This window comes from Nonomuraea typhae, assembly GCF_009760925.1.
In the GTDB taxonomy this organism is placed as follows: Bacteria; Actinomycetota; Actinomycetes; order Streptosporangiales; family Streptosporangiaceae; genus Nonomuraea; species Nonomuraea typhae.
In genome coordinates, this window is record NZ_VRLV01000013.1 from 1 (window position 1) to 57671 (window position 57671).

Below are 57671 nucleotides of genomic sequence, written 5' to 3' on the forward strand. Positions count from 1 at the left end.
CGGGGTGGACGGAGGCGCGAGGGAAGTGGCTGGCGGACCGGCGTGGGTGGGCGGACCGGCGTGGGTGGGCGGACCGGCGTGGGTGGGCGGCTCGGGGTGGACGGAGGCGCGAGGGAAGTGGCTGGCGGACCGGCGTGGGTGGGCGGACCGGCGTGGGTGGGCGGACCGGCGTGGGTGGGCGGACCGGCGTGGGTGGGCGGACCGGCGTGGGTGGGCGGACCGGGGTGGGTGGGCGGCTCGGGGTGGACGGAGGCGCGAGGGAAGTGGCTGGCGGGCCGGCGTGGGTGGGCGGGCCGGGGTGGGTGGGCCCTTGGAGGTCGGGGGCCGGGGTGGGTGGGCCCTTGGAGGTCGGGGGCCGGGGTGGGCGGAGGTTTCCGGGTGAGCGGGCTCGGGGTCGGGGCCGGATGGCGGGTGTAGGGATGGCGTTGGGACGGCGTCAGGACGGAGTGGGGAGGCGTCAAGACGGCCTGGGAGATGGTCTTGGGGTGGATAGGTTCCTGGGGAAAGGGAGGTAGGTGTGGCAGATCTTGACGGCCTGCTCAACCATGGGTTCCGCTCGCCGTACCCGCGAGGGCCCGAGGCTTCGGGAGGTGTGGGGAATGAGGCCGGGATGGACCGGGGGCGTGTCCGGCGGCTGGCCGAGGATCTGAGCGAGCAGGGGGTGCCGCCCATCGGGCGGGCCATGCGGAAGCTCGTGGGGATGCAGACGCTGGAGGTCATGCCTACCGCCTACACCTTGTCGCTTTTTCTCGCCTACACCGAGGCCGAGGGGTATCTGGTGCAGCGGGTGCGGAGGCGGGTGGCGCGGCTGGGGGAGGCGGTGGTGAAGCTGCACGAGGGTAGGGAGACCTGGCAGGCGGCGGAGGACGCGAGCACGGTGTCGCCGGGGCCGCGGGATGCCTGATCCGTGGGCGCGGGTGCCTGATGCGGCTGTCAGCGGGTTGGAGTATGGGAAGTATCTGGCTCACGCCAACCTGGCGGCGGGGACGGCGGCTTGCACGGTTGTGTGGGCGGGGTGGCCGATCGTGTCGAAGTTGTACGTGCATCAGTACGACACGGGGGCGTTGGCCAAGGGGTATCGGGATCTCGTTGACGCGGCCGGGGATCTGGGGGAAGGGCGGTCGGTGGTTGAGGAGCTCGTCGGTGGGTTGAGCGCGGAGCAGTGGCCTGGGCAGAGCCGGCGGGACTTCGAGGAGTGGATGCGGGGGTACGCCGCGGATCTCAAGGATGAGGAGTTTCTCTCTCGGTCGCTCGGGATTCTGATTCTGGTTTCCGCGGCGGTGTTGTTTGCGTTCGTGGTCTACACCTCGGTGGTGGTGATGAGGCTGGCGTGGATGGCGCTCCAGGTGCTGCGGATGTCGGTGGGCGGCGGGGTGGGGTTTCTCACGGCTCAGGTGACGGTGGGGGCGGCGGCTCGGACGTTGTATGCGCAGGTCGAGATGATGGAGAAGAAGCTGGCCGCCACGCTGCACGGGCTGGCGGGGACCATCACGAGCATGCTCGCGGTCCGGGTCGGCAAGGACAGCTTGACCGGCGACCGGCAGGGGCTTGCGGATCTTCGGCAGGCCACGATGTCGCAGGGGCCGGCGTTGATCTGGGGAGTGGCCAACCATGTGGAGAGGAATCTGACGGCGGCGGCCATGCGAGGAAGGTCGCCACTGGCCAAGGGGTCGCCACTGGCCAAGGGGTCGCCACTGGCCAAGGGGTCGCCGCTGGCCAAGGGGTCGCCTCGGCCGGTCTCGTCCGTGGGCGATCTCGCGGTGAGCAAGCTGCCGATCGCCGCGGCGGCCAAGGGCGCCTTCGATGTGATCAGTGGGCGGATGCCGACCGGGTTCTTCGTGCCTGAGCGGTATGACAACGGCGCCTATGAAGGGTATGAGGGGATTGAGCGGCGCGTTTGAGTCCTCGTTCGGGTTCGATCCGGAGGAGGTGGCCGCGGTCACCGGGGGGTTCCTGGATGCCCTGAGCGGGATTCAGGACGAGGTGGCCCAGGTCGTGGGGCGTGGTTCGGGTGCCGATGGGCACGTTACGGTCGCCTTTTCCGAGTCCGCCGGGGTGCATGAGCTGGTGATCGGGGTTCAGGCCATGCGGCTGGGGAGTGAACGGCTGGCCGAGGCGGTCACCGTTGCCGTCGAAGAGGCTCGGCAGGATCTTCGGCAGAAGGTTGCGGCCCTGATCACGGAGTCCATGGGGGACGTGTCGAGGCTCGAGGAGACCATCGACCGGGTGAGCACGAAGGCCGAGGAAGCGCTGGCCAGGAGCATGCGCAACGCCACCGACCTCACCGATCGGCTCTGAACGCGATCGGTTCTGAACGCGATCGGCGCTGAAGGCGATCTGCGCTGAAGGCGATCTGCGCTGAAGGCGATCCGCGCTGAAGGCGATCCGCGCTGAAGCCGCACATCATCGGCCGACACGAGACAGGCTTGGGCCGCCCGCACGGCGGTCCAAGCCTGTCCATGAAGGGTCAGCCGATCTGGTTGTTCACGATCCCGTCATCGTTGCCGCCCCAGACGTCCTCGTCCTCCAGCAGCCATGTGGACGACTCCCGATCCTGCTCCTCGTTCCCCCCGGCTCCGGCGCCGGTCATGGGCATCATGGGCATCCCTGACCCGCTGAGCCCAGCGGCGCCCGCGCCCGGACCACCGGGTGGGCCGGACAGACCGCCGGCGCCGATGCCCGTCCCCGCCCCTGTGCCGGGGCCACCCGGTACGCCGGTGGGGTGGGGCGATCCGGTCGTGGTGGGTGAGGTGACCGGGTTGTAGGTGGTGGGCTGGAAGTCGGCGAGCTTGGTGCCGTTCGGGCCCCCGTCGGGGTTGTAGGCGGGGATGGTGTTCGGCGGGTTGCCGGAGTTCGGGTTGTAGGCGGGGGTGTCGGTCCCGTTCGGGTATTTGGGGATCGGCGGGTTGCCGGTGCCGTTTCCTGACCCGTTTCCGTTCCCGGAACCGTTCCCGTTGCCGTTGCCGCCGGGGTTGTTGGGGTCGTAGCCGGGCGGGTAGTTCCCGTCGGGGCCCTTGTACGGCGGGATGCCGGGCGGGTTGGGGCCGGGCAGGTCGCCGCCGGGGTTGCTGGGGTCGTAGCCGGGCAGGTCGCCGCCGGGCGGTTTGAAGTTCGTCGGCACGACGCCGGGCCCCTTGGGCGGCGTGTAGGGCGGCGGCGGGGGGACGGAGCCGTTCGGGTCCTTGAAGAGGTCCATCGTGACGTCCTTGGGGAGCTGGCCGTGGGCGCTCTCCATGGCTTCGTTGAGGGCCTTCAACGCCTTGGTGGCGCCTTCGTTCTCCGTCTCCGTGGTCCAGCCGGTGATGCCGGGCAGGTCGTCGTTCCAGCTTCCGCCGAGGAAGCCGGTGCCGAAGGCGCCGTCGTCGCCGGTGGCCCAGTCGCCGTACTTGTGGGCCTGCGGGAGGATGGTGCGGCCGATGTGCTCGAGCGGCCCGCCCATGGCCTTGGACTTCTTGACCACTTCGCCGATGGTGAAGTGGAGTGACTGCAGCGCCTTCTGCGCCTCGACGGAGCCCTTGTCGCCCCAGCAGCCCGCCATGCGCGTGGCCGCCCCCTCGATGGTGGCCAGGCTGTCGTCGAGCAGGTCGGCGATCGCCTTGTAGGCGATTCCGGCGTTCATGATGGGTTCGCCCTGGGTGTACAGAGCGTCGATGATCTTCTTGACCTTCTCGACCTTCTGATCGCCTTTGTCGGAGAAATCCGCTTTGACGAAGATGTTGAAGGTCTCCGTGTCGTTGGCCATGCGTGCCCCCGTTTACACGCTCGCTGTCTGGGTGTTGCCCGATTCGGTGGAGCCGTTGTTCTGTTCTGCCGCCCTGATCAGTCCGAGCGCGATCTCGTACTTCCTGACGACCTCTGAGTAGGTGTAGCCGATGAAGTTGGCCCCGTTGTAGAGGGTCGTGAAGAAGGCGTCAGCAGGCGGCCAGTCCACGTCGTAAAGCGGGTTCCGCGGCATGCTGATCTTGGCCACGGCTTCGGCCTGCGAGCCGGGGCCGGGGCGCTGGAGACGTTTCAGGTCGCGTTCGAGATCGTCGAGGACGTTGCGCAGTTGAGTGACGTTGAACGTGACCTCGTCCTTCTTGGGATCGAGGCCCGGCCAAGTCTTTGTCACAGCTGCCTCCACAAGACCACAAGACGACAAGACTCTCGATTCAGCACACTAGCCCGAAACCCCCCTTACCGCACGAAAAACACCAGCCACTTCTATGCTCGACTACCATGCAGACCCGCAAGGATCTCTACCAGGCACACCGGCTGATGATGCAGCGTATGGGCACGGCGCTGCTCCAGGCCGAGCCCGACGTGCCGGAGGCGCCCATGCGCCGGCAGAACGTGGGGATGTTCGCCGGCATCCTGGTCGCCGTTCTGATCATGGCCGGATTCGGCATTTGGGGCCTTCTCAGCCCCGGGAACGCCACCAAGCTGACCGAGGCCGGGCAACTGCTGGTCGAGGAGGAGAGCGGCGCCAAGTACGTCTACAGCCAGCAGCAGAAGCGCCTGCTGCCCGTGGCCAACTACGTCTCGGCCCGGCTGCTGCTCGACGCCAACGACGTCAAGGTGCGCAACGTCACCGCCAAGTCGCTGGCCGGCTTCTCCCGCGGCCCGCTCGTGGGCATCGCGGGGGCGCCCGACTCCCTTCCCGCCAAGGACAAGCTGGTCAAGGGGCCGTGGTCGGCCTGCGTCACCGAGGGCACGGACGCGGCCGGGGGACGCCGGCCGTACGTGAGCCTTGTGGGCGGGACGGCGGTCGGCGGGCGGCCGATCGGCGGGGACGCGATGATCGTCATGGACGCCAAGAGGCAGGCGTGGGTGATCTGGGCCGATCGCCGGATGCAGGTGTCCGCGGACGGGGTGCGTGCGCTGGGTGTGGGGGGCGTGCGCACGGTTCCGGCGTCCTGGCTGAACGCGATCCCGGTGGGCGGGGACTTCAGCGGCCCTCGCGTGCCCGGCCTGGGCAAGACGGTCAAGCGGCCGGACGGGCCGAAGGGCAAGGTCGGGCAGGTGTTCACCGCGCCCGCGGTCGCGGGCAGCCCGGCGCGGTACTTCGTGCTGGTCGAGGACGGCTACGCGCCGATCTCGGTCACGCAGGCGACGCTGCTGATGAACGACCGCGCCTCCAAGGCCGCATACGGCAAGAACCGGGTGACTCCCCTCCAGATCGACGCGGCGACAGCCAACGCCTACCCGTCGAAGCAGACGCATCTGAACAACGCGATGCCCGCCACAATGCCCAAGGTGATCTCCCCGCCCGCGACGGCGCCGTTGTGCGCGGTGTACGCGGATACGGCCAAGGGCTCGGCGCGGGCCAAGCTGACGGTGGGCGCCACGATCACGATCAACACTCCGCGTACGGCCGGCGTCCAGGAGCGCTTCGACCAGGTGCTGCTTCCGCCGGGCACGGCCGCGGTGGTGGCGCAGTTGCCCGGCGAGACCCAGAACGCCCCGGTGACGCCCTACTACCTGCTCACCGACCAGGGCAGGAAGTTCGCCCTGGCGGCCCCCGACCAGCTCGCCAAGTTCGGCTACGACGAGACGGTGGTCACCCCGGTGCCCAGCCGCATCCTTCATCAGGTTCCGGACGGCCCGAAGCTCGACCCGGTGGCGGCCAAGACCCCGGTGGAGATCGTTCAGTGAACGAGGTCGCGGTAGGTGTCGCGGACGACCAGCAGCCGGTCGCGGCGGAAACGCGGCGGCTCGGCGTCGCGCACCTGCCGCCCGCGCTCTGACCAGAACGCCTCCGGCGGCACGTCGTCGCGGCCTTCCGGGATGAACTTGAGCACTTCCTCGACGGCCGCGCGGGCCATCGACAGCGCCCGGCGGGCCTCGCCGGGCTCGGCGGGCACGTTGCCGGCGGTCAGGTCGGCCAGCCACAGCCACTCGCCGGCGTCGAGGAGCTCGGAGGGCTCGGGCCCGCCGAACGTGGGCCACTCGGCGCCGGGGAAGACCTCGCGGGCAGGCAGCGCGAACAGGTATTCGCGCTCGGCGCCGCACTCGCCGCAGGCGCCGTCGTAGCAGGTGGCGAGCTCGCCGTCGACGCTGACCACGCCGCTGTCCCAGTCGGTTTCGACCGATCCGCACGTGCACGGGTTCAGGTCGAGGTAGACGAGCGCTTCATCCCGGGTGCGGGCAACCGGAAATGTCATCACATAGAACAACCTACTAGGGTGACCGCCATGCGGGCCGCCAGTCCTTTCGAGGAGCACCTCCTGCACGCGTACGACCGGGGCGACCTGACGGCCTGCCTCGCGCTGCTGCGGTTCGCCGACTTCGCCTGCCCGGCCGGCACCCAGCACAAGGAGCCGCACGAGGAGGACTTCGTCTGGCCGACCGTCCAAGCCGAGGGCCGTACCTGGATCGTCGTCTACACCTCCGCCGAGGCCCTGACCTCGACCGGCCTGCCGCCCAGCTTCGTCGTGGTCTCGCTGACCGAGCTGGCCGCCCGGTGGCCGGACCTGCGCTGGGGGCTGGCGGTCAACCCCGGTCTGGCCGCCGCGTTCTTCCTCGAGTCGGGCACGGTGGCCAGGCTCGCCGTACCCACACTGGAGCAGGACCTGGCCGCCGAACCGGACGGCGGCCCGCCGATCGTGCAGAAGCTCCTGCCACCGCCGGACATCCAGCCCCTTCTGGACAGCGAGCGCCCGCGCGTCTCCGGGTACGTCCACCACGCGCTGGACGTGGCGCACATCGCCACGCCGTCCGTGCTCACCGACGCGCTCCTGCGGGACGACGCGCTCACCGACCGGGGCGCGGTCAACATCCTGCGCTGGCCGGCGATCGGCCCCGGCCTCTATCGCACACCGTACGGCGGCGCCGACGAGACCGGCCGCGACGCGGTGGCCGGCTGGGTGGTCGAGGAGGAGCCCTTCGTCGGCATGGGCCTGGTCCCGAACGTCACACAGAACATCAGGGAGTACAAAGTGGACGGCGTGGGCCTGCCGCACGGCGCCGAGATCCTGGAGCTGGGCGCCGACGGCGAGGAGCGCCTGCGCGCCTGGTACGACGCCGACCAGGGCCGCTGGATCCTCACGGGCCGCCCATGAGCTGGCAGTCCTATCGCGCCCGCTGGCGGGGCGCCGACTACGAGGCCGTCCCCGAGCTCGACGGGGGTCAGGTGCTGGTACGGCTGCGCAGCCAGGGCCCCGCCGAGGGTTTTTCCGAGGTACGGCCCGGCCTGTTCGTCCGGGTGGTCCCGGCGGCGGAGTGTGCGGTGGTCTGGCACGTGACCACGTTCTGCGAGTGGCGCGGCGCCCCTTTCCTGGTGATAGATGCCCGCGACGGCGAGCTGCTCCTGGAGTACACCGGCGGCGACGCCGGCCAGGCCGGGCGGCTGGGTCTGGAGCGGGTGGAGCGGGGCGTGCACCGGATCTGGGTGTCCCGCGATGAGGTGGGTGCGCTTGTGGAGACTGCCGTGACCGTGTCAGGCGGATGATCACCAAGTTAACGGATACGTCTTTCGGGACGTTCGGTGTTGTTGTTATATTTCACCCCAATTAAGACCCCGGGGGGTGGCCTTTGACGGAGAAGCAGGAGGCTGACCCTGGGGCCCTGGCCGATGAACTCCGCGAAGCCTTCATCGGCGCCCAAGGAGAGTCGCTCGCTCTCCGGGATCGCGCGCTTGCCGTACAGACCACCGCGAAGTCGCGCGACGGGCTGGTCGCCGCCACCGTCGGCGCCAGAGGCGAGCTGATCAGGCTCGACCTCGACCCCCGCATCTACCGGCGCCCCGACGCCCACGCGCTCGCGGAGTCGATCATCGGCACCGTCCGCGAGGCCAGAGCCAGGGCCATGGAAGAGCTCACCGAGGTCTTCGAGTCGATCGCCCCGCCCGAGCAGATGACCGCCCATCTCAGCGGCGACCTGGACAGCGTGCTCGAACAACTGGCCGGGAAACAGCCAGGAAAGGACGGCAGCCGATGACCGCCGACAACCGGGACGTGGCCATCCGCGAGCCGATCTCCACAGGGCTGGCCGAGTTCGACACGGCCACCTCGGACCTGGCCGCCCGCTACCCCGACCTCGCCCGGCGCATCCGCGCGCTGAACTCCGAGCGCCCATGGGGCACCGGACCCGAGGGGGCGGCCTTCGCCAACCGCTACTTCGAGAACGGCGGGCCCACGGACTTCCTGGACAAGCTTGACGATCTGGTCACGGAGATCGCCAAGTCCGGTCCGCTGCTCCGCAAGGGCGTGGCCAACACCTTGGCCACCGACGCGGCCATCGCGCAGAGCCTGCAGAACCCGAGGGGCCAGGCGTAGTGGCCGGCGGGAGGAACAACTCCACCGAAATCCGGACGCGTCCGGATGAGGGGTTCGACGGTGGCATCGCCACCACCGACGTCGAACCCGCCTGGGAGACCACCGCGTTGCCCGGCTGGGTGGTCTACTACCTGATCCCCCTGCTCACGGCCGGGCAGAGCTGGCCCAAGGCGAGCGAGGCCAAGCTGTGGCAGCTCCGCGTGAGCTACGTGGATCTCATGAACGAGCTCGTGGGCACCCTCGACCCCACCAGCAAGGCCATCACGAAGGTCAACGAAAGCCTCGACTCCCCGGCCAAACCCGCCATCTTCAAACGGCTGGCCGAGTTGTACGGCCAGAACGGCGTGGTCGGCAATGCCGAGAAAGCCTTCCAGTACGCGCAGCAGACCGACTACTTCGCCCGCGAGACGCAGTACTCGAAGCTCTCGATCAACGTCGCCTTCTGGGTGACGGTCGCCGCCGCCTTCGTCGCGCTGGTCATGGCCGGCTTCAACCCGTTGGCGCGGTTCCTGCTGACGGCCATCGGCAGGGCGGGCGCCGCGCGGATCGCCCTCATCCTGCAACGGCTCGCCGCGGCCGTCCGCGTGCCCGGCACCGCCGGGCTGCTCGGGCGGGTCACCTCACTGAGCGGCGTGAGCGCCGGCAACCGGTTCCTCACGCCGATGCTGGTCGCCGAGCTGACCGAGGAGATCCTCGAAGAGGTCTTCATCGACGTGTACGCCCAGTACCAGCAGATCAAGATGGGCACCAGGAACTCGCTCGACTGGGACAAGATCAAGGCCGCCGCCGTCGGCGCCGGCGTGGGCGCGATCGCCGGCACCAGGATGGCCCCCCACCTCTCGCGCTTCGTCAACGGCTGGTCCCCCATCGGGCGGCTCACCAGGAGCGCCGGCGACGACCCCGGCATCGGCAACGCCTTCCGCCGCTTCCCCGGCCGGGCCATGAGCATGGGCCTGAACAACATGATCGCCTCGCCGGTCGGCGGCATCGCGGCCAACGCCATCGTGTACGGCAACGTCGACCTCACCACGATCGGGGACCAGCTGGCCGGCGGCTTCGCCAGCGGCATCGGCCGGTACGGCATGACCAGCCCCTTCAACAGCAGCGTCCTTGGCGCCGCTGTCACCCCGTTCTCCACGCTGAGCAACGTGGTCAACACCGCCTTCGACTCCGCGTTCGGCACCACCGGCGGCCCGTCCAACCCGGGCGACGGCCCACGTCCCAGCGCACCGGACAGCGGCCCCGGAGGGGGAACGGGCCCGACGGGCACGGGGCCCATCCCCGCGCCGCGTGCACCCTCCGACCCCGGTGTGCCAGGTGGCCAGGTCAGGCGGGACTCCGCGCCGGTGGCCCCCGACTCCGACCCCTCAGCCGCCCGGCGGACGCCGCCTGCCGTACCGCAGCCCGAGGGGAACCCGCGCACGAACCCCGCACCCGGCCAGGACGACCAGCGGGACGACCAGACCGCCCAGGACCCCCAGCAGGACGACCAGGCCGCCCAGGACCCCCAGCAGGACGACCAGGCCGCCCAGGACCCTCAGCAGAACCCCGAGCCCGCCGCGCGCCCGGCGAACGCCCAGGACAACACGCCCCAGGGCACCGCCCCGTCCAATGACCGGGCCAGTGCCCCAGACCAGACGACCACCCCGGATCAGCCACCAAACCAGGACCAGTCGGGCACGCAGCAACAAGACACCGCACACCACCAGGACACCAGGGCTGACGCCGAAAACCAGGCCATCACCGACGACCAGCACCCGTCCGGCCCGCAGACCACTACTCCCACCGACCAGAACGTCAGCCCGAGCACCGACACCACCACGACCACCGCCCAGGCCGACGTCGCCCCCCAGCCCGCACCCACCCCCGCGCCCGCCACCGCCCCCTCCCCCGACGTCCAGCAGAGCGCCCAGCCGGCGCCCGGCCCGGTCTCCCGCCTGATCCAGCGCCTCACCCGCAACACCTCCAGCCGCGGCGAGGTCTCCGGCCGCCCGATCCCGCGAACCCGCTTCGTCGCCGACGGCCGCGCCACCACGCTGCCCGACCTGACCGTGACCGAGGCGAAAGCCGCCCTGAACGGCGAGGTCGCCCCCGGTGACGTGGTCCCGGGCGCCACGAGCTGGGCGTGGAACGGCAACACGCTGATCGTCGAGACCGAGGCGTTCGGCCCGCAGCACTTCCGGTTCGAGGTCGGCAGGGTGCGCGGCCGCCGCCTCGGCCGGACGAAGGTGAACGCGGGCACGGCGCAGGACCCCCATCGCGTACGGCTGGCGCCGCGCGTGGCGCCGCAGGAGGTGGGCCGGCTGGTTCTGCACGAGCTGGCCGACACCCTGCATCACCGGGCGCACCCGAGCCAGGGCCCGGTCCGCCGCCTGCTGAACCGGCGCAGCGAGCGGGACGAGTGCCTGACCGGCCGCCTGAGCGAGTACCGGCTGCTGACCCGCCAGCTCAGGGAGGCGGCCCCGGCCGAGCGTCCGCGTATCCGCGCGGAGCTGAACGCGCTGCGCCGGATCCTGCGCGCCCACGGCGTCCTGGACCCGCGACCGCCCGCCCGTCCGCGGCCGGCGCCACAGGAGCTGCTGAACCGCCTGCGCACCCGGGACGCGGCGGTGAACACGACGGCCGACGCGCTGGCGCAGGCGCTGGACACGCAGGTGAACGCCCTGGCCGCGGCCGAGGCGGAGATCCGCGGCCGCATCGGCACCCGCCCGCCCACGCCCGGTGAGCTGGCCGCCCTGCACTCCGCCACCCGCGCCCGCGCGGCTTACGAGCAGGCGCGCACGCAGCTGGCCACGGCGGCGGATCCGGGGGTGACCCCGTTCGCCACCGCGCTGCACAACGCCGGCCTGCTCTATGGACGGTATGTGCGCGCGGCCGGTCCGGCGTCGGCGACCGCGTTGACGGGCACCTCGCCGGTGCAGCTCACGGCGCACATCGCCACGCTGACGAGCACGGCGTCAAGGCTGCGCCAGGCGGCGGAACGCAACACCACCGCACCGGACGCGGCCGCGGCGCAGCGGAGCGCCGCCGACGCCGCGGAGAGCGCGGCGTCGGCCTATCAGCTTCTCGTGGCCGGCCAGGGCACGATGTCGTCAGAAGAGGCGGCCCAGGCGTTGCGGCTGGGCCGTACCTTCGAGCAGCACTACCGGCAGGCGGCGGCGGAGGCGCTGGCGCCCGGCGCGACGGCGGCCCTCGTCGACCAGTTGCACACGCGGCTGCAGGAGCAGGCGCGGCAGCGGTCCGACGCGGCGAACGAGCTGGACGCCGCCATGAAGGCGCAGGTCAGCGCGCTGTACGCCAGCGCACGGGCGCGGCGGGAGGCGGCCAGGGATTACTACGCCGCCTCGGTCGCGGCCGCGCAGCGGGCCGCGGCGGCGCTGGCCGGCGGTGACGTGGACGCGGCGCGTTCGCACCGGATGACGGCCCGTTCGCTGGCCGCCCATGCGCAGGCGCACCTCGCGGCCCGCGATCTGGCGTTGAGCGCCGGCCGCCGGCACGAGCTGGTCTCCAGCCTGCTTCAGACCATGGTCACGCAGGGCACGTTCGACGCCGGCGCGCTGGCCAGGCGGCTGCAGTACGCCGAGGCCAAGCTGGCCGAGTTCCGCCGGGCGGCCGGCGACCTGCCGCCGGACGTGCCGCCCGCGGTGGCGCTTCCTCCCACGCCCGCCGGGCCGGTGGAGCGGCTGCGCGCGCAGACGCACGAACAGGTCGAGCACCTCACCCGTGAGAGGGACCACTGCGCGGCTCTGGCCAAGATGTACGACGAGCAAGTCCAAGAGGCGCAGAAGGAGCGGAACGCAGCCACCGAGAAGATCGCCAAGGCCGACGAGGACAAGGACGCGAGCAGCGACAGCCGCAAGCGCCAGGCCGAACGGACGGTCCTGCAGGCCGACGACGCCATCGCCGTGGCCACGCGCAGAGCCGAGACCTACCGGAAGGCGGTCACCGCGGCGGAGGAGGCGATCCGCGCGGCCGACGCGGTCTTCGCCGCGCTCGACGGCTTCGCCACGGCCGGCAATCCGCCCGCCGCGCTGCTGCGGGCGCGGACCGAGCTGGATGAGCTGTCCACGCGGTTCGCGGCGGCGTTCCAGGCCACGGAGCCGGCACAGCAGGCGCTGACCCAGATGTTCCTGGCGGGCCCGGTCGCCGACGTCGGCCCGCTGACCCGCGCGGTCAACATGATGCTGGCGGAGATGCACTCCACCAAGCGCTACACCCCCGAGGAGATGACCCGGCTCGTCCGGCAGACGTTCCGCCGGGTGGTCTCGAGCGACGGCGTGGTCCTGCGCATCAACGCGGGCAACGGGCTGGAGCTGCGGCTCACGCTCACATTGAACGGCTTCCGCGAGGTCGCCGACCCGAAGGCCAAGCACTCCCAGACCATCTCGGGACACCTCCCGCAGGGCGGCGGCTCGGTGGCGAACACCAGCAAGATCTCCCGCGACGTCGGCGGTTCGATGAACCCGGGCTGGTTCATCGCGCCGTTCGTGGTGCTGGAGGGGGCGACCGGGCGCAGCAGCAACGTCTCGGTCACCAACTCCGCGGGCGAGTTCGCGCTGAGCGGCGGCGTGATCGACGACCGCGGCAACGCGGCCATGTTCGAGGCCGACGCGCAGTGGACGGTGCAGGTGCGCGCCGTGGACGGCTCCGTCCGGCAGACGCTCCTGCTCGACGTCGCGCAGGACGAACGGCAGCGCCAGCGCGTCTGGGTCTCGCACGCCTACCTCGAGAGCCGGCCGCGGAACCTGGTGCAACTGCCGGAGAGCGAGCGCGGCACGACTCCGTTCCCCGAATGCCCCACGACCGGCCTGACGAACATGCCGGACATGGCGGACGCGGTGACCCGCGTCCTGCGCGCGAACGGCCTGGCCGACGCGCTCTCCCGCGAACAGATCCTCACGATGATGACCGAGGACCTGCCGAGCTCCTACCGGCAGGCCATCGTCGATCCGGCCGGCCTCAGCCGGCCGGTGATGGTGAACGGGCGGCTGCGCGCGATCGTGACCGTGCAGGCCAGGCCGGTGGGCGAGATGGCGCCCGTGGGCACCGTGAGCTCCAGGCACCGGCTGGAACGGCTGCGCGTCGCCTTCACCCAGTCCACCCTGAGCCACTCCAGCGGGTCCGGTGCCCGGCTCGGCGGCTCGGGAGGGCTGTCGCTCGACCCGGCCGACTCGGGGCTGCCCGAGATCGCCGAAGGGCTGCGCGCGACCGGCGGCTACACCTACTCATGGGGGCGCAGCCGCTCCTCCAGCGCGGGCAGCACGGCGATCCACCCGAGCGCGATGCCGTTCTCCGGCGACACGCAGGCATACACCGGCACGTTCGAGAACGTGATCACGATCCACCTCCCCGGCAAGGGCCCGATCGTGCTCGATCCCATGACCAGCACGGGCCTGTTCCGCGCCCCCCTCTGGGCCGCCTACCAGCACGGCTGGGCCGTGGACGCGGACGCCATCGCCGGGCTGCTGCCCAGCGGCGCGGCCGTCCCGCGCAGCGCGCCCGCCACCACCCCACCGGAGGGCAAGCAGGACAAGCCGTCGCCCGTGCTGGGCAGCGGGAAGAAACTGCTGCGCGGCGCGGGCGCGGCCTCCGTCCAGAACCTCACCGGCATGGCGGAGATGCGCGCCGAGGCCGAGGCGGAGCTGCGCAGGATGGGGCTGCTCCCCGAGATCAGGAACGGCGTGAAGCGCTACTCCAGGGACCACCGGACCATGGTGAGCCAGTACGCCAACGAGCAGCTGATCTCCGAGCACCTGTCGCCCGCGCGGGTGGAGACCGGCTACGACCAGGCCGCCCAGGAAGGCATCTTCGTCACGCTGACGAGGGAGCGCACCGGCCGCGCGACCGAGTTCTACACCATGCGCATCAAGCTCGACCAGCGGTGGAACGAATACGAGTTCGTCGAGATGAGCCACGACGAGGCGCTGGTGACCCTGGAGATCGCCTCCGACTCCACCTCCAGCTCCACGAGCCGCTCCACCACCCGCAAGGTGCCGGTCGCCCTCGGCCGCAGGGAGAAGGACGAGGAGGGGTACGCGCTCGCCTCGGGCGGCGCCGGCTACAACCGCAGCAGGTCGACGGAGAACACGCGCTCCAAGACGCTCATGCGCAACGACGTGACGCTGGCCGAGGCCCCCGAGTCCGCCACCGGCCGGGTGCCGCACACGGGCAGGATCGACCTGCTGTCCGACGACGGCAAGGTCAAGAACCTCGTCAAGGACGTCGAGGGCAGCGCCGAGGTCTCGCTCCCCGTCGGGATGCTGGCCGGCACGAGGCCGAGCCCGAGCCCGCAGTTCACCACCACGCCGGCGATGCTGCGGCGCGGCATGGTGACGCACCTCGACACCGGCGACCCCGCACAGGCGATCGTGAAACTGCTCGGCGGAAGGGTGACCTACGACTCCGTCCAGTTCCACGAGCTGGCCGCCTTCTTCGGGGTGCGCAACCTGGTCGCCCACCCCGACGTCTTCACGCCGCACGGCATCCGGACCGGCTTCGACACCCAGCCGTCGATGGAGGAGCCCACCCACGTGCCGGTCAGGATGCGCCTCAAGCCCGGCCCGTCGGAGTTCGTGGGCGAGATCGAGGAGGTCAACGGCGACATCAACCTCACGCTGAACGCCCACGGATACAAGCGCTCGGTCTCCAGGCGGCAGGGCGGCGAGGCCGCGCTCGGCCTCCAGCTCCCCGGGACCCCGGGCGGCGAGGGGAAGATGAGCGGCAGCGGGGGCGTCACGACCAGCCGGGAGACCAAGGAGGTCTACGGCCCCGAGCGGCTGCGCATCGACGTCGGCAAGCAGTACCGGTTCAAGATGACCACGACGGGCACGATCAGCGCCCGCCTCGACGGCGCGTGGAAGACGGCCGAGCTGCCCGAGGGCGCCGTCCTGTACGACCTGCCCGAACGCGACGCCCTGGACATGTACGCCGACGGTCAGCTCGGGCTGCCGCTGGACCAGCTCGCCGACGCCGCGGAACGCCTGATCAACGGCAACCTCAAGCTCACCGAACGCATCGCCGTACGCTTCATGGCGCGGTACCTGAGCGAGGCCGAGGCGGCGGGGAACCCGAGGCACACGCTCGAGCAGGCCAATGAGGCGCTCATCAAGATCTTCCCCGCGCGCACCCTGCCCGCCCTGATCCCGCCGGGCGCCAAGCCGCAGGCGGCGAACGAGACCGTGGCACAGCTGCGCCGGCGCATCCTGAAGGACTCCGATCCGCAGGCGCTGCTGCGGCTCATGCTCACCGAGGCGCACCGGCTGCACGACGGCCAGGTGTCCGGCGACGTGGCCCCGCACTACGTCCACAACATCGGGATGAGCACGATCAGGGACGTCACCCTGCACTCCGAGCAGAACCCGGGCCAGGAGACGGACGTGCTCACCGAGGTCCTGGACATGTTCGACACCATGTCACCGGGCATGCTCGACATGGACTCGGAGTTGTGGCGGGCCCTGGCCGGCGAGTACAGCCTCACCACGTGGACCGGCAAGATCGACAACATGCAGGACCACGAGTCCGCGCCCGTCGGCTTCACCATGCGCATCGGCAACCAGGAGGAGTCCTACGAGCTCACCATCCGCTCCGAGCTCGACGAGCACCTCGAGTACCGCGGTGAGATCCACGACCACGGCCAGATCCTCCAGACCTACACGATGCTGGAGGAAATCTTCTCCCAGGTGAAGAGCCTGACCGGCAGCCCGTCGGTGAAGGGCGGCCAGCCCACCGGCGACGCCACCGGCTCGACCGACCGGGGCGGCTCCACCTCCGGGACCAGCGCCACTCAGGAGACCCGCATCCAGCGCGCCGCCCTGTTCAAGGACGCCGAGGGCGACGCGCGCCAGGGCATCAGGCTCACGATGGAGCTGCGCCGCGTCACCCGCACCTTCCCCGGGCCCAAGGTGGTGACCAGGCAGCTGTCGGGCACCGTCGACCGGGTCATCCCCGCCGGCATGTACGCCCCGGAGACCACGATGGCGCCACCGGCCGAGCTTCCGGCCGACCCCCGGCCGACACCCATCCCGGACGGCTTCGCCACGGAGTCCACGACCGCGCCGGGGCTGGCCGACGCCATCATCAGCCGGGCGGAGGAACTGCTCAAGCGGAAGCTCACCCGCGAGGAGGCCAACGAGATCCGCGACAAGGTCACGGGCAACGGGCGCAACTGCCTGTTCGAGCGCATGACCGACGAGCAGGGCTTCCGCATCGTCCGGCTCCGGCTCAACGGCAAGCAGGAGATCCACGTCAGCGTCCGGGCCAAGACCACGCTCAGGTCGGTGATCGCCGAAGGCACGAGCGGCTACGAGGGGGGCCGCGTGGACCGCGGGCAGGTCACCTCCGGCGTGAGCAGCGAACAGACCCAGGTGAGTCCCGTCGCCGGAACCTTCGGCGTGCCCCTCGGGCCGGTGGCCAACGCCGCGGTGAGCATGCGCGACCAGTCCGGCGACCGCGCCTCCATCGGTGGCGGCAACCGCGACGAGACCACCGTCGCGGAGAAGGCCGACGGCTCCCACCTTCACTACCGGGTCGACTACGACGTCGTCTACGAGACCGTGGACGTCACCGACGACGCCGGCACCACGCCACGCGGCCGCGTCGTGCAGCAGAACGTCGTCACCGGAGAGGCCCACCTCATCCAGTTCGACCACGACGTCGCCGCCGCGCGGGCCGAGGCAGAGGCCCGGCCCACGGCGCCGCCGCCGCTGCGGCAGCCGGTCGCCGGCCCGCTGATGCCGCCGATCTCCCTGTCCGGGCTCTACGCGGACACGGGGGCCGCGGACCACACCGGCCTGCTGGACACCCTGCGCGGGCGGGGCGGGCCGATCCACCTCGCCGGTGACCTGGCGGCTCGGCCGTACGGGCAGATCACGCAGGCGCGGCTGCTCGCCCGCGACCTCGGCGCGGACGTGTGGATCACCGTGCCGGGGCAGAGCGGCCTCGCCCACGTGTACATCGCCACGCCCGACGGCGCGCTGCACGGCCAGGGGGCGCACGACAGGAGCTTCACCGACCGCTTCGCGACGGTCCCGTCCGAGCTGGTGGATCTGGCCGACCGCAACGGGATCGACCTGCGCGCCCTGCACGAGCGCACCCGCGCGCAGCGCCCCACGCTCGCCGACCAGCTACGGCAGGAGCTGACCAGGCGGGCCGTGCCCCTGCCGACGCGGCCGAAGGCGTCCTGGCCGGTGGCCACCGTGCCGGACGACTCGACCTGGACCGGCGCCGGGTCCTACACCGTCACCGGCCGCCCGCTCCCCGGCACCGGGTTCGTCGCGAACGCGCGTGACGCGGCGCTGCCCGACCTGAACCTCGACGAGATCAAGGCCGCCGTCGACGACATCGCGCGGCGCGACTTCGGCGGCGCGGTGCAGACCTGGGCCTGGAGCTCCGGCACCACCCTGCGCGTGATCATGTCGAACGGCGCCGAGCACCACTTCCGGTTCGAGGTCAAGCCGCTGGAGCCGGAGATCCCCTCCGACCGGCTGGGACGCACCCGCGTCACCACCGGCACCGCGGACAACCCCCATCGGGTACGGCTGACGCCGCGCGTGTCCCCGCAGGCGGTCGCCAGGCTCGTGATCCACGAGATCAGCGACACCCTCCAGCATCTGGCCGCCCCGCACGGGCACACGCACGCGCACCCGGCCGAGGACGGCACACGCGACGAGTGCCGCACCGCCCGCGAGAACGAGCACCGCTACCTCAGCCGCAAGCTGGCCGAGGCCACGACGGTGGACGAGCACCGGAGGCTGCAGGCCGAGATCGACGCGGTCCGGCGCGACCTCCAGGAGCGCCTCGGCACGGCGCCACCGCCCGACGACTTCGACCGGCTGCTCAACTGGGGAACCCAGCCGGACGAGCTCACCGAGATGGGCGTGGTGGGCCGGCCGGAGCGCCTCGGGGAGCACGCCGCCAAGGTGCGCCTGAAGGACGGCTCGATGGCCGTGCTGATGGAGTGGGGCACCGCCCAGACGCGCGACCTCCACGTGGCGCTGGCCGCGCTCGGCACCAGTTTCGGGCTGAACCTGCCCCGCGTACGGCCGGCGGGCGAGCGGCATCTGCTGGTGGACTGGGTAGGGGGCGGCCCGGTCACCGATCCGATCGCCGTCTCGCCGCGTGACACGGTGCTGATGGCGTACTTCGACAGCCTGACCGGCATCCACGACCGCGCCACCCACGTGCGCGTGGACGCCCGCGGCCGCCTCGCCCCGCTGCCCAGGTTCGCCACGATGCGCCTGCCCCACGTGACCAACGCGCCGACCCGCATGTTCTACCGCAGGGACGCCTCCGGCGCCGCGGCCTGGCGGGCCAACCCGCTGACGCCCCAGGACGCCACGGACCTCGGCAACATCCTGGCCTCGTACGAGGCCACCTTCGCGCGGATCGGCGAGACGACCGTCTACCGGACCATGCTCGACCGGCACCACATGATCGCCCCGCACGCGGCCGGCACGACCGGCGTCTTCAGGGCCGCCCCCGGGCAGGACCTGCCAATGGCCGACGTCGAGGAGCTGGAGGTCGTCGACGACGCGATGCGGGCCCTGACGGACACCGGCGAGCCGGTCCAGGCCGGGACCGTCGTCGATCCGGTCGCCCGCCTGGCCGAGAACGTGGCCCGGGACGTCGTCGCCGAGCGCACCGGGCCGCTGGGCCGGATCGTCACCCTGGCCGACGGCTCCGAGGCGCTGGCCCTCCCCCTCGCGCAGGCCGGGACCGTGCTGGAGCGCGCCTGGGTCCGGCACGTGCTCGGCCTGCCTGGCCCCGCGATCTACCCCGCGCCCGACGGCAACGTCTACCAGGCGGTCGGCAGCGACCTGCTGCGCCGCAGCGCGGAGACCGGCATCCGGCGGTTCGCCCCCGCTCCGGCACGCGCCCGGGCCCCGCGGGCCGCGTCCATCGACCTGGTGCAGTTCAACGACGGACGGTGGGCCATCCGGCACACCTACACGGACGTGGCGACGGCCGACGCGGCCGAGGCCGACCTGGAGACGCTGCATGCCGCCAGGGACGGCGAGCCGGGCTTCTTCCGAATCGGCCCGGTCACGCTCTACGAGCACCGCTTCACCCCGGGCCGGGTGACCGAGGAGATGGTCGCGCCGCTGGCCGCCCGTGCGCTCTACTTCGCGCTGACCGGCCAGGTGAGCGAGGAGCTGTACGCCTGGCTGCTGGCGGAGAACCCGACGCTCGACTGGTTCGGCCAGAACGTCGGCGGCCTGTTCTTCGTCCCCGGCGCGCCCGTCGTGTCCGCGGCCGACCTCGAGACGATCACCCGGCGGCTGGCGGAGATCCAGGGCAACTTCGAGTGGGCCGGGATCGCCGGCCGTCACGACCGGCTGACGTCCGCGCTCGAGGCGTTCCGGGCCGCCCCCGGCGCCGCGACCGTCCTCCTGGGCGCCTTCGCCACCCCCGCGGCCTACGATCACAGCGCTCCCGCGTGGCAGCCTCCGGAACCGGGCGCCCCGCTCCTGCCCGGCCTCCTTCAGGGCGACCACCTGCGCCGCCTCTCCGCCGAGCCGGACCCCGAGCTGATCGCGCGGGCCGGCGCCGAGCTGGCCGCGATGCCCGCCGACGTCGGGCAGGTCCACGCGTGGGTGCCCGCGGACCGGCTGCCCGGCTGGATCCAGCCCGGCTCCGTGGTCACCTTCAACGGCCTGCTCGAAGGCGTCCGCGACCCCGCCTTCGCCGGGGAACGGCCCCACAGCGTACGGCTGGCCGTCTTCGGCGAGCACGTGCCGGTCAGCGAGGTGTCCGGCAAGCCGTACCACGCCGTGTTCCGCCCCGGCACCCGGTTCAGAGTGCTGGCGACGGAGACCCTCGCGACGGGCGAGCGGCGATGCTACCTGGTCCAGCTGGGGGTGGGCGCCGCCGCCGCGCCGGCGCCGCAGGTGGCCGCGGCCGACGCGCGCCTGCGCGACGCGGTCGTCCTCACCCCGGGCGGGATCCGGCTGCGCGCCGAACCGGACACCGCCGAGCTGTCGCCGTCCCCGCCGCGCCTCGACGGGGCCTTCCACCTGGAGGCCCGCTTCCAGGACGGCCGGTTCCTGATCGACGGGCAGGCCGTCGGCGCCGCGGACGTGGCGGCGCTGCTACGCGAGAGCGCAGTCCTGGGGCGTGACGACGTGATCCTCATGGGCGGGCCCTTCATGGGCGGCCTGCCCCAGGAGCTCGCCGACCGGACCGGGAACATCGTGCTCGCCGGGGACGGGCCGCTCCCCATCGCCGCGCCGGGCGAGAGCGGACTGCGGACCTACCTGCCCCGCGGCGGCGCCACGCAGGCCGCCATCGCCCGGCTCGGCCAGTGGACCCGCTCCGGCCCGCCCCCGATGCCCGCGCTCAACCCCGGGCAGCGAGAGCTGATGCTCCGGCACCGGCAGGAGGTCGACGCGGGCATCTGGCTCCGGGAATCGGGCGGCGCGGTCGCGCCCACCGCGGATCCCCGGCTGCTGCGCCGTACCTCCGGGCTGGTGGACGTGGTGGTGACCGGCGACGGGCGGGGCCGGTTCCTGATCGGGCCGGAGGCCGTCAGCGTCACCGACCTGGGCAGGATGCTGGCCGCCGACCCTCGGCTGCGCGCGGAACCCGGCGCCGCCCTGCGCATCCTGGGCGGCGGCGCGATCGAGCAGGCGGCGCTGCAGCGCCTGGCCGATCTCACCGGGCGCGAGGTGCTGGCCACCGACCGGATCGTCTTCATCGGCGCCGACCGGCGTCCGCACGTGGCCGCGGCCGTGGAGTACTCCGCGGACGGGCGGCCGGTCTTCCGCGAGCTGCCGCCCGGGGCTTGGCGCAGCACGTTCCCGCAGGTCACCATCGCGCCGCAGCGTGGTCCTGTCACGGACGTCGCCGGCGGCCCGCCGCCCGCGCGCCCCGCGCTCTCCCCCGAGCTGCTCGCGGCGGGCGTGGCGGCGGCCGACGGCGACTGGGAGATGCTGCGGCGCGGCTCCGACGGCGTGACCCAGGTGCTCAAGGACGCCGGCGGGCAGCCGATCCTGATCAGGAAGACCTTCACCGCGGAGGACCTGGCCGCCGCCGAGGTGCTGGCCAGCGCCATCGGGCGGGCGATCGGCGCCGGGGTGCCGGACGTACGGCCCCATCCCGGGCGGCCGGACACGGTGTTCATGCAGGACGTCCCCGGACCCCGGCCGGCTCGCGACCATCCGGACGCCGCCCTCCTCGAGCTCCTCGACCGGCTCACCCCGCAGGACGTGGATCACCTGGCCGACATCCTGCGGAGCTTCCGGCCCGCCTTCGAGGAGCGGCGGCTGACGGCGGCGTACGAGGCCATGATGGACCGGCTCTACCGGCTCGGGCCGCCGGCCACCGGCCGGGTCCGGTACCACTTCGGGCCCGGGGAGGCGGGGCGGTGAAGCTGGCCAGGGTCTTCGACGGGGTCCGGGACGGCGTGCCGTACTTCCTGCCCGATCACCCGCGCGGGGCCGACCCGGCGCTCGCCGCCTACCTGCGCGCGGGCGCCCCGATCCTGGTCACGAGAACCATGGAGCAGGACCGGCTCGACCCGGGGCGCGGCGCGGTGGTGCCCACGACCTTCCGCACCGACGGCGTCTGGGTATGGACCGACGCCGTCGTGTACTACCTGGAGACACACGGCATCCGACCCGACCCCGGGCTGCGCGCGCACGCCGCGGCGCGCGGCTACCGGATGCCCGAGGTCGGCGAGGAGATCGCCCGCCGCATGCTGGAGGGCCTGCCGGCGGCGCCCGGCTTCACGCTCGCCGTGGACGCGGCCGAGCGGCCGGTCACCGTCGAGACGGACACGGGCACGCTGAGCGTCGCCGCCGGGCTGAGCGAGGACGAGCTCGCCGTCCTCGCGCGGCTGATGCGGCTAGACGGGTAGCGACGGCATGCCGCCGCCGCCCGTCGCGGGAAGCTGCTGGGCCAGCTTCGGGTCCTGAAGGAGCTGCGGCGTCAGCCTGCCCGTCGCCTGGTCGTTGCCCAGGCCCGTGCCGGAGAAGTTCGCCTGGACCTCCATGCCCATGAACTTCGCGCTCTGCTCCGCGGTCAGCGCGGTCACCCCGGAGTACAGCAGGCCCAGCGCCACCAGGAACGTCATCAGCTTCATCATCGTCGGCCTGATCGTGGCCCACAGGCCGGAGACCACGGCGTTGCTCCCCGCCTCGGCGGCCAGCGCCGTGACCGGAGTCGCCTTCGAGGCCAGCAGCACGCCCGCCCACACGGTCATGGCCGTGGCGATGCCCATCGCCACCCAGGAGAGCGTCTCGTAGAGGTTGCCGCACGAGTCGAGCGCGTCACCGACCCCGTCACGCTGCTTCTCGCAGTTCTCCGTCTCCGAGATGAAGCTCTTCAGCGTGCTGTCGACGATCTCGCGGGTGCCGGCCTCCCATTTGGCGTCCGTCTGCAGGCGCTCCAGCAGCGACTTGACCGAATCGCGGATCTCCCCCAGCTCGGCGGTCGAGCCGCCGGCGTTCTTGGTCTTCCACTCGGCGGCCGCTCTCTTCATCGCCTCGGGGTCGGAGATCACCATGCCGAGCGCGGCCGCGATCGAGAAGGCCAGCGGGCGGCGGATGACGAACGACGCGGCCAGCGTCATCGCCGCGGCGGTCACGAACCTCTCGCGTGCCCCGAATCCCATCTCAGACGTCCTCGTGGTTCAGTACGGCCGGCGCGATGTCCTCGTCGCCGTCCCAGACACCGTCCTCCGCGCGGAGGAGGTCCGAGCCCTCGCCTTCCCGCTCCTTGTCACCGGCTCCACCGGCGCCGCCCATCGGCATCATGGGCATCATCGGCATGCCGTTCATGCCGTTGACGCCGCCGGGCAGGCGGGGCACGCCTCCGGCCCCACCGACGCCGCCGCCGACGCCCGTGCCGCCGCCACCGGTGTACGAGCCGGTGCCCGGACCCGTGGAGGAGGAGCGGATCGGGTCGGCGGGGTTGACCGGGTTGACCGTGTTGAGGCCCTGGGGCTGGACGGTCCTCGGGTCGAAGAACGACAGGTCGGTCTTGGTCGGGTCGTACGCCGACGGGTCCGGCATGGCCGGGTTCTTGACGTCGGGCATGTTGGCCGACGGGTCGGGGAACCGGGGGTCCGGATACTGCGGCGTCTTGAAGTCCGGGCTGGGAACGTTGGGATTCGGGACGTTGGGAGACGGAACCTTCGGCGTATCCGGATATTTCGGCAGATCGTTGGGGTCTGGGACCTTGGGGTGTGGGATGTCGGGGTTCTTCAGGTTCGGGTCGTCGAACTTGGGCAGGTCCGTCTTCGGCCCGCCGTTCATGCCCGGCCCGTCGAGCCCCGGGATGCCACCGCCGCCCGGCGGCTTGAACCCGGCGGGCACGCCGCCCTTGTCACCGCCGAACTCGGGCGCCGGGGTCTCGTCCGACGCCTTGTACCTGGCGTCGGCCACCCCGAGCGCGTTCTCCCAGGAGGCGATCGCCCGCTTGGCCGTCATCATGGCGTTCTGCTGCGCGTCGCGGGCCTGCGAGTGCGCGGTGTCCGTGGACATGCCGACCACGCCGAAGCTAGGCATGGAGATGTGGATGCCGCCGGTCCTGGTGGCCAGGTTGCCGGCCTTGGCGGCGTCGGACGCCAGCGACTTGGCGTTGGACTCCAGCTTGCCCTTCTCGAACTGCACGCCGGACCCGGCTTGCGCCATCGTCCCGCCGGCGCCGGACAACAGCTGCTGGATCCGGTTGTACTCGTCGGTCATCGATCGCCTCTTCTCGTGCCCGTCAGTCGATCACGGGCGTGGTGACCTCGTGATGGGCCGACCAGGCGTCCCTGTCCTCGGACAGGTACGTCGTGCGCTCGTGATCCTCGCCCTCGGGTCCCGCCGCCCCGCCCAGCGGCATGAACGGCATCATGCCCATCGCGTTCGACCTGGCCGCCAGGCCGCCCGCCGGCGTTCCCTGGCCGCCCATCGCGCCGGAGCCGCCGATCACGGCCGGCGTGCCGGGCGGCAGGCCCGTGGTCGGGGCCGGGGTGGTGACCGTCGGGGTGAAGGGCGTGGTCGTGGGCGTCGTCATCGTCGGCGTCGTGATCGTGGGCGGCACGCTGGAGGTCTCGGTCGCGCGCGGGTCGCGCACGTCCGGGGTCGTGGTCGTGGGGTTCTCGGCGCCGATCACCGGCGGCGCGGTCCCGTCCCCGGGCCGCTGCCCACCCGGCGCCGGCGGCTGCTGCGTGCCGTCCCCGGGCTTCTCGCCACCCGGCTGGTCACCGCCGGGCTGATCGCCACCGGGCTGGTCCCCGCCGGGCTTGTCGTCCGGCCCACCCGGCTTATCCGGGTTCGTCGCGTCCGGCCCGCCCGGCTTGTTGTCGCCGGGATTCCCCGGCCGGCCGCCGTTGTCGCCGCCGCCCGGGAGGTTGTGGCCGCCGCCCGGGTCGTTCCTCGACCCCGGTCCGTCCTCCCCGAAAATGCTCTGGTACGGCCCGCCCGTCGGCAGCGTGTACGGCCGGCCGCCCCCGAGATCGCCGGGCAGGGAGACCTCGGGCAGCTCGTACTCGACGGCGACCGGCACGTCGGTGGTCCATAGGGTGACGATCTGCCCGTTGAGGGTCTGGAGGATCTGCTGAGCCTCCCGGTTGCGCGCCGCCGGGTCGTCCGGCGGCTTCGGCGCCCGGCCGGGCTCGGGCTTCGGCGTGGACGTCGAGGTCGGCGGCGCCGACGAGGGCGGCTTGGGGGTGGTCGTGACCACCGGCGACTCGGACTTCGCCGGCGGGGGCGGCGCGTCCTTCTCCGGCATCTCCACCTGCGAGATCTTCCTGCGCGCCTCGGGCAGGTGGACCTCGCCGTACGTCTTCAGCGCCGTGGACAGCAGCTGCATCTTGAACGACAGCTCCGCGCCGGTGGCGTGGAGCATCTGCAGCGCGCGCTGCGCCGTGGGCGAGGAGTCGCTGGTCCACACGCCGGCCAGCTGCCCGGCCAGGCCGGGCAGCGCGTTGACCAGCGTGTCGATGGCCTTGGCGGCGTTCGCATACGTCTGCGCCGCCGCCGTCACGGCCGTGGGGCTCGTCGCTTCAAGCCACTTCTTGATCTCCTCGGCGGAATTGGAGACCGGGACGTTCTGCGGCTGCCGCGCCGGATCGCGAATGGGCAGCGAGCCCGATTTCGTCACAGTGACCTTCCCCCTAGGCTTTGCGAACCCCGTTTGGATCGTGCTTCTCGTAGATGTCGGCGGAGGCGCGAATCGCCTTCACCACGTCCGCGTAGTGGGTGACGAGCATGTCGAAGACCACGCCAAGGCGGGCGCCCCTGCCCTCCTTGCCGGGGGATGGGCCACCGGGGCCGCCGGTGCCCACGCTGTGGGCCAGATCCGACGCGGCCTGCCATTCGCCCATCTCGCGACTGCCGAGCTGGAAACAGTTGTTCAGCGAGTCGAGGCTGCCCGCGCCCACGCCCTTGAGCGGTTCGAGGGCCTTCTCCAGCTCGCCGGCGATCCGCCGCATCTCCGCGACGTCATACTCGAGCACTCCGGCCTTCGGCTGAACGCCGGGCCAGTCTTCCCTGACAACGATCGCCATGGGCAGCCCTTACGGGGTTTCCCACATGGCGCGGTTGCGGGCCTCGGCCGCCTGGTAGTTCTCCGAGGCGATGCCCAGCGCCTTGCGGGCCTCGCCCAGCTTGGCGGCCATTTCCTTTTCCTTCTGGTCCCACAGGCGGCGGTGACCTTCGAAGTACTCCTTGACCGGACCCTCCCAGGAGGCGCCCAGCTTGGCCTCCAGGTTCTTCATGAGGTCGTCGGTCTCCTTGTCCAGCGCGGTGATGATGCGCAGGAACTGCGTGGTCACGCGCTCCATCTGCGCGAAGTTGACCTTGGTGTAGGTACCGGTGAGGTCGGCCATCCCGTGTCCTTCCTAAGCTCTGGCGGCTATCGGTTGACCTTGTCGAACTCGCCGAGGTTGATCAGCGAGTCGATGACGTTGACCTGCTGCCTGGCCTCTTCACGGGCGGCGGCGTAGGTCTTGGCGTTGGCGTCCATGTTCTGGGCGATGCCACGCAGGTCGTTCTCGACGTCGGCCATCAGCCGGTCCCAGTCGTTCATGGCCTTCTCGAAGGCCGCGGCGGCCTCGCCCAGCCATCCGGTCGCGCGCAGCTCGGCGACCTCGGTCACCACGTCGCCGCGCATCTTCTTGACAGCCTCCGCGCTGACCACGACGTCCTGCGCGGCGGTCTGCACGAGGGCGTCATCCACCCCGAAGAAGCTCATCTGGTTCCTCCCGCTAGTGATCCCCGTAACGGCTATCAAACGGCACAACAACCATCAGGCGCAACACACGCCACAACGGTAAATATCACGAACCGGTCGCGCTTGCGTGGATAGTGGGTAAACCCGCAGTTCAGGTACATGCCAGGTTTGACAGGTTTTCTGCAGGCGATGTCACGAAACTTAGTGATCAGTCCTAAATGAGCGGGGTTCATGACATCCTTCGGGGCGCTCGGCTAATCTTGGCGATCATTCGGAGGAGGGTGCGTTGAGCGATCCACAGAGCCTGGACAGCCTCCTCAACTGGGGATCCGCCACCGTGGCCACCGACCGGGGCGACCTCGCGGCCTCGGCGGGCACAGGCTTCGGCCCCGTGACGGAGACAGGCACAAATCCCGGCTCACCCGAGGCCCAAATCACCCCCGTGAACGCCGCCTCGGACAGCGAGAACGGCGGCGAGGGCGACGGCGAGCCCGGCTGGGTGGACCCGCAGCCCGCGCCCGGCGATCCGGCATGGGAGGACTCCGACCGGACCGCCCCCGGCGACGAGACCGCCCAGGACTCCGGCCCCGACGGGGACTCGGGCACACCCGGCGACCCCTCGGACCCGGCCGACGACGGCGAGATCCCCGACACCGCGGGCCCGGCCGACGGGCAGGGCGACGACGTGGAGGACGGCAAGGTCGACGGCCCCCAGGACGGCGACCAGAACAACGACGGCCGGCCGGGCGACGGCGACCCCGGCGGCAACCAGCCAGGCGACCCCGGGAACCCCGGAGACACCGGCAACCCCGGAGACCCGGGAAGCCCGGGAAACCCCGGAGACGGCACCAAGCCCCCGGACGACAGCACCAAACCCCCAGACGACGGCACCAAGCCACCCGAGGACGGGACGAAACCCCCCGAGGACGGGACCAAGCCACCTGAGGACGGGACCAAGCCTCCAGAAGACGGCACGAAACCCCCGGACGACGGCACCAAACCGCCCGAGGACGGCACCAAGCCCCCTGGAACCGAGCCGCCCGGCACCGAGACCCCCAAGATCCCGGACGTCCCCTCGCCGCCGAGCGGTGGCGGCGGTTCACCGAGCGGCGGTGGCGGTGGCGGCCCGTCCCTCCCGGGCCCCGGCACCGGCACCGGCCCGGGGACCAAGCCCGAGGGCAAGGACGATCCGCCACCCCGGACGCCGGACATCAACACCAGAACCGTCCGCTTCAGCTCGATCAGGGACCTCAGCACCTACATGGACAAGGAGGCCCTCCCCAAGCTGAACTCCACCCACGAGTCCGCGAACGGCAACCACGCGAGCATGTTCATCTTCGGCGCCGCCGCCGCCCCGGTGGGCTCGGCCCACGAGGGCTTCCGCAGCGATGCCGTGAACTACCTGGCACAGCGCATCACCAGGCTCCAGAAGTGGACCAAGAAGCTCCAGGACTCGGCGAAGAACTGGGAAGCCGCCGAGGACGCCAACAAGAAGGGAACGCCGTAGGTGGACACCGGCCTGACCCTGTACATCACCGCGGCCGGCATGAGCGCGACCGCCGTCGCCCTGCTCGCCACCCCCAACCCCTTGGGACGGGTGAGCTGGAAGACCGCCCCGGCCATCCCCTTGACGATCATGGCGATGGCCTCGTCGCCCGAGCGCATCGGCGAGGTCAGGGCCAATTGGGAGAAGACCTCCGGGCAGATCCAGAAGGTCGTCGAGGCGCTGGACGAGGCCAAGGGCATCACCCCGCCCGAGTCGTGGGCCGCCGACGACAAGTCGGCCTACGACAAAGAGGCATCTGCGGTGACGACCAGCACCAAGGAGGTCCAGGCGGTGTTCAAGGCCATCGCGGACGGGTGCGGCGGCCTGTCCACGATCTCCACCGCCGGCGCCTACCTCAGCATCTCCGCGGCCACGGCGCTGGCGTCGGCGGCCCTGATCGCGCAGCTCTCCCGGCTCACCGGACCGGCCGGGTTCTTCGCCGGCAGCGCCGCCTCCGCGAAGATCCTCATGAGCGTCCACGCGGTGGTCACCAAAGCGCTGGGCAGCAAGGCGGTAGCCGCGACGTCGCTGGCCACCCTCATCACCTTGGCCGCTTCCGCCTACCTCCAGCGCTCGTCGATCGACGACGCCCTCGGCAAGGCGAAGGAGAAGCCCGTCCAGGCGTAGTCAGAGGTTGAGGCGCCGCCGGATCGCGTCGAGTTCGGTCATGACGTTCTCGAAGGTCCGGTTGTAGTCGGCCTCGACGTTCTTGAGCGGCTCCAGCACGGACTCGGGGTCCTTGAGCATGCGCATCGGGTTGTCCTCCTCGCCGTACGCCTCGCTCATGGCGGCGCCGACCTGGTTCTGGAGGTCGTCGTTCGCGGCCCGGATCACTTCCTTGATCTTCTCGGCCAGTTCGCCGGAGCTCAGCCGCATCGCCTTGGGGTGGAGTTCCAGCTCGGCCAGGCCGGCCGCCGAGTACCCGGCGGTGACCAGTCCGTCCTCGTCCGTGGCCCGGCCGACGACGTCCTCGAGCGCCTTCTGCAACTCGCCCATCTTGGCGAACTGCTCGTCCGCCGTCTTGAGAAGCTTGTCGACGTCGATGTCGGCGAAGTCCCCGAATCCTTGCACGTCCCCGCTCCGATCTCGCTCGAAGATGTCCAGAAAAAACTCACTGCAACGGACTAGCCGGACAATCCGCGCACCCAGGTATAGACCTCCAGCACCCCGAGCGCCAGCGGGAACAACTGCACGATCAGCATGATGTCCACGATGTCGGCGGCCCGCCCCCAGAACGGCGAGGGGCGCCCGGCCGGCAGCCACACGCCCATGCCCACGGCCAGCAGCGCGATCCACAGCAGCCCCATGCCGACCCCGATCGCCACCAGCGCGTTGCCTCGCACGGTCAGCGTGGTGGCCAGCATCGCCAGCCCGCCGAACCCGGCGCCGATGAGCCAGAGCCGCTGCCCGAGCCCGGTCAGCACGCGGGCGCGCATGAACAGGGTGAGCGACAGCGTCAGCGTCATGACCAGCGCGATCCAGCCGCCGTCGAGGACCAGGAACACCTGGGCCCCGGAGACGACCATGCAGATGGCGATGACCATCCCGGTCACGTAGTTCTGCGCGTGGCGGGTGCGGGCCAGCAGGGCGACGCTGTCGAGGCGCTGGTTGTCGGCGCGCAACTCCTCCGCGGTGGTCGGCATCGCCGGCAGCGGCAGCCGGGCCAGCCGGAAGGCCAGGGCGGGGATCAGCGGGCTCAGCGCCAGCAGGAGCGTCGCCGCCACCGCCGCGACCCCGGAGGGCGAGCCGCCGAACACCATGATCACGCCGGCGCCGATGGCCCCGGTGACCGCGGCGACAGCCGTACCCAGGAATCCGGGGACGCCGTCGGCGACCAGAGTGCCGCCGAAGGTGGCCGCGAGCGCCGTGCAGGCGAGCGCGGCCAGCAGGCTGGGCGCCCCCAACGCGAAGATGCCGACCTCGCCCGCCGGCGCCAGCAGCCCCGCCAGAAACGCGTACGGCAGGGCCACGTGGGCGATGGCCACGCCCGCCTTGGAGTCGCCCACGGCGCGGGACATGATCGTGCCGGTGATCACGAGCAGCAGGGCGAAGACGCCCGCCACGATGGCGGTGACGCCCCACGGCGGGCCGATCAGCACGAGGTTGAGCGCGCCGGCCGCCAGCAGGGCGACGGCGCCGCCCAGGCCGAGGGCGCGCGCGTGCTTGGGCGTCCAGCGGCTGGGGCCCTCTGAGACGCCGGTGGCGATCACGTCGGCCACGTCGTCGTAGAGGGCCGGGGGCAGGACGGCCTCGCGGGGGCGCAGGTAGAGGATCTCGCCGTCGAGCACGCCGAGCGTGCCCAGGCTCTGGCTGAGGTCGAACGGCGTGCCGCCGAGGCGCTGCAGCACCCAGCCCGGCCCGGCGGCGTTCTCCCCGCCGATCTCGCCGAGCGCGCGCAGCAGTCCCGGCAGCACGTGCGGCAGCGGGATGTCCGCGGGCAGCGCGAGATCGGCTTTTCTGCGCGGGCCCACGATCGTCACGTGGCACAACGGCTGGGGCGGAGCAGGCGCCTGGGCGAGCGCCCCCTGCTGCATCGGCCCCTGTTGTATCCCTATCGGCCCCTGCATGCCTTGAGCCAGCGGCCTCACAGATGCACTCCCTCGTCCCGGGGATACCACCGACAACCTGCAACATATCGGGCGGGCGATCTGGTAAGAAAGTCAAACCATCTAACGGGAGGGTTTTACGGTGGGTAACGTCATCGTCCGGCGGCCGGAGCGGCGTCCCCCTCCCGCACCTCCACGGGGCGAGGTGCTGCTCGAGTCGCCGCCCGAGATCCCCGAGGTCCAGGGCCAGGGCTTCATGATGGTCCTCACCTACCTGCCCATGGTCGCCGGCGCCGCGGCGATGGGCCTCATGTTCACCGCGGGCGGACAGTCCAACCCGATCATGTACGTGGCCAGCGGCCTGTTCGCCTTCTCCATGGTCGGCGTCACCATCGGCCAGATGGGCCGCCAGGCGGGCGAGCGCAAATATCGCCTCAACGGCGAGCGCCGCGACTACTTCCGCTACCTGGCCCAGGTGCGCAGGAAGGCGCGCAGAGCCGCCAAGCAGCAGCGCGAGGCGCTCGAATGGGGCAGCCCCGACCCCAGCACGCTGTGGTGGATCGCCCTCGGCGCGCGCCTGTGGGAACGCCGCCCCCGCGACAACGACTTCGGCACGGTACGGCTCGGCACCGGCGTGCAGAAGCTGGCCATCCAGCTCATCCCACCGGACTCCAAACCGGTCGAGGACCTCGACGCCCTGGCGGCCGGCGCGCTGCGCCGCTTCGTGCGCGCCCACTCCACCGTCGCCGAACTCCCGGTCGCCGTCGCCCTCGGCTCCTTCGCCAGGATCAAGCTGAGGGGCGACGACGCCTCCATCCGCGGCCTGGTCCGCGCGCTGGTGTGCCAGCTGGCCACCTTCCACGCGCCCGACGACATGCGCATCATGGTCTGCGCCAGCCCCGAGCGCATGGCCCGCTGGGACTGGATCAAGTGGCTGCCGCACGCGCTGCACCCGGACGAGGCCGACGCGGCGGGCCCCGTGCGCCTCATGGCCGAGAACCTCGGCGAGCTCGACCGGCTGCTCGGCGGCGAGCTCAAGGAACGGCCCCGGTTCAAGCCCGGGGCGGTCGCCGACGCTCTGCCGTACCATCTGCTGATCGTCGACGACGGGCTGGTGCCGCACGACTCCCAGCTCGGCATGGACGCCATCCAGGGCGTGACCGTGGTGGATCTGTCGGACTCGACCGGGCTCGTGCAGGAGAAGAGCATGCTCCGGCTCGACATCCAGCCGGACGGCTTCCACATGGTCAAGATCGACCACGCGGGCAAGGAGAGCACGACCCGCCTGGGCGACCCGGACAAGCTCGACTACCTGCGGGCCGAGGGCGTCGCCCGGCAGCTCGCGCCGCTGCGGCTGTCGACGGGCAAGGGCTCCGAGGCGCAGGACGTGCTCTCGGTCAACACCTCGCTCACCGACCTGCTCGGCGTCGGCGACCCCACCCGCATCGACCCGGCCGTGGTCTGGCGGCCGCGCGCCGGGCGCAACCGGCTGCGCGTGCCCATCGGGCTCGGCGCCGACGGCCGCATCGTGGAGCTGGACATCAAGGAGTCCGCCCAGGGCGGCATGGGACCGCACGGGCTGGTCATCGGCGCGACCGGCTCCGGCAAGAGTGAGCTGCTGCGCACGCTCGTGCTCGGCATGGCGCTCACCCACTCCTCCGAGATCCTCAACTTCGTCCTGGTCGACTTCAAGGGCGGCGCGACCTTCCTCGGGCTGGAGACGCTCTCCCACGTCTCCGCGGTCATCACCAACCTCGAGGACGAGCTCCCGCTCGTGGACCGCATGCACGACGCGCTGCACGGCGAAATGGTGCGCCGCCAGGAACTGCTGCGCGCCGCGGGCAATTACGCCTCGCTGCGCGACTACGAGCGCGCCCGCGAGCAGGGCGCCGACCTGGCGCCGATGCCGACGCTGTTCGTGGTGCTGGACGAGTTCAGCGAGCTGCTGACCGCCAAGCCGGAGTTCATCGAGCTGTTCGTCATGATCGGCCGCCTGGGCCGGTCGCTCGGCGTGCACCTCCTGCTGGCCTCCCAGCGCCTGGAAGAAGGCCGGTTGCGCGGCCTGGACACCCACCTGTCGTACCGGATCGGCCTGCGCACGTTCTCGGCCATGGAAAGCCGCGTGGTGCTCGGCGTGGCCGACGCCTACGAGCTGCCGTCCGCGCCGGGCAACGGGTACCTGAAGTTCGACACCTCGGGCATGACCCGCTTCAAGGCCGCCTACGTCTCCGGCGCCTACGAGCCCGACCCGCTGCACTCCACCACCGGCGAGGGCGGCGGCATCGTGCGGGAGGTCGTCGAGTACGGCCCGGCCCACGTGCCCCTGCCGATCGTGGAACAGGTGACGGAGAAGCCCGAAACGGACAAACAGGAAGGGCCGCAGGTCAGCCTCCTGGACATCGTCGTGGGCAAGCTGGAGGGCCAGGGCCCGCCCGCCCACCGGATCTGGCTGCCGCCGCTGGCCGAGCCGCTGGCGCTCAACCATCTGCTGCCCCCGCTGTCCATCACCCAGGCGCACGGGCTGACCACCCCCGGCTGGCCGGGCCGCGGCCGGTTGAACGCGGTCGTGGGCATCATCGACAAGCCGTTCGAGCAGCGTCGCGACCCGTTCTGGGTGGACCTGTCCGGCGCGGCGGGCCACATCGGGGTGGCCGGCGGCACCCAGAGCGGCAAGAGCACGGTGCTGCGCACGCTGGTCACCAGCATGGCGCTCACCCACACGCCGAAGGAAGTGCAGTTCTACTGCCTGGACTTCGGCGGCGGCTCGCTGGCCTCCCTCGACGGCCTGCCCCACGTCGGCAGCATCGCCACCCGCCTGGACGCCGACCGGGTGCGCAGGACCGTCGCCGAGATCGCCGGCGTCCTCCAGGAGCGTGAGCGCCGCTTCGCCGAGCAGGGCATCGACTCCATCGCCGCCTACCGGCGGCTCATGGCCGAAGGCAAGATCCAAGGCGACGGCTGGGGGGACATCTTCCTGGTCGTGGACGGCTGGCTCACGGTCAGGCAGGAGTTCGAGGCCATCGAGGGCGTGATCACCGACCTGGCGGCGCGCGGCCTGGGCTACGGCATCCACGTCGTGGCGGCCACGAACAAGTGGTCGGAGTTCCGGCCCGGCATCCGGGACCTCTTCGGCACCAGGGTCGAGCTCAAGCTGGGCGACCCGTACGAGTCCGAGGTGAACAGGAAGGCGGCGCTGGCCGTCCCGGAAGGGGTGCCGGGGCGCGGGCTCACCCGCGAGGGGCTGCACTTCCTGTCGGCGCTGCCGCGCATCGACGGCGCGCAGGACACCGAGGACCTCTCCGGCGGCGTGCGCGCGCTGGTGCAGGCGGTCAAGGACGCCTGGCGGGGCGACCCCGCGCCCGCCGTACGGCTGCTGCCCGCGCTGCTGCCGGCCGGCACGCTGCCCGGACCGGAGGAGACCGGGCCGCGGCGCATCCCGATCGCGATCGACGAGGCGTCGTTGTCGCCGGTCGTGCTGGACTTCGACGCCGACCCGCACTTCATCGTGGTGGGCGACACCGAGAGCGGGAAGTCCAACCTGCTGCGGGTCATCATGGAGGGCCTGGTGGCCCGGCAGACCCCCCGCGAGGCGATGATGATCGTCATCGACTACCGGCGGGCGCTGCTGGACTCCGCCGTGACCGAGAACCGCATCGGCTACGCCGCCTCCAGCGCGGCCGCCGCCGACCTCGTCAACAACGCGCGCGCGGCACTGCTCAAGCGGCTGCCGCCCGCCGACCTCACGCCCGAGCAGCTCCGCGCCCGCGACTGGTGGCAGGGCTCCGACCTGTACATCGTGGTCGACGACTACGACCTGGTGGCCACCTCGTCCAACCCGCTGGCGCCGCTGGCCGACCTGCTGCCGCAGGCGCGCGACATCGGGCTGCACCTGGTGATGGCCCGCCAGATGGGCGGCATCAGCCGGTCGATGTTCGACCCGATCATCACCAAGGTCAAGGACATGGCCAGCCCGGCGGTCATCCTGTCGGGCAACAAGGACGAGGGCATCCTGTTCGGCAACGTGCGGGCGCACCCGCTGCCGCCGGGCCGCGGGTACTTCGTGGACCGGCGCAACGGCGCCCGCCTCTCGCAGACCGCCTTCCTGCCCGCCGACCAGGAACCTTCAGAGTAGCCAGAGAGAAAAGGGGGGCGACGCGTGGCAGGAGTGGACGTCTACTACGACGCGTTCGACGATTTCCGCACAGCATGCAGAAAGGCCGCGTCGGGGATGAACGTCTCCGACGCCATCACGAACGACCCCAAGAAGCCGGTCAAGGCGCCCGGCCCGACCACCGACTCCAGCATCTTCGGCAAGCTGGCCAAGTCCGGCACCCTGGCCACCGCCGTCGACGGCGTGTGGAAGGAACTGGGCGACGAGCTCGGCCTCGTCAAATCCAACCTGCAGGGCGTCGAACGCGCCATCGACCAGGTCGAGACCAACCTCAGGAAGGCCGACACGCCCCAATGAGCGAGACCGAGGACAGCATGCCGGGGATCACCGCCCTGGCGGAGAAACGCAACAAGGTCACCGGCAACCCCGCGGCGATCCGGCTCCTCGCCACCCACTGGCGCACCGCCGCCGGCAACCTCGTCGATCACACCGGCGCGCTCAGCCGCGCCGTCAACCAGGTCACCGGAGCCTGGCACGGCGTCTCCGCCGACGCCTTCTCGAAGTACATGGCGGTGTACAGCAGGGCCGGCGACGAGCTGCACGACGCGCTGGCCGGCGGCGCCAACGCCCTGGACACGGCGGCCACCGCCCTGGAGACCGCCCAGGGCAAGCTCAACACCCTCTACACCAACACCGTCACCCGGGCCAACGAGTACCGCACCCGGTACAAGAAGGAGAACCCGGGAGCCACCGAGGCCCAGATCAAGCCCGGGGTCACGGACATCGTCAGCCAGGCCAACAAGGACGCTGACCCGCTGGTGACGGAGGCCGCCGACGCCGTCGACAAGGCGGAGGCCGCGGTCCGCAAGGCTCTCGGCGACCGGGAGATCACGTTCGCCGCGACCAACAAGCCGGGCGATCAGAACTTCACCCCCAAACCCGGCACCAAGCTCGAGTGGCAGCGGCGGCCGAAGAGCGAGGTCCGCAACACCAACCTGTCCGGTTACGGCAATGGAAACGGCACCGGTTCCGGCAGCGGTTCGCCCGGAGGCGGCGCCGCCCCGGGCGCCGGCGGCGGCGCGCCCGCGCCCAAGGCCGAGGTGGTCGCCTGGATCAAGGAAGCGCTGACGATCATCAAGGCGAACGCCGCGAAGATCAAGGCCGAGCGGGGCATCGACGTCAGCGACCTGGACCCGGACGACCCCGTAGCCATCGAACGGATCTGGACGATCATCTACCACGAGTCCGGGGGCAACCCCAAGGCCATCAACAACTGGGACATCAACGCCCAGAACGGTGTGCCGTCCCAGGGCCTGATGCAGACGATCCCGCCCACGTTCAACGCGCACAAGCTCGCCGGATATGACGACATTCTGGCGCCGGTGGACAACATCATCGCGGGCGTCCTGTACACCTACGACCGCTACGGCAATCTCGCCAACCACCCCGGCATCAACTCGCTGGAGAGGGGCGGCGACTACAAGCCCTACTGACGCACGAAAGCTCCCTGCCCCAGGGGGTCAGGGAGCTTTCGGGTGTTCTAGCCGCAGTTGCCCCAGCCCTGGCCGCCCGTGGCCGACCCGACGGAGCCGGAGTACTGCACGCACTTACCACGCGCCTGGAGCTTCACGGGGCCCGCGTAGTACTCGAAGTCACCGGAGTCGCTCTTGGACTCACCGCCCTGGACCTCGAGCGTGGCGCGCACCGGCGTCTTCACCCCGACGTTCGCGGTCTTCATGGTGACCACGCAGTTCTCGCCCGTGCCGCTGTTGTACAGCTGGTAGACCGTGCCGCCGTCGAGCGGGGTCGAGCGCTGTACGGCGAAGCCGGAGCCGCAGGCCGAGGTCGGCGTGTGCGGGTTCGGCCGCGACGGGGCGGGCTTGGTGGGCGTCGGCGACGGCTTGTCCGTGGGCTTCTTCGTCGGCTCCGGATCCTTGCTGAGCGAGCGAGTCGGCGTGGACGTCGGGGCGGGGGCCGGGGTCGCAGTCCGGGTGGGCGCCGAGGTCGGGGTCGGCGTCGGGGTCTGCGTGGGGGCCGGCGTCGGAGTCGGGGTCGGCGTGGGGGTCGAGGTGGGGGTCGGAGTCGGGGTGACGGTGACGGTGACCGTCGGCGACGGAGTGGAGGTCGGCGAGCGCGTCTCGTGCGGCTCCTCGCGCTTCTTGTCGCTCGGCTTCTCCGAGGGCGTCTTCTCCTTCTCCGCCCTGGTCGGCGTGATCGTCACCGTGACCGGCGGCGTCGGGACCTGCGGCTGCGTGGGCAGCGCGGTCGGCGGCGTCGGGATCGTGGTCAGCTCGGGAACCTGCGGCTGGCCGGTCGACTGCGCCTCGGTGGGCAGTTCGAACGGCTGCACCGGGTCCTGCTGCGGGTCCGGGGTCTGCGCCCACGGGACCGTGATCTCGCTGGTCGACTGGGGGTCGGCCGGAGACTGCTCCCCGCCGTTGCCCAGCGTCGTGCCGCCGGGCTCCGGCTGGGCCTCGGCCGCGCTCGTCTTGCCCTGCCCCTCCGCGGCGGCCGGGCTCAGGGTCTGGGTGCCGGCGTACTTGTTGGCGCCCCACAGCCCGACGCCCGACAGCACCAGGACCGCCGCCATCGCGGCCACGAGCGCGACGGGGAACCGCTTGCGCGGCTGCGCCGGGGCGGCAGGGGGCGAGGTCCAGATCTGCTGCGGCGGCACGTGGGAGCGCTCGTCGTCCGGCGCCCCCCACATCGGCGCGGCCGGCTGGACCGGCGGCCCCTCGTGGTAGACGGCGTGCGGCGCGTTCTGGGCCGGGACGCCCTGGTGGTAGCCGGCGTGCGGCGCGTTCTGGATCGGCACGCCCTCGAGCGGGGGCACCGGCCGGACAAGGGCGTCCCCCGGCACCGGGACGCCTTCCAGCGGCGCGGCGTTGTCCGCGGCCGTGGTGTCCCCGAAGAGCTTCAGCAACGCCGCATACGTGGTCGGCCGCTGCCCCGGCTCCTTGGCCAGAGCGGCCGCGACCACGTCCCTGAGCTTGCCGGGCAGCGCGTCCAGCGGCGTCACGCCCTCCAGGACGCCCTGAGCCTCGTTGCCGAAGGGCGCCTGCCCGGTGGCCGCGAAGGCCACGAGCGCACCCCAGGAGAACACGTCGGCATATTGGTTGTACGGCTGCTCGCGCACCTGCTCGGGCGAGCGGTAGCCCGTCTCGCCCACAGGCGCGCCCACCGCGGGGTCGGTCACCCGCACCCCGTCGGCAGCCATGATCACGTTGTTGGGGGTCAGCCCGCCGTGCGTCATCCCGGCGAGGTGAATGGGCGTCAGCGCGGTGAGCACGCCGATCGCCAGCCGCTCCAGCTCGTCCCCGCCCAGGGGCCCGTCGGCCGCGACGACCTCGGCGAGGCTGCGTCCCTCGATGTGCTCACGCACCAGGTACGGCCGGCCGTCCGCCATGCCGGTCGCGAACACGCGGGCGACGTAGGGGCTGGACAGGCGCTTGCCCGCGCCCAGGCGGCGGACCGCGTCCTCGTCCCCCTCCTCGACGGCGGGGAAGAGCTTGATCACGCGCAATTCGGCGTCGTCGGCCTCGCGGCCCATATAGACGACGCCGCGAGCGCCCTCGCCCAGGCGCCCCATGACGGTGTATTCGCCTAACTGCTGCGGGTCCTCGGGTCGCAAGGAATCCACGGTCGTCCTTTCAACACCAAATCATGATCCGCAACATTGAACCAGATCCGCACCACAAGCATCAGTGGTTTCCCGCCAAATCCTGACATTTCACTGTCAGGGCTCCAGATCTTCAGGAACCGGGCCGCCAGCCCCGACGCCGCCCCATGGGCATCACCACCCGCGCGGCCACCAACGCCCCGGCCAGGACCAACGCCCCCGCGCCCACCCAGACCGCGACCGTGATCGCCCGCTCGTCCGGCTCCGGCCGTTTGGCCACGACTCCGGGCGGGAGCGGTTCCGGCCGCGGCGGCGCCACCACGACCTCCTCCGCGGGCAGGATCGTGCTGACCGCCGCGACCGGGTTGACCGTGCCCGTCCCGGTGCCCGTGCCCAGCCCGCCGTCGGCCGTCGCCTCGATGCGCCGCCGTACCTGCTCCTGGTTGAGGTCCGGGAAACGCGCCCGCACCAGCGCGGCCACCCCCGCCACGTACGGCGCGGCGAAGCTGGTGCCCGGCAGGTCGGTCTTGTAGGTGCCGCCCGGCCACGTGCTGGTCAGGCCCTGGCCGGGAGCGACGACCGACACCTTGGACCCGGTGTTGGAGAAGTCGGAGATGCGGCCGTCGGGCGCCAGCGCGCCCACCGACAGGACGCCCTCGTAGGCGGCCGGGTAGGCGGGACCGGGGGTGCCGTCGGACTTGTCGGCGTTGCCCGCCGCGGCCACCACGACGACGTCCTGCGCCAGCGCGTAGTCGATGGCGGCCTTGAGATCCGGCTGGTCGGCGGCCTGGGCGGAGATGTTGATGACGTCCACGCCGATCTTGGCCGCGTACTGGATCGCCTCGACGAGGTGGGCGACGTCACCGCGCTTGCCGTTGGCGTGCTTGAGCGCCAGGAGCCTGGACTGCGGCGCGACGCCGTAAAAGGGGAAGTCGTTGCGGAACTGCGCGCCGATGATGCCCGCCACCGCGGTGCCGTGGCCCTCGCAGTCACGGCTGGTGGTGCGCGAGAAGTCCGCCTTGCCGGCGATCTTGAGCTGGGGGTGCTTGACGTCCACGCCGCTGTCGATCACGGCCACGGTGACGCCCTTGCCCGCGGTCAGCCGCCAGGCGCTGCGGATGTCGAGACGCTGCTGGGCCCAGAGGTTGCTGCTGATCGTCACCTTGCCGCGCTCGGGCGCGCATTCGGGCGGGGCGGCATGGGCGGCCACCGGCCAGAGCGTGCATGCGACGGCCAGCCCACCCGCTGCCAGCACTCGACCGATCACGGTCAAGCACCCTATCTTGCCCGGGTTTGCCGGGAACAGTTACCTGAGGCCGCGCGCCACGGCACGCGGCCTCATCGGTCAGCGCGTCGCGGACTCGATGTTGCCCCGGTAGGTGTTGATCACCCGGGCGGCCTCCTGGAGTTCCTCGGCCATGCGCTGGAAGGAGGCGCGGTAGGTCTGCCAGGCGCCGTTGAAGCGCTCGGCGCCCGGGCCCGTCCAGGCCGTGCCCACCTTGGCCGCCTCGCGGTCCAGCGCCGCCATCGTGGCCCGCACCGTCTCCGACTGCTGCGTGAACTGGGTGGCCATCTGCTGCATTTCCGCGGGGTTGCCACCGAGCAGACCCTGGCTCATGGATGCCTCCTGCGATCTCGACGAGAGAGCGCCCTCACCATAGGCATCCTGGAGGCCCATCGCCCCCAGTTATACCGAGCGGCTATGGTCGTCCAGAGGATTATTCTAAAGAAAAGGAGCATCGTCCCCATGCGCGACGTTGTGGTGACCGGCGGTGGCACCGGCATCGGCTACGCGATCGCCGCCGGGTTCATCGCGCTCGGCGACCGCGTCACCATCACCGGCCGGCGCGAACACGTGCTGAAATCGGCCGCCGAGCACCTCGGCGCCGCCTACCTCGCCTTCGACGCGGCCGACCCCGCGGCGGTCGGAGAAGCCGCCGCCCTCCTGCCCGAACACGTCGACGTGCTCGTCAACAACGCCGGCGGCAACACCAACCTGGACCGCGAACCGTCCACCGAACTCGCGGACGTGGCCGCGGCGTGGCAGGCCAACCTCAACGCCAACCTGCTGACCGCCGTCCTGGTCACCACCGCCCTGCTGCCGCGCTTCACCAAGGGCGGGCGGATCATCTCCCTCGGCTCCATCGCCGCCCGCGGCACCGGCTCGGGCTCGTACGGCGCCGCCAAGGCCGCCATCGAGTCGTGGACCGCCGACCTGGCCGCCGAACTCGGCCCACGCGGCGTCACCGCCAACGTCGTCGCCCCCGGCATCGTCGTGGACACCGAGTTCTTCAAGGGCCGCCTGACCGAGGACGGCATCAAGGCCCGCGTGGTCAACACCCGCAACGGCCGCCCCGCCACGCCGGCCGACGTGACGGAGACCGTACTCTTTCTCGCCTCCCCCGGTGCGCGGCACCTCACGGGGCAGGTGCTGCACGTCAACGGAGGCGCATACCTCGGCAGGTGACGGCGGGTCGATAAACTCCCTTTCAGCTCGTTGAGGAAGGAAAGACGTCGGTGCACAAGGTTCTGATCGCCAACCGAGGCGAGATCGCCGTGCGGGTGGCCCGCGCGTGCAAGGACGCGGGGATCGCCAGCGTCGCCGTCTACGCCGAGCAGGATCTCGACGCGCTGCACGTCAAGACCGCCGACGAGGCTTACGCGCTGGGCGGGCAGTCCCCTGCCGAGACCTACCTCGACATCGCCAAGCTGCTGCGGATCGCCGCCGCGTCCGGCGCCGACGCCGTCCACCCCGGCTACGGATTCCTGGCCGAGAACGCCGAGTTCGCCCAGGCCGTCATCGACGCCGGGCTGACCTGGATCGGGCCGCCGCCGGCCGCGATCGCCGCGCTCGGCGACAAGGTGCGGGCCAGGCACATCGCCGCCAAGGTCGGCGCGCCGCTGGTCGCCGGCACCAAGGACCCGGTCTCCGGCGTCGGGGAGGTCGTCGCCTTCGCCGAGGAGCACGGGCTGCCGATCGCCATCAAGGCCGCGTACGGCGGCGGCGGGCGCGGCATCAAGGTGGCCCGCACCCTGGAGGAGGTACCCGACCTCTACGAGTCCGCGGTGCGCGAGGCCGTGGCCGCCTTCGGCCGGGGCGAGTGCTTCGTGGAGCGCTACCTCGACCGCCCCCGCCACGTCGAGACCCAGTGCCTGGCCGACGCCCACGGCAACGTGGTCGTCGTCAGCACCCGCGACTGCTCGCTGCAGCGCCGCCACCAGAAGCTCGTCGAGGAGGCCCCGGCCCCGTTCCTCACCCCGGAGCAGGTCGCCACGCTCTACTCCAGCTCCAAGGCCATCCTGCGCGAGGCCGGATACACCGGCGCCGGCACCTGCGAGTTCCTCGTCGGCCAGGACGGCACCATCTCCTTCCTCGAGGTCAACACCCGGCTCCAGGTCGAGCACCCGGTCACCGAGGAGGTCGCCGGCATCGACCTGGTCCGCGAGATGTTCCGCGTGGCCGACGGCGAGCCGCTCGGCTACGACGACCCGCCGCTGCGCGGGCACTCCTTCGAGTTCCGGATCAACGCCGAGGACGCCGGGCGCAACTTCCTGCCCGCGCCGGGCACCCTGACCGTGCTGCGCCCGCCCTCCGGGCCCGGCGTGCGGCTCGACTCCGGGTACGAGGCCGGGACGACCGTGCCCCAGACGTTCGACTCGCTGGTGGCCAAGCTCATCGTGACCGGGCGCAGCCGTACCGAAGCCTTGGCGCGCTCGCGGCGGGCGCTGGCGGAGTTCGAGATCGACGGCATGCCGACCGTGCTCCCCTTCCACCGGGCCATCGTCGAGGACCCGGCGTTCACCGCCGAGCCGTTCGCCGTCCACACCCGGTGGATCGAGACCGAGTTCGACAACACCATCCCGCCCTACGCGGGCGAGGTCGCCGGCGGCGAGGCGCCCGCCCGGGAGTCGGTGACGGTCGAGGTGGGGGGCAAGCGCCTGGAGGTGGTCCTGCCCGCCGGGCTGGGCATGGGCGCTTCTACGCCCGCGGCGAACACGAAGGCGCCCAAGCGCGGCGGCAGCGCGGCCAAGAAGGCGGCGGCCGGCGGCGACGCGCTGGTCAGCCCGATGCAGGGCACGATCGTCAAGGTCGTGGCCGCCGACGGCGACACGGTGGCGGAGGGCGACACGGTCGTGGTGCTGGAGGCCATGAAGATGGAGCAGCCGCTGACCGCCCACAAGGCCGGCGCCATCACCGGCCTGGCCGCGGCCGTGGGGCAGACCGTCACCGCGGGCGCGACCATCTGCGAGATCAAGGACGCCTGAGGCTCCAAGCCCTCCCTCCGCCCATCCAATGTCACGCGGACAGGTAACGTGCGGGTGGAGGAACTTTCCCGACCGCCCGTTCGTCCTGAAGGGCGAAGGAGGCTTGCTGCCCATGACCCACTCGCTGCGCCGAGCGGGGGCCGCGACCGCGGCTCTGATCGCCGGTCTACTCGCTGTATTCGCGCTGTCCCCCGCTGCACACGCCGCGGCGCCGCCTGACGCCCAGGCCGTTGTGTCCTATTGGAAGGACAAGAAGGATCGCCTGTATGTGGAGAACGGCTCCGCGCTGACCTCTGACCAGCAGTCAGAGCTCCGGTCCGCCTTGAAGGACTCCAAGAGCGACATCTACGTCGCGGCCCTGCCCGACGGCAGCGTCACCGACGTGGCCACCTACGTGAAGTCCCTGGGCGACGCCACGATCACGGCCAAGGGCGGCCCCGGTAGCGGGCACGTCACGGTCGCCGTGCTCGACGGCTCCACGCTGTTCGCCGGGTCCAACTTCGGCAACAACAAAACCGGCCAGATCGCCCGCCTGTCCGTCAACAACCACCAGAACGACCTCGTCGGCGGCATGAAGGAGTTCGTCGACCGGGTCAACCTGCTGGCCGAGGGCAAGCCCAAGTCCGCCCTGGGCAGCAGCTCGCCGAGCGGCGGCAGCGGCACCGGCGCGCTGATCGGCCTCGGCGTCGTCGCCCTGGTCGGTGGCGGCGGCTACTTCCTGTACTCCAAGAACAAGAAGAAGAAGCTCGCCGAGAAGCAGGCCAAGGAACTCGCGATGGTCAAGTCGACCGTCGACGAGGACGTCACCAAGTTCGGTGAGGAGATCACCGCGCTCGACACCGACGTCACCCTCGCCGGTGAGGGCGGCCAGCACATCACCGAGTGGCAGCACGCCCTCGACTCCTACGAGAAGGCCAAGACCCAGCTGGCCACGATCGAGCGGTCCGACCAGATCCGCGAGGTCACCCAGACGCTGGAGGACGGCCGCTACTCCCTCGCCGTGGTGAAGGCCAGGGTCAACAACCAGCCGATCCCCGAGCGCCGGGCACCGTGCTTCTTCAACCCGCAGCACGGGCCGTCCGTGCGCGACGTGAGCTGGGCACCGGCGGGCGGCGCCGTACGCGAGGTCCCCGCCTGCGCGATGGACGCCGAGGCGGTCGAGCGCGGCTTCGACCCGCAGATGCGCGAGGTCATGGTCGACGGCCAGCGCCGCCCGTACTACGACGCGGGCCCGGCCTACCAGCCGTACGCCTACGGCTACTACGGCGGCTTCGGCGACATCATGACCGGCATGTTCATCGGCACCATGATGGGCAGCATGCTCGGCGGCGGCTGGGGCATGGGCGGCTACGGCGCCGGCTACGCGGAGGGCTACGCCGACGGCGGCGGCGACCTCGGCGGTGGCGGTGACTTCGGCGGCGGTGACTTCGGCGGCGGAGGCGGCTTCGACTTCGGCGGCGGCGATTTCGGCGGCGGCGACTGGTAGATCGCGCTTTGAAGCTACGGCGGGCCGCCGCCCACGCCACGCACCGACGTGGGCGCGCGCCGATCGTGGGGATCGCTTCTCACGTCGGACGTGGTGCCCGCCGTAACGGCCCTTCGTAGACAAAGGGCGCGGGAACTCAACGACCGGGGCCGGGACATGAGCATCATGTCCCGGCCCCGGTCGGTTGTCTGTGGGCCTAGAAGACTTAGGGGCTTAAAGGCCGATCGCGGCTTCCGGCTGCATGAGGCGGCGGGCGGCCTCGGTGATGCTGCCCGACAGCGACGGGTACACCGCGAAGGTGTGGGCCAGCTGGTCCACGGTCAGGCGCTGCTGGACGGCCACCGAGACGGCCAGGATGAGTTCGGAGGCCCGGGGCGCCACCACGACGCCGCCCAGGACGATGCCGGTGTGCGGGCGGCAGAAGAGCTTGACGAAGCCGTCGTTGAAGCCCGACATCTTGGCCCGCGCGTTGGTGGCCAGCGGCAGCTTGACCACGTTCGCCTCGATCTCGCCGGCCTCGATGGACCTCTGGGCGACGCCGACGGCCGCGATCTCGGGGTCGGTGAAGATGTTGGAGGCGACGGTCGCCAGGCGCAGCGGCTGGACGGCCTCGCCGAGCGCGTGCCAGACGGCGATGCGGCCCTGCATGGCGGCGACCGAGGCGAGCATGAGCACGCCGGTGCAGTCGCCGGCCGCGTAGACGCCGGGCGCGGAGGTGCGCGAGACCTTGTCGACCTTGATGAAGCCGTTGCGGTCGAGCTGAACCCCGGCCTCGGCCAGGCCGATGCCGGTGGTGTTGGGGATCATGCCGACGGTCATGAGCGCGTGGGAGCCCTCCGCCACGCGGCCGTCCTCCAGGGTGACCAGGACACCGTCGGCGGTGCGGGTGACCGAGGAGGCGCGCGAGCGGCCCATGACGTTCATGCCGCGCCTGCGGTAGACCTCTTCGAGCACTTCGGCGCCGTCGGCGTCCTCGTTGGGCATCATGCGGTCGCGGCTGGAGACGAGCGTCACCTCACAGCCGAGCGAACGATAGGCGCCGGCGAACTCGGCTCCGGTGACACCGGAGCCGACGACGATGAGATGCTCGGGCAGCGTGTCGAGGTCGTAGAGCTGGCGCCAGGTGAGGATCCGCTCACCGTCGGGCTCGGCGCCCGGCAGGATGCGCGGCGTCGCCCCGGTGGCCACGAGCACGACGTCGGCCCGGATCGTCCGCTCACCGGCCTTGACGACCTGCGGGTCCACCAGCCGCCCGTGCGCCTTGATGATCTCCACGCCCTCGGCCGCCACGCGCGTTTCGATATCCATCGACTGAGCCTGGGCCAGTTCTTTAACCCGCTTGTTGACCAGCGGAAGATCGACGTGCGCCACGCCGACGTCACCGTCGAGCCCACCGGTGAATCCGACGCCCAGCGAGGGCGCGTCCAGCAGCGCCTGCTTGCGCACAGAGGTCGCGATCAAGGTCTTGGACGGCACGCAGTCGGTGAGCACACAGGCGCCGCCTGGCCCGTCCTGCTCGACCATGGTGACGTCCGCGCCTAGCTGCGCCGCCACCAGAGCCGCCTCGTAGCCGCCTGGTCCGCCACCGATGATCACGATCCTAGTCACGTGTACCATTCTTCCGCATCGCCGAAGCAGCGGGCGAACGGGGCGGGGCCGGGACGCTACGCTTATCTGCTGTGCCTGTCTACGCCGCATACGGCAGCAACCTGGATTCGGGGCAGATGGCGTTGCGCGCGCCGCACTCACCGGTGCGGGGCGCCGGATGGCTGCAGGGCTGGCGCCTGACATTCGGCGGCGAGGACGCCCTGGCCACGATCGTCGAAGCCCCCGACGAGCACGTGTTCGTGGTGCTCTACGACGTGCCCGAGTTCGACGAATCCTCGCTGGACCAGTGGGAGGGCGCGGCCCGCGGGGTGTACCACAAGGTGCGGCTGCGGGTGCAGACGCTGGAGGGCGAGGTCGTCGCCTGGTTCTACGTCCTGGACGCCTACGAGGGCGGCCTGCCGGCGGCGCGTTACCTGGGTTCGCTGGCCGACGCGGCAGAGAAGGCAGGGGCCCCGGACGACTACGTGAAGGAACTACGCGGCCGCCCCTGCAAGGCCGACTAGCTAAAGGCATGGTCTTACGCCGTCGCGCGCTTCGCGCGTGAGGGCTCCAGGCGTTCTTCCAGTCGAGCCAAGGCTCGACCCCTGGCGGTCCTTCGGGCGCCCTTCTTCAAGGGGCAAGCCCGGGTCAAGGCAGTTCGGCGGGGTCTGGGGGATATTGCAGACGTCCAGTGTGCCGGCAGGCCAGGCGGGGTCTACCGCAGACGCGATCATGTCGTGCATATATCTGAACGGCGTGGTGCAGGCTGGGTTCCGTTCTCACGACCGTGTGAACGCTCGTCTCGGACTCGGCCGCTGCAGCTTCGTCCGCCTCGAGACGTCCGGTGGAGTACGTGCCCTTGGCCACCACCCGGCGCGCGAAGCCCCCGGCACCTGCGCAGGTGCCGGGGGCTTTCTGGGGTCAGCGGAGTGGCTGGTCCTTGGTCTCCTTCAGGGCGAAGATGTAGACGAGCGTGGAGATCAGGGCCAGGGCCGACATGTACCACGGGAACAACCCGGGGTTCTTGGCGTCGATGAACGCGGTGCCGATGAGCGGTGCCGTACCGCCGAAGAGCGCGACCGTGAGCGAGTACGGGAAGCCCGCGCCCGCCGCCCGGACGTGGGTCGGGAACAGTTCGGAGTTGACCGCGGCCGAGACCGAGGTGAAGCAGCCCAGGAAGATCATGCCGAGGCATTGGATGAGCAGCAGGCTGGCGAAGGAGTTGGTCAGCATGCCCAGCAGGGGCACCGGCAGCAGGGTGAAGGCGACGCCGAAGGTGATCAGCATGGGCTTGCGGCCGATCCGGTCCGAGAGCATGCCGAGCAGCGGCTGCAGGATCATGAAGAACACGAGCGAGATCGTGCCCACGAGTTGCGATTCGGTCTTGTCGAACGTGACGGTGATCTGCGCGTAGTTGGGCAGGAAGGTGGTCCACGTGTAGTAGGCCACGGTGCCGGCGATCGTGATGCCGACGATGAGGGCGGCCTGCTTGGGGTAGTGGCGCAGGAAGTCGAAGAGACCGGGGCGTCGGGCCTTGCCTTCCTGGATCTCCTGGGCGACGTGTGAGGTCTCGTCGGCGCCCTTGCGGATCCACAGGCCCACGAGGCTGAGGACGGCGCCGATCACGAAGGGGATGCGCCAGCCCCAGCTGTTCATGTCGGCTGTGACCAGCATGCTCCCCAGGCCGGTGGCCAGGCCCAACGCCAGGAGTTGGCCGATGGTGGTGCTGACGTACTGGAAGCTTGAGAACAGGCCGCGGCGGCCGGGCCCCGCCGACTCCACGAGGAAGGTGGTGGCGGCGGCGAACTCACCGCCGACCGACAGGCCCTGGATGAGGCGGCCGAGCGTGAAGATGATCGGGGCGAGGATGCCCGCGGCCTCGTACGTGGGGGTGATCGCCAGCAGCAGCGAGCCGGCGCCCATCAACACGATGGTGAAGGTCATCGCGGCCTTGCGGCCGAACCGGTCGGCGAACGAGCCGACGAGCAGGCCGCCGAGGGGCCGCATGAAGAACCCCACGGCGAAGACGCTCCACGAGGCCAGCAAGGGCACAAGGGAGTTGTCGGCGGCCTTGGGGAAGACCGCGACGGAGAAATAGCCGGCCAGGGCAGCGTAGGCGTACCAGTCGTACCACTCGACGACGTTGCCGATGCTGGCTGCCACGAGCTGACGGACCCTGCTGCGGGGGATGCCGAGCGGCGACTCAGCGACCGATGAGGTTGCCACCAGGGGCTCCTTTGCTACATGTGCGATGGTGCCCTACTGTGCAAGTGCACGACCGAAATAGTCAAACCTCCTGAGATTTATTTACAAACCCGACATAGAAACGGTTCTCAGTGGACGTTCTCGACCGACGGTTGATCGCAGCCCTGCAGGTCAGCCCGCGTGCGTCTTGGGGCGAGATCGCCCGGGTGATAGGTGAGCACGAACGTACGGTCGCCCGCAGGCTCCAGCGCACCATCGGCGAGGGCCTGCTCCGGGTCACCGCGATCTACGACGACCTGCGCACCGGACACGGCCGTCCGGTCCATCTCCATGTTCAGGTACGGCCCGGCGCATCGGCCAAGGTCGCGGCGGCACTGAGCGAACGCCGGGACACCCGATCGGTCTACTCGCTGACCGGCGAGGCCGATCTGGGCGCCGAACTGGTCGCCCCGACCAGGGAGATCCTGCACGAGATCGTCACCTCCGAGATCACCGAGATCGAGGGCGTCCTGCAGACGCGGACCCAGGTCGTGCTGCACACGTTCACCACCGTGGCCGAGTGGCACGCGCCCTTCCTCACCCCGGAGGAGGTCGCCGAGCTGCGCCCCGTCTACCCTGAGGAGCCGCTGCCCGACCAGGACGGCCTGTCCCCGCTGGAGGAGGAGATCGCCGAACTCCTCGTCGCCGACGGCCGGATCGCCTTCACCGCGATCGCCGAGCGGCTGGACGTCTCGCTGCCGACGGCCCGCCGCCGCGTCTGCTCGCTGCTGGACCGCCGGCTCATGCGCCCCCGCGCCGAGATCGAGCCCGCGCTGCTCGGCCTGGAGGTCGAGGCGCAGATCTGGCTGAAGGTGCGCCCGCACGGGCTCGACGTGGTCGGGCAGACGCTGGCCGCCCACCCCGACGTGCGCTACTGCGCGGCCACCTCGGGCACCCACTCGGTCATCGTCCAGGTCGTCGCGGCGCACGAGGCCGACCTCTACCGTTTTCTCACCCACGTCGTCGGCCCGATCGACGACGTCACCGACGTCAACGTCACCCTGATCACCCGCGCCCACAAGCGCGGCCACCTGCGCAAGTCCGGTCTGCTGACATTGGAGAGAACGTGACCTCCTCCCCTCGGCGGCATCCTGTCCGCGAGCGCTCCTCGCCCTGCTCCGCAGGTGTTTCATGTCCGTCCCGGCCTGAAAGCCGGTATTCACGAATGGAGTCCTGATGACGCCCGCCGAGAACGAAGTAGCCGACCTGTGTGTGGAGCTCATCCGCGTCGACAGCAGCAACTACGGTGACGGCAGCGGGCCGGGTGAGCGGGCCGCCGCCGAAGTGGTGATGGCCCGGCTGGACGAGGTCGGCATCGAGACGACCTACGTCGAGAGCGAGCCCGGCCGCGGCAACGTCGTCACGCGGGTCGAGGGCAGCGACCCGAGCCTGCCCGCGCTGCTGGTTCACGGTCACCTGGACGTCGTGCCCGCCAATGCCGCCGACTGGACGGTGGACCCGTTCGCCGGTGAGATCCGCGACGGGTACATCTGGGGCCGTGGCGCCGTGGACATGAAGGACATGGACGCGATGATGCTGGCCGTACTGCGCCAGATGAAGCGCGAGGGCAGGAAGCCCAAGCGGGACATCGTCTTCGCGTGGGTGGCCGACGAGGAGGCCGGCGGCGTCTACGGCGCCAAGTACCTGACCGCCCACCACCCCGAGCTGTTCGAGGGCGTGACGGAGTCGATCAGCGAGGTCGGCGGCTACTCGCTGGAGGTGGACCCGTCGCTGCGGCTCTACCTCATCGAGACCGCCCAGAAGGGCCTGGCCTGGATGAAGCTGATCGCCGACGGCACCGCCGGGCACGGCTCCATGCTGAACTCCGACAACGCGGTCACCGAGGTGGCCAAGGCGGTGGCCAGGATCGGCGCCCACGAGTGGCCGATCACGCTGACGCCGACCGTGCGGACGTTCCTCACCGAGGTGGCCGACGCCTTCCAGATCCCGTTCGACCCCCAGAACCCGCAGAACGTGCTCGACAAGATCGGGCCGCTGGTGCGCTTCGTCGGCGCCACGCTGAGCCACACGTCCAACCCGACGCAGCTCGACGCCGGCTACAAGTCGAACGTCATCCCCGGCCAGGCCACCGCCGTGGTCGACGGGCGCTTCCTGCCCGGGCACGAGGAGGACTTCTTCAAGACCATCGACTCGCTGATCGGCGAGAAGGTGCGGCGCGAGTTCGTGCACCACGACATCGCGCTGGAGACCACCTTCGACGGGGCGCTGGTCGAGTCGATGATCGCGGCGCTGAAGGCCGAGGACCCGACCGCGCGGGCGGTGCCGTACTGCATGTCGGGCGGAACCGACAACAAGACCTTCTTCGCGGACCTGAACATCCGGGGCTTCGGGTTCGTGCCGCTGCGCCTGCCCAAGGACATGGACTTCGCCTCGATGTTCCACGGTGTGGACGAGCGGGTGCCGGTCGAGGCGCTGCAGTTCGGTGTGAGGGTGCTCGACAGGCTGCTCCTAAACTACTGAGGTGAGCAACGACGCCTACACCCTGGCACAAGACGCCGCCGCCGCGCTGAAGGGCGCGGCGGGGGTCGACACCTTCGACGTGGCCCTGGTCATGGGCTCCGGCTGGGTTCCGGCCGCCGACGCCCTCGGGCAGACCGTCGCCGAGGTGCCCTTCACCGACCTGCCCGGTTTCGCGCCACCCGCGGTGGCCGGGCACGGCGGCAAGATCCGCGTGGTGCGCACCGGCGCGGGACGCCACGCGCTGATCCTGCTCGGCCGTACGCACCTGTACGAGGGGCGGCCGGTCGACAAGGTGGTCCACGGCATCCGGACGGCCGCCGCCGCCGGGGTGAGGGCGGTCGTGCTCACCAACGCCGCCGGCGGCCTGCGCCCCGAGACGCAGAACGTCGGCGACCCGGTCCTGATCAGCGACCACATCAACATGACCGGCGCGAATCCGCTGACCGGCACGACCTTCCTCGACCTGACCGAGGTCTACAGCAAGCGGCTGCGCGCGCTGGTGCGCGCGGCCGACCCGTCGATCGCCGAGGGCGTCTACTGCGCCTTCCGCGGCCCGACCTACGAGACGCCCGCCGAGATCCGCATGCTGCGCACGCTCGGCGGCGACCTGATCGGCATGTCCACGGTCCTGGAGGCGATCGCCGCCCGCGAGGCCGGCCTCGAAGTGCTCGGCATCTCGCTGGTCACCAACCCCGGCGCGGGGCTGGTCGGCGAGCCGCTCAACCACGAGGAGGTCCTCGAGGTGGGCAAGGCCACCGCGGCGCGCATGGGCGGGCTGCTGGCCAAGGTGGTCGACGGCCTGTGAGCGACCTGCTGAAGCAGGCCCGCGAGTGGCTGGCCCAGGACCCCGACCCCGACACCCGCACCGAGCTGTCCGACCTCATCGAGCGCGCCGACCTCGACACACTGCGCGAGCGGTTCGGGGCGAAGCTCGAGTTCGGTACGGCGGGGCTGCGCGGTGAGCTGGGTGCCGGGCCCAACCGGATGAACCGGGTCACCGTCATGCGGGCGGCCGCCGGCCTGGCCGAGGTGCTGGGGCCCGGCAAGCACGTGGTGATCGGGTACGACGCCAGGTACAAGTCCGACGTGTTCGCCAGGGACACGGCCGCGGTGCTGACCGGGGCCGGGATCCACGCGTCGCTGCTGCCCAGGGCGCTGCCCACGCCGGTGCTGGCCTTCGCCGTGCGCCACCTGGGGGCCGACGCCGGGGTCACCGTCACGGCCAGCCACAATCCGCCTCGGGACAATGGGTACAAGGTGTACTGGGGCGACGGGTCGCAGATCGTGCCGCCGGTCGACGGGCAGATCTCGGCGGCCATCGACGGCGTGGGGCGGGTGGACGAACTGCCGCTGGGCGCACCGGTGTCCGCCACGACGGCCGGCTCCTTCACCGAGCTGGGTGAGGACATCCTCGACGACTACATCGAGGCGGTCACCGCGCTGCCGCTGGGACGGGCGCGCACGCTGAAGGTGGCCTACACGCCGCTGCACGGCGTCGGGGCCGGCACGCTGACCGGCGCCTTCCTGGCGGCCGGGTTCGCCAGCCCGATGGCGGTCGAGGAGCAGCGCAACCCCGATCCGGCCTTCCCGACCGTGGCCTTCCCCAATCCGGAAGAGCCCGGGGCGATGGACCTGGCGCTCGCGCTCGGGACCAAGATCGGCGCGGATGTGGTGCTGGCCAACGACCCCGACGCCGACCGGTGCGCCGTGGGCGTCCCGCAGCGTGACGGCACGTGGCGCATGCTGACCGGTGACGAGGTGGGCGCGCTGCTCGGCGAGTACGTGATCGCCAACACCGGCGGCGACCGGCTCGTGGCCACCACGATCGTCTCTTCCTCGCTGCTGGGCAGGATCGCCGCGGCGCACGGGGTGCGCTACACCGAGACGCTGACCGGATTCAAGTGGATCATGCGGGCCGGTGAGGGGCTGGTCTTCGGGTATGAGGAGGCGCTGGGCTACAGCGTGGGCTCCGATGCCGGGCTGCCGGTTCACGACAAGGACGGGATCGGGGCGGCGCTGACCATCGCGGCGATCGCGGCCGAGGCCAAGCGGGCCGGCCGTACCCTGCTCGACCTGCTCGACGACCAGGCGCGGCGGTACGGCGTGCACGCCACCTCGCAGCTGTCGGTGCGCGTGCAGGACCTTTCCCTCATCGCCGACGCGATGGCGCGGCTGCGTGCCGAGCCCGCGAAGGAGCTCGGCGGGCGGGCGGTCGAGGGCATCGACGACCTGGCCAAGGGCGAGGGCGGGCTGCCGCCGACCGACGGGCTGCGGTACCGCCTGGCCGGGGGTGCGCGGGTGGTCGTGCGGCCGTCGGGGACCGAGCCGAAGCTCAAGTGCTACCTCGAAGTGGTGGTGCCGGTCACGGGCGAGGTGGCCGAGGCCAGGGCGCTGGCCGCCGAAGGGCTGGCCGCCCTGACCTCGGACCTCGAGGTCACGCTGGGTCTTTGAGGCGGAACTGCAGCTCGATCTCCCACTTGTTCATGTCCGGCTCCTCGGCCGGGTTGGTGTGGTAGATCTCCAGGCGGCTGCCCCAGTGCTCGCCGTCGGCCTCCTCGCTCATGTCGAAGTCGAGGCCGGAGGTGGCGTGCAGCTTCTCGATGACCGGGAGGAGCTGGTCGGGGTGGCCGACATGGCGGACGCTGGCGTAGCGGCCGGCGGGGAGGGTGGCGGCGACGATGTCGCCCTCCCCCTCGACCGGCTCGGCCACCGGCACTCCTGCCTCCACGTCCAGATCGCCTTCCATGTCGATCACATGGAAGCGGAAGAACGGCGCGCCGGCCATCGCGGCGCCCCGGGCGACCAGCCAGCCGTAGATCTCCGGGATGCGGTCGGCGACCACGCCGAACGTGGTCATCGTGATGGTCTTGCGGACGGCGACATAGTGGCGCTCGGGAAATTCGATGATGTCCATGCTCTTACTTACGATCGGGACCCCCGAAACTCATCGGAAGGTCGTACAACGGGAACAACAACGGATCGAGGTACGTGGTCGTACCCCTGATCAGGCCGCCCGACGTCTCCAGGATCACGATCGCGAACGCCTCCCCGTCGAGGTACTGGCCGAACGTGGTGGCGCCCGCTCTCACCAGCTTGCTGCCCCGGCAGCCTTCCCCGCCCGAGGCGACCAGCACCGCGCGCATGGCCTCGCGGCCCGCCAGCCACCAGGCGAACGGCGGCATCGACTCGACGGCGTCCTCGTGGGTGAGAGCGACCAGGGTGTCGACGTCGAAACGTTCAAACGCGTCCACGTAGCGGGCCAGCAGGTCCTCGTCCACCTCCAGGCGGGGCTCGGCCGTGGCGGGCATGGTCGCCCTGGCCCGCTGGAGCGCGCTGTTGACCGAGGGCACGCTGGTCTCCAGCAGGCCGGCCACCTCGGCGGCCGACCAGGCCAGGACGTCGCGCAGGATCAGGACCGCCCGCTGCTTGGGCGGCAGGTGCTGGAGCGCGGCCACGAAGGCCAGCCGTACCGACTCGCGGGAGACCGCCAGCTCGGCCGGGTCCATGAGCTGGTCGGGCATCGGGTAGACCCAGCGCTCGTGGGCGATCGGGGCCCCGAACGGGGTGCCGGGCTCGGCCGCCGGGCCCAGATCCATGGCGCGGGCCCGGCGCTGGGCGCTGCGGAGCATGTCGATGCACACGTTCGTGGCGATGCCGTACAGCCAGGGGCGCAGCGCGCCGCGCTCGGGGTCGAAGGTCTTCCAGGCCCTGGTCAGGGTCTCCTGGACGGCGTCCTCGGCCTCGAACCCGGAGCCGAGCATGCGGTAGCAGTACCCGGCCAGCTCCTTGCGGTGGCGCTCCAGCTCGATCACGTCAGCGGGCCACCTCGATCTGCAGCTCGGTGACCCATTCGTCGTGGTTGGCCGGGCAGTGGAGCGAGACCTCGCGCGCCAGGCCGACCGTCCGGTAGCCGTTGTCCTCGATCCAGTGGGCCAGGGCCTGCATGGTCGGGCCGACGTTCTCCATCGCGCCGTGGTGGATCATCGTGGCGGCCGTCTCGATGCCGGGCAGAGTCAGGAAGTCGACGTCCGCGCCCTCGGAGACGCCCACCTTGATCGAGGCGTGGATCATGACCGTGCCGTCGTCCTGGGCGAGGTAGTAGGCGCAGCCCGGTCCGGTCATCTTGATGTCGGCCGCACGGAGGCGTTTGACCAGTTCGGCGTAGAGCGGCTTGATGACCGGGCCGACATCCTCGCCGTCATAGCTGGCCGCCACGCCGCTGAGCTCGGCGATCCGCATCGCGGCCACCGGTTTGAGCACGACCTCGTCCGTGCGCATGTGCCCTTCCCTCTCGATCGTGCGGAGCCTCGCCTCGACCCTCCGCAACCTGGCCAGGTCGGCGCTGATCCGGGCTTCGAGCTGGGCGCGGCGCAGGCGCACCATGCCGTGCAGTTCCTCGGTGCTCACCTTGTCGTCGAGGATCGCGCCCACCTGCTCCAGCGTGAACCCGAGATCCTTGATCGCGACGATCCGGTTGAGCCTGGACAGCTGCGCGGCCTGATACGCCCGGTACCCGGTGACCGGGTCCACCTGCGCGGGGCGCAGCAGCCCGAGCGCGTCGTAGTGCCGCAACATGCGCACCGACACCAGCCCGAGCCTGGCGAAGTCTCCAATGCTGAACATGACTCCCCCAGGTCTACGGCCTCACACGGTGTCAGGGTCAACACTACGATGCCCCTATGCCGCGTATCCCCGGTCTGCTGGTGTTCGCCCTGTTGGTCGGGGGATGCGCCGCACCACAGCCCGGGGAGCAACCGTCCCCGGCGCGGGCGGTCCCGATCAAGGGCGCCAAACTCCAGGACGACGTCAACGGCGACGGCTTCTCCGACCTCGTCTTCCAAATCGCCGACTCCGGGCTGCCGCGCATGGCCATCGTGTACGGCTCCCGCGACGGCCTCACCCCGGCCGAGAACACGGTGATCCCGGCGAAACGTTTTACCCCGTGGATCATCGACGCCGGCATCCAGGCGGACCTGGACGGCGACGGGTACGGCGACATCGTGGCCTTCGGCGGCCACCCGGGCGGCGACGAGCGCGGCCTGCCCCGCGTGTACTGGGGCGACCGCGCCGGCATCGGGCCCGAGGACACCGCGGTCCCGATCGTGCCGCCGACGTTCGCCCAGTCGAGCGTCTACCGGGCCGTGACCGGCGACTTCGACGGCGACGGCGCCGCCGACGTGGCCATGGCCACACCCGAAGGGACCGTGACCGCACCCGAAGGCACCGTGGCCACACCCGAAGGCACCGTGACCGCACCCGAAGGCACCGTGACCGCACCCGAAGGCACCGTGACCGCATCCGAAGGGACTGTGGCCGCACCCGAAGGCACCTCCGGCGACACCTCCAGCAAGCCCGCCCTCGAACTCCTCTACGGCCCGTTCGACCGCAACGCCAAACCCGCCCGCCGGGCGAAAATGCCCTCCCCGACCGGCGGCGAGTTCTGGCGGATGGCCGTCGACCGTACCGGCTCCTGGCCGACCGGACTGCTGGTCTTCGAGGCCGACGACGGCGAGCAGACCTCGGGCTGGCTGCTGTCCGGACGGCTCGGCGGGCCCGCGGCGCAGGGCCGCAAGCTCAATCCCGGCATGGCCGCCGCCTTCGGCGACTTCGACGGCGACGGGACCCGTGACGTGGCGGTGGGTGACGACGGCTCACGCAACGACGAGCCCGGCTTCGAGAGTGAGCCGCCGGGCGTGGACGACACCCTGACCGTGTACTACGGGAACGGCCGGGAAAAACGTTTTACCGGTGCCAAGGGGCGTGCCGTGGCCACCGACCTGGACGGCGACGGCCACGACGACCTGCTCGTCGGCGCCGCTCCGGGTGGATCAAGCTCCGAGACGGCCAAGGGTGGCGTGCGCGTCTACCGGGGTGCCCAGGATGGCCTGCCTGCCGGGGAGATCCTGGCCGGCGCCCTGGGCGAGCCGCTGGCCGCGGGAGACTACAACGGCGACGGGCACGGCGAGGTGGTCCTTTCGCACGGAGAGGGCGGCAAGCACACGATCTCGGTGACCGACGGCGAACGCATCCTGACCACCTTCACCACGGATCAACTCTGACCCGCTCCCCAGGACAACCCCACGCCCAGCCGGCCCAATCCCCACTCCCCACGACACAGAGCACCTCACGCCCAGCCGCCCTGCTCCTTCCGGGTACGGCGGAGCAGGAACAGGAAGAACGGCCCGCCCAGCAAGGCCGTCAGGACCCCGATCGGCAGTTCGGCCGGGACCACGACCGTCCTGGCCAGCAGGTCGGCCAGGAGCAGGACGCAGCCGCCGGCCAGGGCGGAGGCGGGCAGGAGTATGCGGTGGCCGGGGCCGGCCAGCAGTCTGATCAGGTGGGGCACCACCAGGCCGACGAACGAGATGGCTCCGGCCGCCGCCACTGAGGCCCCGGTGAGGAGGGAGGCCAGGAAGATGGCGGCCAGCCGTACCCGCTCGGTGTCCACACCCAGGTGGCGGGCGCCGCGCTCGCCCAGGGCGAGGAGGTCGAAGGAGCGCGACAGGAGCGGGGTCAGGATCAGGCCGGCGGCGATGAACGGGGTGACGGCGGCCACCACGGGCCAGGTGGCGCCGCCGAGGGTGCCGAGGTTCCAGAAGGTGATGGAGCGTAGCTGCTGGTCGTCGGCCATGAAGGTGAAGAGGCCGACGATGGCCCAGGCGATGGCGTTGACGGCGATGCCGGTCAGGACGAGGGTCACGACCTCGGTGCGGCCTTGGGAGCGGGCCATGCCGTACACGATGAAGGTGGTGATCAGGCCGGTGGCGAACGCGGAGACGGCCACCGACCAGTCGCCGAACGCGCTCACGCCCAGCACGATGGCGCCGACCGCGCCCACGGCCGCGCCCGACGAGACGCCAATCACGCCTGGTTCGGCCAGCGGGTTGCCGAAGACGCCCTGCATGCCCGCGCCCGCCACGGCCAGGGCGGCGCCCACCAGTACGGCGAGCGCCACGCGGGGGAAGCGGATCTGCCAGAGGACCTGGTGCTCGCCCGGCTGGACCAGGCCGGCCAGCACCTCGTCGAAGGGCACGTGAACCGCGCCGATCCCCGCCGACGCGACGCACAGCGTGGCGAGCAGCACCGTGAGGGCGGGGATCAGCGCGAGCTTGAGTGCCGCGCGGCCGGGACGGGGCGCGGATGACCGCGGTGCCTCGTATACCCCGCCCCGGCGTGCGGCAACAGCGTCACGGGCGTCCTGTGCCCGCTCCGCCTTGGGTGCGGCATCCGGGGAGTGCTCATCCCCTTCCTCCGCGAGCGCGGAGTCGGGAACAGCCGCCCCCTTCTCCGCAGATGCGGGATCAGGGACAGGCGTCCCATCCTCCGCATACGCGGGATCGGGGACAGGCGTCCCTTCCTCCGCGGGTGCGG

44 protein-coding genes (1 of these 44 running past the window's edge) are annotated in these 57671 nt (G+C 71.3%); 24 read left to right on the forward strand and 20 right to left on the reverse strand.

The window, feature by feature from the left end; genetic code table 11:
- Nucleotides 1-610 precede the first annotated feature (610 nt).
- The 3 genes from FVE25_RS37815 (at nt 611) to FVE25_RS37825 (ending at nt 2298) form a co-directional block, all read left to right on the forward strand.
- Nucleotides 611-904, forward strand: a complete 294-nt coding sequence (locus FVE25_RS37815; RefSeq protein WP_157252304.1) for a hypothetical protein — start codon at nt 611-613, stop codon at nt 902-904.
- 121 nt (nt 905-1025) lie between these two features.
- Nucleotides 1026-1901: a hypothetical protein gene (locus FVE25_RS37820; RefSeq protein ID WP_157252305.1), complete on the forward strand. Its 876-nt coding sequence runs from the start codon at nt 1026-1028 to the stop codon at nt 1899-1901.
- Between the two features lie 28 nt (nt 1902-1929).
- The gene (locus FVE25_RS37825; protein WP_157252306.1) at nt 1930-2298 is read left to right on the forward strand and encodes a YbaB/EbfC family nucleoid-associated protein; all 369 of its coding nucleotides are present in this window, start codon (nt 1930-1932) and stop codon (nt 2296-2298) included.
- Between the two features lie 169 nt (nt 2299-2467).
- On the opposite strand, the gene FVE25_RS37830 is transcribed toward FVE25_RS37825, so the two are convergent.
- Nucleotides 2468-3742, reverse strand: coding sequence for a hypothetical protein (locus FVE25_RS37830; protein ID WP_157252307.1), 1275 nt, complete (start codon nt 3740-3742; stop codon nt 2468-2470).
- A 12-nt stretch (nt 3743-3754) separates the two neighbouring features.
- Nucleotides 3755-4111 carry a hypothetical protein gene (locus FVE25_RS37835; protein WP_157252308.1) on the reverse strand — a complete coding sequence of 119 codons (357 nt, stop codon included), beginning with the start codon at nt 4109-4111 and terminating at the stop codon, nt 3755-3757.
- Nucleotides 4112-4218: 107 nt separating this feature from the next.
- On the opposite strand from FVE25_RS37835, the gene eccB reads away from it, so the two are divergent.
- Nucleotides 4219-5634 (forward strand): type VII secretion protein EccB, encoded by a 1416-nt coding sequence (eccB, locus tag FVE25_RS37840; RefSeq protein WP_157252309.1) that lies wholly within the window; start codon nt 4219-4221, stop codon nt 5632-5634.
- On the opposite strand, the gene FVE25_RS37845 is transcribed toward eccB, so the two are convergent.
- Nucleotides 5628-6143, reverse strand: coding sequence for a hypothetical protein (locus FVE25_RS37845; protein ID WP_157252310.1), 516 nt, complete (start codon nt 6141-6143; stop codon nt 5628-5630). The two genes, eccB and FVE25_RS37845, sit on opposite strands and share 7 nt — an antisense overlap.
- A gap of 30 nt (nt 6144-6173) precedes the next feature.
- Between FVE25_RS37845 and FVE25_RS37850 the strand changes: the two genes are divergently transcribed.
- From FVE25_RS37850 to FVE25_RS37875, 6 genes are all read left to right on the forward strand, one after another.
- Entirely contained in the window at nt 6174-7040 is an 867-nt protein-coding gene (locus tag FVE25_RS37850) for an SseB family protein (RefSeq protein ID WP_157252542.1), read from the forward strand.
- Nucleotides 7037-7429, forward strand: a complete 393-nt coding sequence (locus FVE25_RS37855; protein ID WP_157252311.1) for a hypothetical protein — start codon at nt 7037-7039, stop codon at nt 7427-7429. Before FVE25_RS37850 ends, FVE25_RS37855 begins: the two co-directional genes overlap by 4 nt.
- Nucleotides 7430-7512: 83 nt before the next feature.
- On the forward strand, nt 7513-7917 hold the full coding sequence (locus FVE25_RS37860) for a YbaB/EbfC family nucleoid-associated protein (protein WP_157252312.1): 405 nt from the start codon (nt 7513-7515) through the stop codon (nt 7915-7917).
- Nucleotides 7914-8255: a hypothetical protein gene (locus FVE25_RS37865; RefSeq protein ID WP_157252313.1), complete on the forward strand. Its 342-nt coding sequence runs from the start codon at nt 7914-7916 to the stop codon at nt 8253-8255. Before FVE25_RS37860 ends, FVE25_RS37865 begins: the two co-directional genes overlap by 4 nt.
- Entirely contained in the window at nt 8255-21619 is a 13365-nt protein-coding gene (locus FVE25_RS37870) for a WXG100-like domain-containing protein (protein WP_157252314.1), read from the forward strand. Before FVE25_RS37865 ends, FVE25_RS37870 begins: the two co-directional genes overlap by 1 nt.
- Nucleotides 21616-22107 carry a hypothetical protein gene (locus FVE25_RS37875; RefSeq protein WP_157252315.1) on the forward strand — a complete coding sequence of 164 codons (492 nt, stop codon included), beginning with the start codon at nt 21616-21618 and terminating at the stop codon, nt 22105-22107. The genes FVE25_RS37870 and FVE25_RS37875 overlap by 4 nt, the downstream gene beginning before the upstream one ends.
- Here FVE25_RS37875 and FVE25_RS37880 read toward each other — a convergent pair.
- The 6 genes from FVE25_RS37880 to FVE25_RS37905 are packed head-to-tail and all read right to left on the reverse strand — an operon-like array spanning nt 22096 to nt 26435.
- On the reverse strand, nt 22096-22863 hold the full coding sequence (locus FVE25_RS37880) for a hypothetical protein (RefSeq protein ID WP_157252316.1): 768 nt from the start codon (nt 22861-22863) through the stop codon (nt 22096-22098). The genes FVE25_RS37875 and FVE25_RS37880 overlap by 12 nt on opposite strands.
- 1 nt (nt 22864) lies before the next feature.
- Entirely contained in the window at nt 22865-23938 is a 1074-nt protein-coding gene (locus tag FVE25_RS37885; RefSeq protein WP_157252317.1) for a type VII secretion target, read from the reverse strand.
- Between the two features lie 22 nt (nt 23939-23960).
- Nucleotides 23961-25343 carry a hypothetical protein gene (locus tag FVE25_RS37890; protein ID WP_157252318.1) on the reverse strand — a complete coding sequence of 461 codons (1383 nt, stop codon included), beginning with the start codon at nt 25341-25343 and terminating at the stop codon, nt 23961-23963.
- A 13-nt stretch (nt 25344-25356) separates the two neighbouring features.
- Entirely contained in the window at nt 25357-25749 is a 393-nt protein-coding gene (locus FVE25_RS37895; RefSeq protein WP_157252319.1) for a hypothetical protein, read from the reverse strand.
- A gap of 9 nt (nt 25750-25758) precedes the next feature.
- Nucleotides 25759-26070, reverse strand: a complete 312-nt coding sequence (locus tag FVE25_RS37900) for a WXG100 family type VII secretion target (protein WP_157252320.1) — start codon at nt 26068-26070, stop codon at nt 25759-25761.
- Nucleotides 26071-26096: 26 nt separating this feature from the next.
- On the reverse strand, nt 26097-26435 hold the full coding sequence (locus tag FVE25_RS37905) for a WXG100 family type VII secretion target (RefSeq protein WP_157252321.1): 339 nt from the start codon (nt 26433-26435) through the stop codon (nt 26097-26099).
- Between the two features lie 265 nt (nt 26436-26700).
- Between FVE25_RS37905 and FVE25_RS37910 the strand changes: the two genes are divergently transcribed.
- Together FVE25_RS37910 and FVE25_RS37915 are read left to right on the forward strand one after the other, a co-directional pair.
- The gene (locus tag FVE25_RS37910) at nt 26701-27921 is read left to right on the forward strand and encodes a hypothetical protein (protein WP_157252322.1); all 1221 of its coding nucleotides are present in this window, start codon (nt 26701-26703) and stop codon (nt 27919-27921) included.
- Nucleotides 27922-28587, forward strand: a complete 666-nt coding sequence (locus FVE25_RS37915; RefSeq protein WP_157252323.1) for a hypothetical protein — start codon at nt 27922-27924, stop codon at nt 28585-28587.
- Here the strand turns inward: FVE25_RS37915 and FVE25_RS37920 are convergent, their stop codons facing one another.
- On the reverse strand, nt 28588-29031 hold the full coding sequence (locus tag FVE25_RS37920; RefSeq protein ID WP_157252324.1) for a YbaB/EbfC family nucleoid-associated protein: 444 nt from the start codon (nt 29029-29031) through the stop codon (nt 28588-28590).
- Between the two features lie 53 nt (nt 29032-29084).
- Nucleotides 29085-30494 (reverse strand): type VII secretion integral membrane protein EccD, encoded by a 1410-nt coding sequence (gene eccD / locus FVE25_RS37925; RefSeq protein WP_246268070.1) that lies wholly within the window; start codon nt 30492-30494, stop codon nt 29085-29087.
- 154 nt (nt 30495-30648) lie between these two features.
- On the opposite strand from eccD, the gene eccCa reads away from it, so the two are divergent.
- Genes eccCa through FVE25_RS37935 form a run of 3 tightly spaced genes read left to right on the forward strand, consistent with a single transcriptional unit; the run spans nt 30649 to nt 36110 of the window.
- Entirely contained in the window at nt 30649-34638 is a 3990-nt protein-coding gene (gene eccCa, locus FVE25_RS37930; RefSeq protein ID WP_157252325.1) for a type VII secretion protein EccCa, read from the forward strand.
- Nucleotides 34639-34662: 24 nt separating this feature from the next.
- A complete protein-coding gene (locus tag FVE25_RS54050) occupies nt 34663-34974 on the forward strand; it encodes a hypothetical protein (RefSeq protein ID WP_181019849.1) in 312 nt (103 codons plus the stop codon).
- Nucleotides 34971-36110, forward strand: a complete 1140-nt coding sequence (locus FVE25_RS37935) for a transglycosylase SLT domain-containing protein (RefSeq protein WP_181019850.1) — start codon at nt 34971-34973, stop codon at nt 36108-36110. The genes FVE25_RS54050 and FVE25_RS37935 overlap by 4 nt, the downstream gene beginning before the upstream one ends.
- A 47-nt stretch (nt 36111-36157) precedes the next feature.
- Here FVE25_RS37935 and FVE25_RS37940 read toward each other — a convergent pair whose 3' ends face one another.
- The 3 genes from FVE25_RS37940 to FVE25_RS37950 form a co-directional block, all read right to left on the reverse strand.
- Nucleotides 36158-38257, reverse strand: coding sequence for a serine/threonine protein kinase (locus FVE25_RS37940; protein WP_157252327.1), 2100 nt, complete (start codon nt 38255-38257; stop codon nt 36158-36160).
- Between the two features lie 112 nt (nt 38258-38369).
- Nucleotides 38370-39503 (reverse strand): type VII secretion-associated serine protease mycosin, encoded by a 1134-nt coding sequence (gene mycP / locus FVE25_RS37945; protein ID WP_157252328.1) that lies wholly within the window; start codon nt 39501-39503, stop codon nt 38370-38372.
- Nucleotides 39504-39581: 78 nt separating this feature from the next.
- A complete protein-coding gene (locus FVE25_RS37950; protein WP_157252329.1) occupies nt 39582-39854 on the reverse strand; it encodes a WXG100 family type VII secretion target in 273 nt (90 codons plus the stop codon).
- A 129-nt stretch (nt 39855-39983) separates the two neighbouring features.
- Here FVE25_RS37950 and FVE25_RS37955 point away from each other — a divergent pair, with 129 nt between their 5' ends.
- The 3 genes from FVE25_RS37955 (at nt 39984) to FVE25_RS37965 (ending at nt 43988) form a co-directional block, all read left to right on the forward strand.
- On the forward strand, nt 39984-40703 hold the full coding sequence (locus FVE25_RS37955; protein ID WP_157252330.1) for an SDR family NAD(P)-dependent oxidoreductase: 720 nt from the start codon (nt 39984-39986) through the stop codon (nt 40701-40703).
- Between the two features lie 50 nt (nt 40704-40753).
- The gene (locus FVE25_RS37960) at nt 40754-42502 is read left to right on the forward strand and encodes an acetyl/propionyl/methylcrotonyl-CoA carboxylase subunit alpha (RefSeq protein WP_157252331.1); all 1749 of its coding nucleotides are present in this window, start codon (nt 40754-40756) and stop codon (nt 42500-42502) included.
- A 112-nt stretch (nt 42503-42614) separates the two neighbouring features.
- Nucleotides 42615-43988, forward strand: a complete 1374-nt coding sequence (locus tag FVE25_RS37965) for a hypothetical protein (RefSeq protein WP_157252332.1) — start codon at nt 42615-42617, stop codon at nt 43986-43988.
- A 213-nt stretch (nt 43989-44201) separates the two neighbouring features.
- On the opposite strand, the gene FVE25_RS37970 is transcribed toward FVE25_RS37965, so the two are convergent.
- Complete coding sequence (locus FVE25_RS37970) at nt 44202-45596, reverse strand: NAD(P)H-quinone dehydrogenase (protein ID WP_157252333.1); 1395 nt, start codon at nt 45594-45596, stop codon at nt 44202-44204.
- Between the two features lie 71 nt (nt 45597-45667).
- On the opposite strand from FVE25_RS37970, the gene FVE25_RS37975 reads away from it, so the two are divergent.
- A complete protein-coding gene (locus tag FVE25_RS37975; protein ID WP_157252334.1) occupies nt 45668-46099 on the forward strand; it encodes a gamma-glutamylcyclotransferase family protein in 432 nt (143 codons plus the stop codon).
- Between the two features lie 397 nt (nt 46100-46496).
- On the opposite strand, the gene FVE25_RS37980 is transcribed toward FVE25_RS37975, so the two are convergent.
- Nucleotides 46497-47801 (reverse strand): MFS transporter, encoded by a 1305-nt coding sequence (locus FVE25_RS37980; RefSeq protein ID WP_246268072.1) that lies wholly within the window; start codon nt 47799-47801, stop codon nt 46497-46499.
- A gap of 110 nt (nt 47802-47911) precedes the next feature.
- Here FVE25_RS37980 and FVE25_RS37985 point away from each other — a divergent pair, with 110 nt between their 5' ends.
- The 4 genes from FVE25_RS37985 (at nt 47912) to FVE25_RS38000 (ending at nt 52751) form a co-directional block, all read left to right on the forward strand.
- The gene (locus FVE25_RS37985) at nt 47912-48889 is read left to right on the forward strand and encodes an Lrp/AsnC family transcriptional regulator (protein WP_157252335.1); all 978 of its coding nucleotides are present in this window, start codon (nt 47912-47914) and stop codon (nt 48887-48889) included.
- A gap of 106 nt (nt 48890-48995) precedes the next feature.
- Nucleotides 48996-50300 (forward strand): M20/M25/M40 family metallo-hydrolase, encoded by a 1305-nt coding sequence (locus FVE25_RS37990; protein ID WP_157252336.1) that lies wholly within the window; start codon nt 48996-48998, stop codon nt 50298-50300.
- 1 nt (nt 50301) lies between these two features.
- Complete coding sequence (locus tag FVE25_RS37995; RefSeq protein ID WP_157252337.1) at nt 50302-51105, forward strand: purine-nucleoside phosphorylase; 804 nt, start codon at nt 50302-50304, stop codon at nt 51103-51105.
- Nucleotides 51102-52751, forward strand: a complete 1650-nt coding sequence (locus FVE25_RS38000) for a phospho-sugar mutase (protein ID WP_157252338.1) — start codon at nt 51102-51104, stop codon at nt 52749-52751. Before FVE25_RS37995 ends, FVE25_RS38000 begins: the two co-directional genes overlap by 4 nt.
- Here FVE25_RS38000 and FVE25_RS38005 read toward each other — a convergent pair.
- From FVE25_RS38005 to FVE25_RS38015, 3 genes are read right to left on the reverse strand one after another with little or no spacing between them, the layout of a single operon-like run.
- Nucleotides 52735-53214 carry a GyrI-like domain-containing protein gene (locus FVE25_RS38005; protein WP_157252339.1) on the reverse strand — a complete coding sequence of 160 codons (480 nt, stop codon included), beginning with the start codon at nt 53212-53214 and terminating at the stop codon, nt 52735-52737. The genes FVE25_RS38000 and FVE25_RS38005 overlap by 17 nt on opposite strands.
- A 4-nt stretch (nt 53215-53218) precedes the next feature.
- Complete coding sequence (locus FVE25_RS38010; protein ID WP_219825830.1) at nt 53219-54112, reverse strand: RNA polymerase subunit sigma-70; 894 nt, start codon at nt 54110-54112, stop codon at nt 53219-53221.
- 1 nt (nt 54113) lies between these two features.
- Complete coding sequence (locus FVE25_RS38015; RefSeq protein ID WP_157252340.1) at nt 54114-54923, reverse strand: MerR family transcriptional regulator; 810 nt, start codon at nt 54921-54923, stop codon at nt 54114-54116.
- 56 nt (nt 54924-54979) lie between these two features.
- Between FVE25_RS38015 and FVE25_RS56525 the strand changes: the two genes are divergently transcribed.
- Nucleotides 54980-56359 (forward strand): FG-GAP-like repeat-containing protein, encoded by a 1380-nt coding sequence (locus FVE25_RS56525; protein ID WP_157252341.1) that lies wholly within the window; start codon nt 54980-54982, stop codon nt 56357-56359.
- 65 nt (nt 56360-56424) lie between these two features.
- On the opposite strand, the gene FVE25_RS38025 is transcribed toward FVE25_RS56525, so the two are convergent.
- Nucleotides 56425-57671: the 3' portion of a FecCD family ABC transporter permease gene (locus FVE25_RS38025; protein WP_246268074.1), read on the reverse strand. Its footprint extends 172 nt past the window's final position; 1247 of the gene's 1419 nt are visible here — the last part of the coding sequence; the start codon falls outside the window, past its right edge; it ends in the stop codon at nt 56425-56427.

Coding starts and splice junctions, on each gene's coding strand:
- FVE25_RS37815 (WP_157252304.1), top strand. CDS start 611: ATGGACCGGGGGCGTGTCCGGCGGCTGGCCGAGGATCTGAGCGAGCAG.
- FVE25_RS37830 (WP_157252307.1), bottom strand. CDS start 3,742: ATGGCCAACGACACGGAGACCTTCAACATCTTCGTCAAAGCGGATTTC.
- eccB (WP_157252309.1), top strand. CDS start 4,219: ATGCAGACCCGCAAGGATCTCTACCAGGCACACCGGCTGATGATGCAG.
- FVE25_RS37845 (WP_157252310.1), bottom strand. CDS start 6,143: ATGACATTTCCGGTTGCCCGCACCCGGGATGAAGCGCTCGTCTACCTC.
- FVE25_RS37850 (WP_157252542.1), top strand. CDS start 6,174: ATGCGGGCCGCCAGTCCTTTCGAGGAGCACCTCCTGCACGCGTACGAC.
- FVE25_RS37855 (WP_157252311.1), top strand. CDS start 7,037: ATGAGCTGGCAGTCCTATCGCGCCCGCTGGCGGGGCGCCGACTACGAG.
- FVE25_RS37865 (WP_157252313.1), top strand. CDS start 7,914: ATGACCGCCGACAACCGGGACGTGGCCATCCGCGAGCCGATCTCCACA.
- FVE25_RS37880 (WP_157252316.1), bottom strand. CDS start 22,863: ATGGGATTCGGGGCACGCGAGAGGTTCGTGACCGCCGCGGCGATGACG.
- FVE25_RS37885 (WP_157252317.1), bottom strand. CDS start 23,938: ATGACCGACGAGTACAACCGGATCCAGCAGCTGTTGTCCGGCGCCGGC.
- FVE25_RS37895 (WP_157252319.1), bottom strand. CDS start 25,749: ATGGCGATCGTTGTCAGGGAAGACTGGCCCGGCGTTCAGCCGAAGGCC.
- FVE25_RS37900 (WP_157252320.1), bottom strand. CDS start 26,070: ATGGCCGACCTCACCGGTACCTACACCAAGGTCAACTTCGCGCAGATG.
- FVE25_RS37905 (WP_157252321.1), bottom strand. CDS start 26,435: ATGAGCTTCTTCGGGGTGGATGACGCCCTCGTGCAGACCGCCGCGCAG.
- eccD (WP_246268070.1), bottom strand. CDS start 30,494: ATGCAGCAGGGGGCGCTCGCCCAGGCGCCTGCTCCGCCCCAGCCGTTG.
- FVE25_RS37935 (WP_181019850.1), top strand. CDS start 34,971: ATGAGCGAGACCGAGGACAGCATGCCGGGGATCACCGCCCTGGCGGAG.
- FVE25_RS37950 (WP_157252329.1), bottom strand. CDS start 39,854: ATGAGCCAGGGTCTGCTCGGTGGCAACCCCGCGGAAATGCAGCAGATG.
- FVE25_RS37955 (WP_157252330.1), top strand. CDS start 39,984: ATGCGCGACGTTGTGGTGACCGGCGGTGGCACCGGCATCGGCTACGCG.
- FVE25_RS37965 (WP_157252332.1), top strand. CDS start 42,615: ATGACCCACTCGCTGCGCCGAGCGGGGGCCGCGACCGCGGCTCTGATC.
- FVE25_RS37990 (WP_157252336.1), top strand. CDS start 48,996: ATGACGCCCGCCGAGAACGAAGTAGCCGACCTGTGTGTGGAGCTCATC.
- FVE25_RS38005 (WP_157252339.1), bottom strand. CDS start 53,214: ATGGACATCATCGAATTTCCCGAGCGCCACTATGTCGCCGTCCGCAAG.
- FVE25_RS38015 (WP_157252340.1), bottom strand. CDS start 54,923: ATGTTCAGCATTGGAGACTTCGCCAGGCTCGGGCTGGTGTCGGTGCGC.
- FVE25_RS56525 (WP_157252341.1), top strand. CDS start 54,980: ATGCCGCGTATCCCCGGTCTGCTGGTGTTCGCCCTGTTGGTCGGGGGA.